A 55,199-nucleotide genomic window follows, 5' to 3' on the forward strand; every position below is an offset into this window, starting at 1 on the left:
GCGACAGAATGGACCTTCAAGCATGCTTGAAGGTCAAACTGACGGTGGAGGTGTCACGATGCGGATCGGAGAACTCGCGGAGAAGGCGAGGACGAGACCGTCGACGCTGCGGTACTACGAGGAGCGCGGGCTGCTGCAACCGCCGGAGCGCACCCCGGCCGGGTACCGCAGCTATGGTGACGAGACGGTGCAGCGGCTCGAGTTCATCGATCGGGCTCGCGCGGCGGGGCTCACCCTTGCGCAGACCGCGGAGATCCTCGATGTTCGCGACACGGGTGGTTCGCCGTGCGCTCACGTGCTGGATCTCCTTGACCGCCGGCTCGTGGAGATTGATGAGCAGCTCGAGCAGCTGCGCGCCCTACGAGGGAGCATCGTCGAGCTTCGGGCGCACGCGACGGCAACGGCGTCCGAAGCCTGCACGCCGGAGTCCATCTGCCGCTACCTCTGATGACTTTCGGATCGCTACTGCCGCTGACGGGTGTGGTTGAGGCGGTACGAGGTGGTGCCGGTTTCGATGATGGTGCCGTTAGACGTGAGCCGGTCGACGATTGCCGCACACAGGCGCGGGTCAGTGAAGGTCTTCGTCCACCCGCTGAACGACTCGTTGGATGCGATCGCGACGGAGTTCTTCTCTTCCCGCTCTGTGAGGACCTGGAACAGGAGTTCGGCGCCGCGTCGGTCGAGTTCGAAGCCACAGAAGTGCGGAATTTCCGGCCTCGGCGAGTCGAAGTGAATAGCCCGGATTGCGTCCCATATAGGGATGGCCTGCGCGACAACGGACAAGCTCGGCACCAGGTCGTCGGATGCCCGTGCTGCGCCCCCGCCGTGGCGGTGACAACGTCGTCCGCATGAACGGAATACTGATTGGCTACGCCAGAGTCTCCACCGCGGATCAGGACCTCACATCGCAGCGAGACGCGCTGCTGCGACTCGGAGTCCTCGATCGAAACATCTACGTCGATCATGGGCTGACCGGCACCAACCGGGCCCGGCCCGGGCTGCGCGAGGCACTCGCAGCGGTTCGAGAAGCCGACACACTCGTCGTGACGAAACTCGATCGGCTCGCCCGTTCGCTGAAGGACGCGCGCGACATCGCCGACGAACTCACAACGAAGGGTGTCGCGCTCAGTCTCGGAGGGAGCAGGTACGACCCCACCGACCCGGTGGGGCGACTGCTCTTCAATGTGCTCGCGATGGTCGCAGAGTTCGAGCGCGATCTCATCAGCATGCGCACAAAGGAGGGGATGGCGGTGGCGCGCGCGAAGGGTCACCTGAAAGGCCGACAGCCGAAGCTCTCGACAACGCAGCGGAAGCTGTTGTTCGACGTCCAGGACCGGGGCGAGTACACGCAGACGGAGATCGCCGAGTTGTTCAACGTGTCCCGTGCGACCGTCTATCGCGAATTGCAGCGCCGCCGAGCGGCGTTCCTAGCCACCTGTGAGGCGCACATCTACTGAGCCGCTCGCATCCCAGTTGGGACAGCGCCGCGACAACGGGCTGTCAGCCGCCGGGCCGGAGGACGGCCCAACCCGCGTTCAGCCCGTCCGCGAAAATCTTGAGTTGCACGAGGGTGTCCGCGTCGTAGGCGATGCCCTCGATCCGGCCGGGCGCGGCGCAGTCCTGTGCGACGGACGTCGGTCCCACGGGATTGGCCGGCTCCTCGCCCGCGGCGGGCGCTGGGGCCCATTCGAGCGTCACCCGAGCGGTCGACGGACTGCAGTCGAAGTCGATCACGTACCGCTCCCCCGTCACCACGACACCCGAGACGGCCGCCTCGCCTTCCGAGATGCCACCGGCCCCCTCAGCGACGAAGGTGATCCGCGAGAACTCGTCGTCAGCGACGCCGGGCACGGCGTAGTCGCCAAGGCCCGCCACGGCCATTCAGCACCACGATCGCCTGACCCCCGACCCCGCGGGACGGGGCCGGGGTGCACGCGCCGGCTTACTTCATGCGCCCGAACGTGGCGTCGATGTCGGCCATCTCCATCGCCGCGGTCGCCTCGATCAGCGCGCGGAGATCCTTGTCCGCGCCCGGCGAAAACTCCTCGGGCCGTTCGGGCGAGATGGTCATCGGCGATCCGACGGGTGCCTGCTCACTGGCATCCAACTCGGTGCCGTCGTTCGACGGCGAGGCGCCCTGGAAGATACGGCCGGCCTCGGACTGGTTGCCGAGATCGAACGAGTACTGCTCGCTCTGCAGGCCCATGTCGACGAGCTTCTTCACCTCGGGGAACTGCTCGGCGTTCGTCTTCGGGATCGGCAGCGCGGTGCGCCAGCTCACCCCGAGCGTCTCGAGCGCCTTCGCGTACGCGTTCTCGTGCGCCTGGTCACGGACGATGAGGTACGAGATCGTGCTGCGGGCCATCTTGTTGTCGGTCATCTCGAACAGGCGGCACTTCTGCAGCCGGCCCGTCGACTCGAGCATGAGGTTGCAGAGCAGGTCGAGCACGAGGTTGCCCGAGTTGTAGACGTAGCTGCCCATCGATGGGTTACCCGCCGCATCCACCGGCAGCGCACCCTGCGCGCCGACGAGGTAGTGGTGGATGTTGCTGTGGTCGACGGCGATGCTCAGAGGCGTCGCACCGCCGGCACCCGGCTCGTCGACGAAGTCGGTCGGCTTGCCCTTGTACCGCGGCGATCCGTCGAGCAGGCGCGAGATCGTCGTGCCGATGAGCTCGACGTGGCTAATCTCCTCGGTGCCGATGCCCTGGATGAGGTCCTTGTACGGCTTGCCCGAGGGCCCGCGGAAGTTGATGCTCTCGAAGAGGTACTGCATCATCGTGCGCATCTCGCCGAACTGGCCGCCGAGACCCTCCTGAAGTGCGTTCGCGGCGGCGGGATCCGGCTCGTCCTGCGCGATCTCGTTGATGAACTCTTGAACCCCTCGCCTAGCGGAGCCACAGCGCGTACCCTCCCGCGTCAGCCCTGCGCTTCCCTCTCGATGCGCTCGTGCGTCGCGCGGACGAACGCCGCGTAACCCGCGGCGGTCCGGCCCCAGAAGCGACCGGAGGTGACCACCTCGTGCTCATCCGTCGCGTGCACCCGCGCGCCGACAGCGCGAGCGGCGCGGACCAGCTCGACATCCTCGTGCTGGTCGAGGTCGGCGAACTCCCCCGCCGCGATGTAGACGTCCGCCCGCAGCCCCAGGTTCGCGCCGTGCACGTTGCCGGCGGGACGACCCCGCGGGTGGGTCGCGAGCCAGTGCGCAGCGTGCTCGACGGTGAGGTCGGCGAAGTCGGGACGGACCGTGCCCAGGACGACATCGACCCCCGCTGCCCGCACGTCGAGCTGATGGCTGAGCCACGCGACCGGCACCGTCGAGTCACCGTCGGTCGTGGCGATCCAGGTGGCGCCCAGCGGGACGTCCCGCAGTGCTGCGAGCGCGGCGGCGACGCCGAGCCGCCGCGCGGTGCCCACGTTCCGTGCGACGATGTGCAGCGTCTGCACGGGCCACGACGCCGCGATCTGCTCGGACGCGTCCGTGCAGGCATCCAGGACGACGACGGTCACGACCCGCACGTCCGGATGCGTCCGGCGGGTGTGCGCGATCGCTGAGTCGAGCGCCGCGAGACAGCCGCCCAGCAGGGCGGCCTCGTTGTGCACCGGGACCACGATCGCGACGGCGGCGACGGCATCCGACTCCGCCGCTGTCACGCGATGAGCCCGGTCTCGGCAGCGACCGACCGCGCGCCCGCCAGCCCGTAGACCTCGAGCACGTAGTCCTCCTCCTCGTGCACCACCAAGCGGACGAGGCCGTCCGCGGCCCGGAGCGCCGCGTGGACGTCGTCTCCCGACAGCGGGTACTCCTCGACGGGATGCCGCCAGTGGCACGCGAGCAGCTGCCCGTCGCGCGTGAGGGCGGCCCGCATCCGCTCGACCCCGTCGGCCAGGTCGGCGGCGCCCCAGTAGTAGCCGACCTCGGACAGGACGATGAGGTCGAACGAGCCCTCGGGCCACTCACCCGGTAGCGCGCGGCGCTCGAGGCGCACATCCGCCCCCTCACCGATGCGGCGACGCGCGGCCTCGAGCGGCGCCTCGGCGATGTCGACGGCGAGCACAGCGTCGCACCGCTCGGCCAGCAGCTGGGTCAGCGCGCCGGTCGAGCACCCCAGCTCGAGCGCGCGGCCGTACCGGGGTCGCGGCAAGCACGCCATCGTGACCGCACGCTTTCGCTGCTCGTACCACCGCGATTCGAACCCCCACGGGTCGTCGCCGTTGCGACGGTAGAACGCGTCGAAGTAGGTCTCGTCCAGGCTGCCGCGCTCACTTGCGGGCCGGATGAAGACCTCGAACGGGCGGTCGAAGTGCGCCTGCATCCGTTCGTGCAGCATCACTTCGTCGCCCGGCGCGTCGGACAGCGGCTCGATCTGGCTGCGGTGGCGATGCAAGGCGTGCCGCTTCGCGTCGACGGTCGCATCATCGAGTGAAAGGACCTCGATCTCGGCCCACGGCACATCGTCGGGCGTGCCCCAGTGCCACAGCCAGATCGGGTACCACCGGTACGGGATGCCCCGCTCGGCGCACACCTCGGCCGTCACCCCGCCGACCACGCGGTGATCGCGATGCCCATCGCCGGTCCATGGCGCGACGACGAGACATGAGCCCGCGTCGGCGACGGTCTCGCGGAGCGCCGTGGCGATAGGGGTGCGGTGACCGTCGGTCCCGCCGTCGGGGATGCCGAGGAACCGCAGCTCGATCGACGGCGCCAGCTGCGCGAGCGCGTCGGCCGCCTCGCGGCGGCGCAGCGCGCCGAGCTCGACGGGTGTCGCGAACGGCGAGTCGGGGTGCGACCCCTCCCCGTCCGTGACGACGAGCACGGTCACCCTCGCCCCGCGGCGAGCGGCGGCGGCCATCAGCCCTGCCGCTCCGAGGGTCTCGTCATCGGGGTGCGCTGCAACGACGACGAGGTGATCGAACTCGACGTCGAGGCTCGCGGGGTTCCGCCCGGCGAAGGCCTCGGCCCACACGTCCTCGCCCGTCCCGGGGTCGAGGTGGCTGAAGCTCACCATGCGCCGCGACCCTGACCGAGGTCGGCGCCGATTCGAGCGAGGTCCCGCTCGCCGTGGTGCTGGCGGAGGTAGATCCCCAAATCCGCGACCCGACGCGCGTGCGCGTCGTCGGCGACCAGCGGCAACGGTCCGAGCGCACGGGCTGACTCGGCGAGCGTGGTCTCGACGGCGCCCGCCACGATGGCCCGCACGCGGGCGGCCAGGATGCCGGGGTCGGGAGCGCGGTCGGATGCGGCGGGCGCGGCATCCATCTGGTCCGCAGCCGACCGCAGCGCGAGCCGCGCCGCCCACAACGCCGTGTCCACGCGAGCGAGATGCAGACGCGACAGCTGGTCGGCGCCGTCGCGCTGCGCCGCTGCGAGGAGCGCCGCGCGGAGCGGCAGCGCACCGCCCCACCAGCACGCGGCCACCCCGACCCCGCCGGCCGCGAAGCCCGGCCGCCTGAGGTACCAGCCGGGCTCGCCGACCGGCACGGCCGGCGCCGACGCGAAGTCCACCGGAGCGCTCACGACCTGGCGCAGCCCGCGCGCATGCCACGGCCCGTCGTGAGGGCTGACCGCGGGCCCTCGCAGGGCCACCGCGAAGAGGCGACGCTCGTCGCCGACCCATGCGGTGACGAGCGCGTGGGTCAGGTGCTGCGCGAGCGAGCACCACGGCTTGGTTCCCGTCAGCAACCAGCCGGGGCCGTCGTCCCGCGCATCGAGGCGCACGCCCGCACCTTCGGCGGCGAACACTCCCCACGACGAGCCCGGGCCGGCACCGATCGCTTCGAGGTCCGGCCCGACGGCCGCGTGTTGCGCCTGGTCGAGGATGTCGAGCGCGTCGAGGTGCGGTTCGAGGATGCGGGCGGCCGCGACATCCCGCTCCGCGACTGCCGCCAGGAACGACCAGTCGTCGGCGAGGGAGCGGTCGTCGTCGCGGGCGGCGCCGACGCCGATCGCCCACGCAAGGGTGGCGGACACATCGGTGCCGAACCCAGCGAGCTCGTCGGCTTCGGCGAGCGCGGACCGCTGTGCGCTGGGAAGCGGGTGGTCGCCGAGGGCGCACGACGTCGAGGGATCTGCAGCGGGAGAGCTCACACTCGTGAGTCTCGGGGCGTGGGTCGCGGGACGGCAGAGGCTTGCCATCGCATCCACCTGTTCGCTAGCGGTCGACGACCCGCGCCTCACGCACCGCCGTCGACGGAAGTCAAGCCTGTCGTGCAGAGGGACGAAGATCCACGAGCCTGAAGCCCTACCACCCGATGAGAGGAGTCGGTCGTGACGCAGGCCAAACCATCACCCGAACCGTCGACCGCGGAGCTGATCTCCCGTCTGTCCGAGCAGACGTCTCGCCTCGTGCGGGATGAGATGCGCCTCGCCCGAGCGGAGCTCTCATCGAAGGCTAAGCAGGGCGGACTCGGCGTGGGGCTGCTCGGCGCGGGCGGCGTGCTCGCGTGGTTCGGCGTCGGCGCGCTCATCGCGACAGCGATCATCGCGCTGTCGCTGCTCCTCCCCGCATGGGCCGCCGCGCTGATCGTGACCGCCGTGCTGTTCATCGTCGCCGGCATCCTCGCGCTCCTCGGCAAGAAGAAGGTGACGGCCCTGTCGCCGACGCCGGAGCGGACCGTGCAGAACGTGAAACAGGACATCACCGAAGTGAAGGAGCGCACCCACCATGACCACGCCTGACGTCCCCGCACACGAAGTGCCCCTCTCGTCCACCCCCGCGACGAAGCCGGAACCCGCGGACGGCGCGTCCGTCGAAGAAATCGAAGCCGACATCGAGCGGACGCGCGCAGAGCTCGGGGACACGGTGGAGCAGCTCGCAGGCAAGCTCGACGTGAAGGCGAGGGCGAAGCAGCACGTCGAGACCGTGAAGACGAACGTCGCCGCGCAGATCGGCGACGCCCGCGAGCACGCGGCCGATTACGTGCATCAGGCGACGAATGCCCTCACGGACGACGCCGGCAAGCCGAACCGCAACGGCTGGATCGCCCTGGCCCTCGCGGTCGTCGCGAGCGGCGCCATCATCACCGCTGTCGCGCGCCGCGGCCGCTGAGACACACCTCGAAAGGACCCCCGCATGTCGAAGAAGACCTCGAAGCCGGAGAAGAAGTCGAGCACGTCGGCGAAGATCCTGTACCGCCCGATCGGGCTCATCAGCGGCATGGTGAGCGGCGCCCTCGCCGGTGTGATCTTCAAGCAGCTCTGGAAGCGGGCGAGCCCGACCCACCGCGAAGACAGCCCGAAGGCCCTGGAGTCAGAATTCGGCCTCGGCGAGGTGCTGATCGCAGCCGCCTTGCAGGGCGCCTTGTTCGCTCTGGTGAAGGCGCTCGTCGACCGCGGCGGCGCCCGGGCGTTCGAGCGCGCGACCGGGGAGTGGCCCGGCGACTGAGCCCGCGGTCAGCCCCCGATCGCGTTCATCCCCCGCGCGGGCTGCAGGAACGACGGGTCGTTGATCGCGTGCCCGGGCAGCTTGCCCAGCACGCACGCGTGCAGCACCTCGGCGATCACGCGACGCCGATCGGCGGGCGCGGCATCCACCGGCATCCCGCGCACCGCGCTCGTCACGTCGTACTCCGTCAGCGAGAACAGGCAGTTACGGAACTGACCGTCGGCGGTCAGCCGCAGGCGGTCGCACGCACCGCAGAACGGCGCGGTCACCGACGCGATCACACCGACCTCGTGCGGGCCGCCGTCGATGCGCCACTTCTCGGCCGGAGCGCCGCCGCGGCCGAGCACCGGCTCGAGCGACCACCGCTCCGACAGCGCTGCCAGGATCTCCTCGCGCGTCACCATCGCGCTGCGATCCCACGTGTGCCCGGAATCCAGCGGCATCTGCTCGATGAACCGCAACTGCGCGCCCACCTCCATCGCGAACGCGACGAAGCCGGCCAGCTGGTCGTCGTTAACGCCCCGCATCGCGACGGCGTTGAGCTTCAACGGCTTCAGATCGGATGCCGCGGCTGCCGCGATCCCCTCGAGCACGTCATCGAGCCGGTCACGGCGCGTCAGCGCGGCGAAGCGCTCGCGGTCGATCGTGTCGATGCTGATGTTCAACCGCGTCAGACCCGCGTCGACCAGGTCGGGCAGCACCTCGGCCAGCCGGATCCCGTTCGTCGTCATCGCCACCTCGACCGGACCCTCGGGCCCCGAGATCGCGGCCACCCGACGCACCACATCGACGATGTCCGTCCGCAGCAACGGCTCGCCACCGGTCAGCCGGAACGTACGGATACCGAGACCCGCCGCCACCTCCGCGATCTCGACGATCTCGTCGGTCGTCAGAATGCTCGTGCGCGCCAGCCACTCGTTGCCCTGCTCGGGCATGCAATACGTGCAGCGCAGCGAGCACCGGTCGGTCAGTGAGATGCGCAGGTCGCGGTGCACACGGCCGTGCGTGTCGACGAGTCCGACCGCCGGGTCGGGAGCGTTGACGGCGAGTACCTGCGGCGCTCGGCCGAGCGAGATCGGCACGGCCGTCACCGGCTCATCCCCCCGCGGCATCCCATTTTCCGAGCCTAATCGCCCTGACCGGCGAGGCGGCCTGTCAGACCGCCCACGGGCTGGGAAGTCGGCACCGATCCCCCCGTCGGGCGACGATCCTGCGGTACGTTTCGGCGCATGACCCTGCGCCGCATCGCCCTGCCGGTCCTCGCCGCGACCGCCCTGCTCCTCACGGCGTGCGCGCCGACCGAGTTCGACCGCGAACAGACCGCCACTGACCGCCCCGACTCGGTCGTCGACGGGGCCGACGGCGCGATCGACGTCGCGACGCTGCGCCACGTCGGGAAAGCCGACGCGTACGACGTCTACCTGGCGCGCGCAGCGGACGACAGTGATTCGCTGTGCCTGTCGCTCACCCTCGACGACGCCTGGCAGACCACCGCCTGCGCGCGCGACTCCGTCTCGGTACGGATCAGCGACAGCGCGAGCGTGACCGCCGACCTCAGCTGCCGCAGCGGCGAGGACCGCGACATGATATCCGACAACGTCTGGGGCAACCGGAAGTAGCCGGCACCGCGACGAACCGCACGCGGGCCGGGTCGACCTGCAGCCACACCGTCTCGCCCACCGACACCGACGCAGTCGCGTCACGCAGGTCCACCGCACCCGCCGTCGTCCGCACTCGCGCTCCCGACAGCGTCGGCTCCACCCCCACCACCGTCGCGGACCACGCGTTCTCGCCCGCAGCGCCCACGATCCGCACGTCGCCCGGCCGGAACACGGCGGCGAGCCCGACACCATCCCCGGCGGCGAGCGCGGCCGACGCGGCATCCGTGCTCGTCAGCACCTGCCCCGCCGCACCCCGCCACACGCCGCGCGCGGCGACCCCCGGCATCCGATTCATGTCCGCGATCGACGCGACGAAAGCGGATGCCGGGGCCCGCAGCACCTCGCGCACCCCGCCGCTCTGCACCACGGCTCCCGCCTCGATCACGAACAGCCGCTCGGCGAGGGCGACCGCGTCACCGGCGTCGTGCGTGACCGCGACGGTCGTCGTGCCGGCGAGCTGCTCGCGCAGCATCCCGCGGATCGCCGACGCCGTCACGGGATCCAGCGCGACCAGCGGCTCGTCGAGCAGCACCACCCGCGGCGACGCCGACAGCGCCCGCGCGATGGCGACACGCTGCTGCTCGCCTCCCGACAACTCGCGCGGCATCCGCGCACCCGTCCCGCCGAGACCCACCCGCTCGAGCCACGCGTCGGCCTCGGCGCGCGCCTGGGCGGCGCGCATCCCGGTGGCGCGCGGACCGAACGCGACGTTCTCGCGCGCGCTGAGGTGCGGGAACAGCCGCGGGTCCTGCCCGAGCAGCACCACGCCGCGCTGCATCGGCGGCGTGCGCACCCGCGGAACGGCCGCCCGCTCGACCGTGCAACCGGCCACCGCGATCTCGCCGCCGTCGAGCGGCACGAGACCGGCGAGCGCCTCGAGCAGCGTCGACTTGCCGGCGCCGCTTGGACCCATGACCGCGACCGTCTCCCCGGCATCCGCGTCGATCTCGACGTCCACCCGGAACCGCGGACGCTCCACCACGACGTGCGCCCGCAGCCCGCTCATCGCACCGCTCCCGGTCGCCAGCCGCGCACCAGCATCAGCACCACGACCGCCGCCGCGAGCAGCAACAGCGCGAGCGCGACGGCCGTGCCCTGCGTCACTCCGGCGCCGTTGAACGCCGTGTAGATCGCGAGCGGCATCGTCTGCGTGACGCCGGGCCGGTTGCCGGCGAAGAGCGCGGTCGCGCCGAACTCGCCGATCGCGCGGGCGAAGCACAGCACGACGCCGGCCACGATCCCGGGGGCGGCGAGCGGCAGCGTGATGCGCCGCAGGATCGTCCAGCGTCCGGCGCCCAACGCGGCGGCGGTGCGCTCGAACTCCACCCCGGTCGAGCGCACGGCGCCCTCGACGGCGAGCACGAGGAACGGCAGCGCCACGAACGTCTGCGCGACCACGACGGCGGGCGTCGTGAACGACAGCCCCCACCCGCCCAGCCAGCCCTGCCGGCCGAAGAGGTACAGCAGCGCAATGCCCCCGACCATCGGCGGCAGCACGAGCGGCACCGTCACCGCGGCCCGCAGCACCGCAGCCAGACGCGGACCCGTCCGCGCGATCAGCAGCGCCAGCGGCACACCGATCACGACGCAGATCGCGGTGGCCGCCGCACCCGTACCGAGCGAAAGACCCAGCGCCGACAGCGCAGCAGGCGACGTCACGTCGGCGACGAACGTCGACCACTGCACCCGGGCGATGAGCGCGACCAGCGGCAGGATCAGGAACGACAACCCGACCAGCGCCGGCACCGACAGCGTGCGCGGGACGTAGCCGCGCCCCACGCTCACAGCGCTCCGAACCCGCGGTCCGCGAGGATCCGCTGCCCGGCATCCGACAGCACGAACGCGACGAACGCGTCGGCGGCCGCGGGGTTCGCGGCATCCGTCAGGGCAGCGATCTCGTACCGGTTCACGACGTCGCCGCTGCCCTGGGGGACGATCGCCTCGACATCGTCGCGCCCGACCACGTCGGTCGCGTAGACGAGTCCCGCATCGGCCTCGCCCGCTGCCACCTTCGTGAGCACCGCGGTCACGTTCTGCTCGAGGCTCGCAGGGTCGACCGTGACATCCGCGCCCTCGAGCAGTCGAGCGGATGCCGCGCCGCACGGCACCTCCGGAGCGCAGAGCACCGTCAGGACGCCGGACAGATCGGCCAGCGACGCGACGCGTTTCGGGTTGCCCGCCGGGACGACGATCACGAGCGTGTTCGTCGCGAAGACCGCGGAGTCGGGTGCGAACTCCGACACCTTCGCCATCGTCGACTCATCGGCCGATGCGAAGACATCCGCGGGCGCGCCCTCGGCGATCTGCGTGGCGAGCGTCGACGACCCGTCGTACACGGGACTGATCCGAACGTCCGGATGCTGCGCCGTGAACGCATCGGTGACCTCGTCGAACGACGCCTGCAGGGATGCTGCGGCGTACACGGTCAGGGTGCCGTTCACGTCGTCGTCCGACGCCGGCGGAGTCGAGGCGGCGCAGCCGGTCAGCGCGAGCACGAGCGCGGCGAGCGCGCCGGCCGGGCGGCGCACGTCAGTCCCCCGCCAGCTCGACGACGACGTTCGTCGCCTTCACCGATGCGCGCGCCGTCGTCCCGACCTCGAGCTGCAGCTCGCGCACCGCCTCGGCCGACAGCAGCGACACCACCCGGTGAGGACCGGCCTGGATGTCGACCTGTGCCATGACCCCGTCGACCTGCACCCGCGTGACGATCCCGACGAAGCTGTTGCGCGCGCTGGAGCGATGCTCGAAGCCGTCACCGGGGTCGTTCGCCATGGTCACCGCGAACGCCGCGAGGGCTTCGCCGGGGATCTCGGCGGGCACGGCATCGGTCACGGGGAGCAGGCCCTGGTCGATCCAGCGCCGCACCGAGTCGTCGCTCACACCCAGCAGACGAGCGGCCCGGGCCACACGGTAGGTCGTCATGGTTCGATCATGCCGCACACGCGGCTGATTGGGGGCCGGCGATGCCGCATCTGCGGATCCGTTGGCCCGTCGGCATCCGATTCCGCGGCGGCCCTGCCATCACCGACACACGTACACTCGGGACATGCGCCCGTTGGTCGATCCCGTGCCCGAGTTGGATCCCGATGAGCGCCGGCGCACCGCGCGCCACACGGTGCTGAAGGGCATCGGCGACGAAGGTCAGCGGCGGCTCGCGAACACCCGCGTCGCCGTCGTCGGCGCGGGCGGCATCGGCTCGCCGGCGATCCTCGCCCTCGCCGCCGCGGGTATCGGCGCGATAACCGTCATCGACGACGACACGGTCGAGCTGCACAACCTGCAGCGCCAGATCGCGCACCGCATCGAGGATATCGGGGTGCACAAGACCGACAGCACGGTGCGCGCAGTCGCCGCCCTCTCCCCCGTCACGGTCGTCACCCCCGTGACCGCCCGACTCGACGAGACGAACGCGCAGGAGTTCTTCGCGGGCGCCGACATCGTCATCGACACGAGCGACTCGTTCGCCACCCGTCGCGCCGTCGCCGCGGCGACCGAGGCGCTCGGCGTGCCGCTCGTCTGGGGCGCCGTCCGCGAATGGCACGCGCAGATCACGGTGTTCTGGTCGCGGCCGATCGAGGGCGACCCCGTCGTTTTGAACGACCTCTTCGCCGTCGGCACCGAGGGCGATCCGCCGACGTGCGCCCAGGTCGGCGTACTCGGCGCGCTGTGCGTGCAGGTGGGCGGCATCCTCGCCACCGAGGTCGTCAAGCTCGCGATCGGCGTCGGGCAGCCGCTGCTCGGCCGCATGCTCGTGCTCGACGCCCTTTCGAGCCGGCAGCACGAACTGCCACTGCGGTCGGCGGCGAGCGCGGCGACCCCGTCGGCGGCGCGCTCGTGAGCGGGCTCCGCACGGTCGAGGAACAGCTCGCCCGCGTCCTGGCCGCGGTGCGTCCGATCGCCGGCGAGACGCTCCGCGTCGGCGACGCCGCGGGGCGCACACTCACGGCACCCGCCGTCGCCGCGCACGACATCCCCCTCTTCGACAACTCGGCGATGGACGGGTTCGCCGTGCGCGCCGCCGACGTCGTCGCGGCGGGGCCGGGGCATCCCGTCTCTCTCCGTGTCGTCGCGGACCTGCCGGCGGGAGTCGCCACCGATCCCCCGCTCGCTGCGGGCGAGGCGGCGCGCATCATGACCGGGTCGCCGACACCCACCGCCGCCGATGCCGTCGTGCCGTTCGAGAGCACGGCGGGCGGCCTGGCCGACTCGCTCGGAACCGTCGAGGTGCTCGAGGCGCCGACGCCGGGCGCGTTCATCCGCCGCCGCGGCGCCGACCTGCGCGCGGGCGACGTGGTCGTCGACGCGGGCGAGCGTTTGGGTCCGTTCCAGGTGGCCGCGGCCGTCGCGGCGGGCATCGACGAGGTCACGGTCACCCGGGCACCTCGCGTCGCCGTCGTCTCCACCGGCAGCGAACTGCTCGCCCCCGGTGAGCCCGTACGGCGCGGCCTCATCCCCGACTCGAACGGACCGCTCCTCGCGCAGCTCGTCGTCGACGCGGATGCCGAGCTCGTCCTCACCTCCCGCGTGTCGGACGACGGTGCGGCGGTCGCGCAGGTGACCGCCGACGCCCGCGCGGCCGGGGCCGACGTCATCGTCTTCACCGGCGGCGTGAGCGCCGGGGCCTACGAGCCGGTCCGCGCCGCCTTCGACGGCCACGGCGAGGTCGAGTTCACCCGCGTGTCGATGCAGCCGGGCAAGCCGCAGGCGTTCGGGACGGTAGGTGACGGATGCCTCGTGTTCGGTCTTCCCGGCAACCCGGTCAGCGTCGCCGTGTCGTTCGAGGTGTTCGTGCGCCCCGCCCTCCTCGCCCTGCAGGGGCGCTCGGTCATCCAGCGCCCGCGGATCACCCTCACCGCCACGGAGTCGTGGACGACACCGCCCGGACGGCGCCAGTACCTGCCCGCGGTCGTCGACCTCGTCGCCCGCACGGTGGGCCCCGCGACGGCGGGCGGCTCGGGCTCGCACCTGGCCGGCGGGCTCGCCCGGGCATCCGCTTTCGCGATCGTCCCCGCCGAGGTCGCGAGCGTCGCCGCGGGTGACGAGGTAGATGTCATGCTGGTCGGATGACGTTCCCCCACCTCGACTCCGCCGGCCGCGCGCACATGGTCGACGTCACCGCGAAGAGCCCGACGGTCCGCACCGCGACCGCGCGCGGGTTCGTGCGCTGCAGCGCCGACGTCGTCGCCGCCCTCCGCGACGGCACCGCGCCGAAGGGCGACGTGCTCGCCGTGGCCCGGATCGCCGGCATCCAGGCGGCGAAGTCCACCGCCACGCTGCTGCCCCTGGCGCACCTCATCGGGGTGCACCGGGCGTCGGTCGAGCTCGAGATCACCGACGAGGGCGTCGAGATCGAGGCCACCGTGGGGACCGCCGACCGCACCGGCGTCGAGATGGAGGCCATCACCTCGGTGTCGGTCGCCGCGCTCGCCGTCGTCGACATGATCAAGGGACTCGACCGCGCGGTCGTCATCGAGAACGTCCGCATCGTCGCGAAGTCCGGCGGTCGCTCGGGCGACTGGGTGCGCCCCGGCGAGGAGGTGCGGGCATGACCCTCGTGCGCTACTTCGCGGCAGCCGCCGAGGCCGCCGGGACCGAGAGCGAGGAGCGGACCGAGGCGACCCTCGACGAGCTCCGCACCGCCGTGCTCGACGAGCACCCGAAGCTGTGGTTCGTGCTGCCCGACTGCGCCGTGCTGGTCGACGGCGTGCGGACCGACGGCGACGCCTCGCTCGCCGGCGCGCGCCTCATCGACGTGCTGCCGCCGTTCGCCGGCGGATAAGGGCGGGCGGGTGAGCGCGGGTCAGCCGCCGATGCCCTTCCAGGCGGTCGTACCGTCTTCCTCGACCTGACGCTTCCACACCGGCAGGTCGGTCTTGATCGTCTCGATGATGGCGCGGCAGACCTCGAACGCCTCGGCGCGATGCTCCGACGCGACCGCGATGACCACTGCCGCGTCGCCGACGGCGAGGCTGCCGACGCGGTGACTGACGGCGACGACGGTGTCCGCGGCATCCCCCGCCTCGGCGGCGATGCGGTGCAGCGTCGTCTCGGCGTCGGGGTGGGCGCTGTACTCGAGCCCGACGACCGTGGTCGCGGCATCCGGATCGTTGTCGCGCACCCGCCCGATGAACGTCGTCACCGCGCCGTACCGGGGGTCCTCGACGGCGCGCAGGTGCGCCTCGACGTCGAGCGCGGCCTCTTCGAGCCGCGCGATCCGCACCGTGTTCACGAGTGGTCCCCGCCCTTCGCCTGATCGACCACGTGCCGGGCGACCGACACGATCACCGGGATGCCGGAGGTCACCGCGCGGGTCGAGCCCGGCAGGTTGACGATCAGCGCCCCCTCGGGCTCGACGACGCCCGCGACGCCGCGGGAGAGCAGCGACATGGGGGTGTCGGCGAGGCCGACGCGGCGGAGCTCCTCCGCGACGCCCGGGATGACCCGCGTCACCACGCGCTCCGTGCCCTCGGGAGTGCGGTCGCGCGGACCCACTCCGGTGCCGCCGGTCGTGACGATGAGCCGGGCCGGGGTCGCGAGCGCACGGCGGAGCGCCTGCTCCACGGCATCCGCTCCGTCGGGGACGATCTCGCTGCCGACGCAGGGAATGCCGGCCTCGCCGAGGAGCGCGACCGCGAGCGGCCCGCCGCGGTCCTCTCGTTCGCCGGATGCCGAGCGGTCGGACACCGTGATGACGTAGGCGCGCAGGGTCACGTGCTCACCCTAGGCGGTCGCCGGCAGGCGGTCACGAGACGGTGATGAGCGAGCGCTGCCACCCGGTCGAGCCGTCGGGGGCGATCGGCGCGCGCTCCTCGATCTGGGTCTCGCCGTTCTTGTTGATCGCACGCACCGCGACGTAGTGGGGGCCGGGCGTGGCGTCCCACTCGAGGACCCACTGCACCCAGGTGTCCTCGTTGATGGGGGTCGAGAGCTTCGCCGACTGCCAGTCGCCGTCGTCGATGCTGACTTCGACCCGCTCGATGCCCACGGTCTGCGCCCACGCGACGCCCGCGAGGGGCACCTTGCCGGACGCGACCGGGGTACCGCTCTTCGGGGTGTCGAGACGTGAGGAGAACTTGATGGGCGCCTCGGCGGAGTATCCGCGCGGGGTCCAGTACGCCTCGTCTGCGGCGAAGGTGGTGATCTTGAGCTCGGTCACCCACTTGGTCGCCGAGACGTAGCCGTAGAGCCCGGGGATCACCATGCGGACGGGGAAGCCGTGCTCGGGCGGCAGCGGTTCGCCGTTCATGGCGACGGCGAGGATCGCGTCGAGGTTCTCGTCGGTCCCGGCCGACAGCGGCGTGCTCGCCGTGTAGCCGTCGACGCTGCGGGACAGGATCATGTCGGCATCCGCCTTCGGACCCGCCATCTTGAGCACCTCGCGCAGTGGCACGCCCTGCCAGATCGCGTTGCCGACGAGCCCGCCGCCGACCTCGTTCGAGACGCACGTGAGCGTGATCGCGTACTCGTCGAGGCCCATGTCGAGCAGGTCCTGGAAGCTGAGCTCGACGCGCTGGTCGACCATGCCGTCGATCACGAGCCGCCACGTCGAGGGGTCGACCGTGGGCACGGTGAGCGCCGTGTCGACGCGGTAGAAGTCGGCGTTGGGGGTGATCAGGGGGCTGATGCCCTTCACGTCGAGCTCGGCACCCGCGGGGATCGTCACGGTGCTTCTCGGGGCGGGCAGCTTGAGCGCCCGACGGATGGCGTCGGCCGAGGTGGTGGCGGCGCTCACGGCTCGCGCAGTGACGCCCACGACGACAGCGGATGCCCCGGCGATGACGGTCGTCAGAAGGAAACGCCGGCGGTCGAGGCCCTCTGCCTCGCCGGTGTGGGTGTCGTCGCGCCAGCCGCGCAGCCACCGTCCGAGCAGGAACAGGACCGCGGCGGAGCCGAGCGTGCCGAGCGTGGGCGGGAGGAACGCCAGCGGCGTGGCGTCGGCGCGGGTGACGATCGCCGCACCCGACAGGATCCCCGCGACGAAGAGCGCGATCACGCCGACGGGCGGGCGCACGTACTCGAGGATGCCGGCGATCGCCGACGCGATCGCGACCGCGAGGCCGAGCCCCGCGAGCAGAGCAACCTTGTCGTACTCCCCGAACGTCGTGATCGCGAACTCCTTGAGCGGTCGCGGCACGATGTCGATGACGAACGATCCCACGGCGAGGATCGGACTCGCCGTGCTCGAGAACAGGAGGGCTGCGAGTTCCGCGATGGCGAGGAACACCGCGCCCGCGACGATCCCCGAGAGGGCGGCCCACAGAGTGAACCGCTTACCGCTGGTGTGAGTGCTCATGTCATCCCTTCAACAGGTGTTCGGAGCGAACACGCGATCGGATGGACCGAGGAGCGGCACGCGAGGCGAGCTGATGCGTCTCACTCTGGCTGGTCGTGTGAGCGAAAGCTCGCTCTTGCGGAAGCGGGGCGGATGCCGCAGGGGCTCACGCACGCCGGCGGGACGCGTAGGGCCGTCGACGGCGTCGAGTAGTGTCGGCCCGGTGACCCCCGCGCACCTCGCCGATCGTCTCGAGAAGACACCCGGGCCCCAGCTCCCCTCGCACCCGGCGATCACCGTGTGGCGCGCAGCGGCATCCGCCGACATCGACGCGATCCACGCGGTCGTCAGCGCGGCCGACGCGGTCGACCACCCCACGTGGACGACTCCGCGGCAGGACGTGGCCGAGGCGTTCGAGTCGACCCACATCGACCCCGCGCGGGACACCCTGGTCGCCGTCACCGCCGACGGCGAGATCGTCGCGACCGGCGTCAGCGCACTGCACCCGTCGCGGGCCGGAGGGATGCTGTCGGTCGACCTGAGCGGCGCGGTCCACCCGCAGTGGCGCCGCCGCGGCATCGGAACCGCACTGCTGCGCTGGCTCGACGCGCGGGCGCAGCAGCAGGTCGCGCGGGCGGCGCAATCGCTCGAGGGCGGCGGGTCGGAGGGTCGGCTCAAGGCGTACGTCGAAGAGCCCAACACCGACCACGCCACGATCCTCGCGGCGCGGGGGTACACGGCCGAGCGCTGGTTCTCGACGATGGAGCGCGACCTCTCCCAGCCCGTCGCCGGCCTCCCGGTGCCGGAGGGCATCTCGCTCGTGCCATACGACCGGGCACGGGATGCCGACGCGCTCGCCGCGCGCAACGACGCCTTCCGAGACCATTGGGGAAGCCTGCCGTCGAACGAGGAGCGCTGGCAGCAGTTCGTCGGCGGCGACTACTTCCGCCCCGACCTGTCCCGCATGGCCGTCACCGATGACGGGCAGATCGTCGCGTTCTGCCTCGCCTCGGTCAACGAGGACGACTTCGCCGCCCTCGGTGCGTCCCACGCCTACATCGACCTGATCGGCGTCGTCCGGTCGCACCGAAAGCAGGGGCTCGCACCGCTCGTCATCGCGGCCGCGCTCGAGGCGATCACCGCCGAGGGGCTCGAGCGTGCCGTGCTCGACGTCGACACCGACTCCCCCACCGGAGCCAACCGGCTCTACGAGGGGGTCGGGTTCGGCGCGACGCACCGGGTCGTCGCGATGGTGCGGCGGCTCTGAGGGCCATCGAGCTCTTGGCGGCGGTCAGCGGCCTCCGTCCGCGAACGGCCAGGCGACGGTCAGCCGCAGGTCTTCGTCGTCGCGGGGCGAGTTGTGCCAGATCTCCCGTGGCGGGCCGACCGGCGTGCCCCCGGCATCCGTGATCCAGGCGTGCACCTCGTCGTAGAGCGCGAGGATCTCGGGGAAGTCGGTCTCGCGACCTTTGGCGTGGCGGAGCGCGAGCCGGCCGCCCGTCATCCGATAGCTGCGGACGCCGTCGGTTTCGTCGACGAGCCCGTCGACGGGCAGCACGATCTCGAGCGGACCGTCGGAGTCGCCGGTGACGGGGGCGTGGAAGACCCCGAACGGGTCGCCCGTCGGAGTGAGCCCGGCGCGTGCGGCGACCTGCCGGAGCCGGGTCGTCTCGGTGTGGATGATCTCGTCCATCTCGTGCGGCGCCATCCGGCGCATGACGCTGAGCACGGGCCGGTCGGCCTCGATCGTGGTCTCGACAGCGGACATGGGGGTCTCCTTCGTGAGATGCAGCCGCGCTCGGGCGAGCACGACGTCGTTTGCCTGCACGCGGCGGTGCATCGAGCCGACCGCGGCGTCGAGCAGGGAGACCGCGCCCGCGGGGTCGACCTCGGCGCGGTCGAGGATCGCGGCGATCTGCTCGAGCGACAGGTCGGCCGAGCGCAGCAGCGCGATCAGCCATCCGGTCGGCACCTGATCGGCCGAGTAGTAGCGGTAGCCGCTCGCCTCGTCGACCCGACGCGGCGCCAGCAGTCCCCGGTCGGCGTAGATGCGCAGCGCCTTCGCCGACAGCAGGGTCTCCGCAGCGAACCGGCCGGCGGTCATCCACTCCTCGTGTTCTGTCACGTGCTCAGCCTCGGCCATGCCCCTGGGGCGAGGTCAAGCACCGATAGCGTGAGGCCTGGGACCCCCTACTCCTCGTCGGCGGGCGCGGAGCAGTCGGAGGCGACGACGAAACGGGCCGTGCTGGTTGCTTCGATCAGCCGTCCGTCGAGCCAGTACCGTGCGGTGTACCCCGCTGACCGGTGCACCTCGCCGCCACCGACGGGCGCCACGGCGAAGAGCGCCGTGATGTCGGTTCCCGGATCGACCACCGTGCCGCGGACGTCGATGCGTCGGTTCCAGACCTCCGGGTCCGGCGGGTAGGCATCGCTGCCGAGGCTCGTCGTGCCCTCGATCGGAACCAGGTAACTCTCGCGGAGTTCGAGACCTTCGGGGTCGATCAGGTCGATCGAGTCCATGAGGACGGCAGCCCCGTTCGACGTCCGCACCACATCGCCGAAGGTGACCATCGCCGCGTCCGACTGGACACAGACTTCGTACCCGCCGCCGAGCGTCACAGGCGCCTCGCCCGCGCAGGCGGAGAGGCCGCCCGCGACAAGAACGCACGTGAGTGCGGCGATGGGGGTTCGACGGGCCATGCGCTCACCCCGGCACAGCGGCGGTCGACGCGCACCCAGGCGCTGATGTCAGCCGATGCGGGTGCGGAGGGCCTCGGCATCCGTCTCACCGTCGACCAGCACTGCGCGCGCGAGGTCACGGGCGTCCTCGACGTTCCAGAGCAGCACGCCGACGGGAGCGCCGGACTCGTCGCGGTAGTAGACGACCGTGCGGTCCGCGTCGAGGTCGACGACGAGGGGATCCTTCTCGGGATCGAGCGTGCCGACCGCCTCCCATCGGACGCCGAACACGGCCGAGTAGAAGTACGGCGTGTGCGTGTACGGCAGGCGCTCCCCCGCCATGGAGCGGCCGACCGCGGCACCCATCTCGTTCGCGTTGTCGACGTGCTCGACGCGCGTGCGGCCCAGGATCGGGTCGGGGTACGACGCGATGTCGCCCGCAGCCCAGATCGCGTCGTCGCTCGTGACGAGGTGCTCGTCGACGACGACGCCCTCATCGACGATGAGGCCCGCCTGCTCGGCGAGGTCGGTCACGGGGTCGACGCCGAGGCCGAGCACGACGATGTCCGCCGGCCGCTCGTCGCCGCCCTCGAGCACGACGTGCAGGCGGTTCCCCTCCGTCCGGACCTCTTCGACGCGCGCGTTCGGGCGGAGCTCGACCCCTCCGTCACGGAACAGCTGCTCGTAACGCCGGACGAGCTCGGGCGGGAACGTGCCGTCGCCGAGGGCCTCGGACGGGAACACCAGCTCGGTCTCGACGCCGTTCTGCACGAGCGCGGCCGCGATCTCGGCGCCGATGTAGCCGCCGCCGACCACGACGGCGCGACCGCCCTGCGCCGCGAGTTCGCGCAACCGTCGATAGTCGTCCGCCGAGCGGAAGAACAGCACGCGGTCGTCCTCCGGCGCCGGGATCTCGCGGGGCTTCGAGCCGGTCGCGAGCAGCAGGCGGCGGTAGCCGAGCTCGTGCCCCTCACCGATCGAGACCGTCTTCGCCTCGCGATCGATGGACGTGACGAGCGTCTCGAGCCGCAGCTCGGCGCCGGTCGCCTCCACGGTGCCGAGCGGAACCTGGTCCCACGTGAAATCCGGGTCGGTCCAGAGCTTCTTCGATAGGGCCGGTCGCGTGTACGGCGGGTCGATGTCCGCGCTGAGGATCCCGATCGTCCCGTCCGGATCCAGTTCCCGGATGCCGCGCGCCGCCGCATCCGCCACCATTCCGCCGCCGACGATCAGATAGTCGTAGGTCCTCATCGCATCGCTCCGCTCGGTTCGTTTGGGGCAACGGTAGGTGGGAGCGGTGGGATCGGCGGCGGGGTTGCGTGTGTGCGCGGGGGCGGTTAGGTGCGGCGCGGTTGCGTGCGTGGGCGGGGGTTCGCGCGGAGCGGTTAGGTGGCGCGGATTCGGAGATGTGCGTCGGATTCGGATCGCATGGGGTTGTCTATCCGAATCCGGCGACACCCTCCGATTCCGGTGCCTTCACCTTGAGTGGCGCGTGCCGTTGGGGCGGACCGAGTCGCTTTTCCCGCTCCCGCGAAGAATGAGAGGACTCTCATTCTTGGGATGTGGACATCATGTGATCTGGGCCGGTTTTGCCGGGGTGGATGTCGGAGGTCAGTGGCAGAGTGCAGGTATGACGGATGCGGCGGAAACCCCCGGTGGCGAGGACTATCTCGCTACCCTGGCGGGAATCGTCGCGGACGCGGGTGACGTCGCCGTCGAACTTGCGCGGGCGCAGGTCCGGGAGCTGCGGATGCTGGCCGCCGCCGGCCGTCTCGCCGAAGCGCAGACCGCGCAACGCAACGCCCGCGTGCAGGTCCACGACATGGCGTTGCGGTCGATCGCGGCGGAGGTCGGCGGAGTCATGCGGGTCACCGATCGGACCGTGCAACGGCGGATCGGTGAGGCGCGAACGATGATTGAAGGCTTCCCCGCGACGGTCGAGGCGTGGGAGCAAGGCCGGATCGTTCGGGGCCACGCGATCGCGATCGTCGAGACCGGGACGAGTCTGCCGGCAGAGATGTGGGCGGAGTTCGAACAGGTCGCGATCACCCGGTGCGAACGGGACACCCCCAACCGTGTGCGGGGAGAGTTGGAGATCCTCGCCCACCGGATGCACCCGCGCTCGTTCGCGGAACGGCACGAGAAAGCCGCCGCTGGGCGCTGCGTGCGGATCGTGCCGGGACGAGACGGGATGTCCGACGTCGTCGCAACCGTCCCGACGGTCATGGCCGAAGGGATCCACGACCGGCTCACGCAGCAGGCGCGAGCGATCATCGACACCCGCGACGAACGCGTCGCTGCGCGCGGCTGTGCGGGTGTCGCGTTCGGGGAAGCCGCCAGCGACGGCGACACTGACGGCGATCGCGACGACGACGCCGCCGCGATCATCGCCACCGACCAGCGCTCCATCGACCAGGTCCGGGCCGACGTGTTCGCCGACCTCCTCCTCGCGGGAACACCCGCCCTCGACGACACCCGCGACACCACCGCCGGACCCCTCGGTGCCATCCGCGCGCGTGTGCAGGTCCTCGTCCCCGCCTCAACACTCACCGGAGAAGACAACGGGCCGTGCGACCTCACCGGGCGCTCCCCCATCGACCCCGCGACCGCCCGAATCCTCGCGGGCGACACCGGGATGTGGGAACGGCTCTTTCACGACCCCACCACCGGGGTCACCGTGTCGACCGATTCGTACCGGGTCCCCTCCGGGATGCGACGGTTCCTGCAAGCCCGCGATCAGCACTGCCGGTTCCCCGGATGCCGCGTCGCAGCCATCCGCTGCGAGGTCGATCACACCCACGACTATGCGCTCGGCGGACGAACGGAACTCTCGAACCTGGCTCACCTGTGCCAACGGCACCATTCGATGAAGCAGTTCACCGCGTGGAGGGTGCGACAACTGAAGGGTGGCGTCCTGGAATGGACCTCACCCCTCGGCAGGATCTACAGAGAAGACGCACCCACCCCGGCCGTCGCCTTCACCCCTGCCGCACCACCATCACCACCATCCGCACCAGCGGAACCCGCACCTTTCTGATGTGACTATCGGGCGCGCCAAGACGCCGTGCGCGTGCGAGCGCCAGTCGAGTGCCGCACCCTCAACGCCGGCGAGCCCGCACGCTCCCGGCACAACACATCTCGCCCCCGAACGTCGGCGAGCCCGCACGCTCGAAGCCACCCCGCCGACCGGGCCGACCTACTCCGCGCCGAGCCCCGCCGCCTTCTCCCGCAGCACCGCCTGCTGCACCGTGTTCGCGGTCAGCTCCGCTGCTGCCAGCAACTCGGCCCGGCCCGCATGATCAGCATGTGCTTCATGGTTGTGTCCTGAGTGTCCGGGGGACGCGATCTCGTCGAGAAATCCTTTCGCTCTAACGTGGAGGTGTGCGTGCCACCGCGAGTCCCCGACGAACCGTCGTCCTGATCGTCGCGCTCAGCCTCATCGCGGCGGCGACCCTCGCCTACGGTCTCCGCGTCGCCCGGCTCGTGGTCCTCGCCGACGAAGGCGATGTGCCCCCGGCATCCGCCCTCACCCTCCCGGCCGACGTCACCGTGTCATCGGACACGATCGGATGCGGCAGCGGCGGCTGCTCGCGCACGCTCACCCTCACCCCCGCCGACGGAACAACCCCCGAGGCACTCGCCGACGAGCTCGGGACCACTCCGCAGCAGCTCATCCCCGGCACCTTCGTCGACCCGCGCACCGTCTCGGCGTTCGGGACGGTCGGCGACGGCGAGCTCGTCGTCGTCCTCGACTACTCGTCGACGCCGTACGTGCCCTGACGTGTCACCCCGTCCGCGAGCACCGACCTACGCGGCTCGACCACGGCCGCCACGATCGCCTCGATCGCGAACTCCGACGCGCGGCCGAGGTCCACCGCCGTCGGGTCGAGCAGCCACTGGATCTGCAGCCCGTCCATCACCGCGAGGATCGCGGCCGAGCCGTGCGCGATCGACCCCGGCTCGGTGATGCCGCGCTCCTGGCAGATGCGCTCGAACGCCTCGCGCAGATCCTTGCGCAGCACCGAGTACCGGTGCTCGAAGTACGACCGCCCGGGGTGGTCGTCGGTGACCGACTCCGCCGACAGCACCGCGTAGGCCTGCACGATCCCCGCCCGGCGCATGTTCATCATCGCCGTGTGCACGAGGTGGCGGAACAGCTCCATCCCGCCCGGGATCCGCCCGCCGTCCAGGTCGACGACATCCGTCTGATCACGGTGCTCGAGCACTTCGAGGAGCAGCTGATCCTTCGACCCGAAGTGATGCAGGATGCCGGCGTGCGTCATGCCGACCTGGTCGGCGATGTCCTGCAGGGTGCCGTTCGCGAAGCCCTTGGACCCGAAGATCTCCTGGGCCGCGTCGAGGATCTCCCGACGACGGACGAGCGTCGCCGGGCGCGACTTCGTCTGGTGCCGACTTTCGGCCATGATCCGCCTTCTTCTCCTCGCTGCGGATCAGATCTTACGCAGATCCCGGCGCCCGCATCATCCGAGGTTGTGAACTTACTTACTTGATTGTAAGTTTTCCCATGCAATCACACTCAGCGCCGAGTGGCACTCCTTCGGAGGTCTGTATGCGGCGCCGGGACCCACAGATGAAGGAGAAGCAATGAGGCTGAAGACCTCCCTCGCCGCCGCCGGTCTCACCGCGGCACTCATCCTCACCGGCTGCGCCGCCGGTGGCGGAGACACCAACGGCAACTCGGGCAACGGCACCGGAGCCGCGCTGACGATCGCGAAGCCCGACGGCGCCATCACGACCGAATCGCACAACCCCTACCTCGGCGACTCGTCCGCGTCGAAGTACGGCTACGGCAAGGTCATCTTCGAGCCCCTCGCCCTCGTCAACCCGACCGGCGACCTGGGCACCACCCCGTGGCTCGCCGAGACGGTCGAGTGGAACGACGACTACACGCAGCTCACCGTCACGCCCCGCAGCGGCGTGACGTGGAGCGACGGTGAGGACTTCACCGCAGACGACATCGTCTTCACCTTCACCCAGTACCTCAGCGGCAAGCTCACCGACACCGGTGCCCTCGGCGTCACGGACGTGCAGGCAGACGGCGACACCGTCGTGATCAGCTTCGGCACGTCGAAGTTCACCGCCCAGGGCCGCGTCCTGCACACCCCGATCGTGCCGGAGCACATCTGGAAGGACATCGCCGACCCCAACACCGACCCCCTCACCGACGAGGGCAAGGCTGTCGGCACCGGTCCGTACGTGCTCTCCAACTGGTCGACCGAGTCCGTCTCGCTGACCGCCAACCCCGACTACTGGGGCGGCGACCTCGCCGTGCCGCAGCTCAACTACGTCTCCTACGGCGACAATGCAGCCCTCACGACCGCGCTCGCGACCGGTGACGCCGACTGGGCGCAGGCATTCATCCCGCAGATCCAGCAGAGCTACCTCGACGCCGACCCCGACAACGTGTTCCTCGTGTCCCCGACCCCGGGCGCCGGCACGCTGTTCATGAACCTGCAGCGCAAGCCGTTCAACGACCCCGCCCTCCGCGAGGCCCTCGCGTGGACGATCGACCGTCAGGCCTACGTCGACATCGCCCGCGAAGGCGCGAGTGAGGCGATCTGGAACAAGACCGGCCTCAGCTCCGTGCTCGAGAGCGAGATCATCGACGAGTACAAGGACGACAACTACTCGGTCGACGTCGACAAGGCCAAGGAGGTCCTCGAGGACGCCGGCTACACCTGGAACAGCGGTGCGCTGACCGACCCCGACGGTGAGCCCGTCGAGTTCTCGATCTCCGTCCCCGCCGGCTGGAGCGACTGGAACACCGAACAGGCCCTCATCTCCGAGGAGCTCGACAAGGCGCTCGGCATCAAGGTCAACGTCGACCAGCCCGACTGGGGCGGCTGGGACGCCGCCCGCCAGGAAGGCGACTTCGACGCGATCATCCACTGGCTCGAGGACACCGGCAACGCGTACGGCCTGTACACGTCGACGATGGACCCGAAGTGGATCGTCGACGACAAGGCGTCGTTCAACTTCGGCCGCTTCGACGACCCGAAGGTGACCGAGGCGCTGAACACGTACGCCAACGCGAGCTCCGACGAGGACCGCGCCGGTGCCAGCGCCGTGCTGCAGAAGGCGTTCGTCGAGAACGTCCCGGCGATCCCGCTCGGTGCGCACCCGCTCCTCGGCGAGTTCAACACGCGCAACTACGTCGGCTGGCCGTCGGAGGACGACCAGTACGCCGCGGGTGACCCGACGCAGGCCGGTGTCGTTCAGATCCTGACGAAGCTGAAGCCCAAAGAGTAATCCGACCGAGTGACGGGGTGGATGCCGCTGGCCCGGCGGCATCCACCCCACCACCCCTGCCACCCCACGAAAGCGAGCACGCACCGATGCGCGATTCGTTACTGTCCGTCGACGACTTCTCCGTCGTCTACGACGTCGACCCCCCGGTCGAAGCCGTCAAGAACGTCAGCCTCGACCTGCGCCGCGGCGAGATCCTCGGCCTCGCAGGCGAGAGCGGATGCGGCAAGACGACCCTCGCCTACGGTGTGCAGCGCCTGCTCAAGGCGCCCGCCGTCATCTCGAGCGGGTTCGTCACCTTCCGCGACGTGTCCGGCGAGGACATCGACGTCAACTCGCTCGACGCCGAGCAGATGCGCCGCTTCCGCTGGGACAAGATCTCCATGGTCTTCCAGGGCGCGATGAACGCCCTCAACCCCGTCGCGACGATCGGCTCCCAGCTCGCCGACGTCTTCGAGGTGCACCGCCCCGACATGAACCGCGCCGCGCGGCGCGAAGCCGTGGACGAGCTCCTCGAGATCGTCAAGGTCGGCGCCGCCCGCCGCCGCTCCTTCCCCCACGAACTCTCCGGCGGCATGCGCCAGCGCGTCATGATCGCGATGGCGCTCGCGCTCCGGCCGCAGCTGATGGTCATGGACGAGCCGACGACCGCGCTCGACGTCCTCGTCCAGCGCGAGATCCTCAAGCAGATCTCGCAGCTGCGCCACGAGTTCGGCTTCTCCGTCATCTTCATCACGCACGACCTGCCGCTGCTCCTGGAGATCAGCGACCGCATCGCCATCATGCGCGAGGGCGAGATCGTCGAGATCGACACCGCCGAGCGCATCTGGCGCAACCCGCAGCACGAGTACACCCGCACCCTGCTGTCCTCGTTCCCGCGCCTCACTGGTGAAAGGGGGGTCGTCGTCCGATGACCACACTCGAATTCGACGGCGTCACGAAGGTGTACCAGGTCCGTGGAGCCGGCCAGATGAAGGCCCTCGACGACGTGTCGTTCACCCTGACGTCCGGTCAGACGATCGGCCTCGTCGGCCAGTCCGGCAGCGGTAAGTCGACGATCGCCAAGATCCTCACGCAGCTCGAGACGCCCACGAGCGGCGAGGTCCGCCTCGACGGCGCCCCCATCCCCCGCCGAGGCAAGGGTCTGCGCGCGTACCGGCAGCAGCTGCGCATGGTGTTCCAGGACCCGTTCGCCTCGCTGAACCCGTACCACTCCATCCGTCACCACGTCGAGCGCCCGCTGCGCCTGGACAACGTGGTCCCGAAGCGCGAGGTCGAGGACGAGGTGCGCCGCCTGCTCGAGCGCGTGCGACTCGACCCCGACTCGGTCATCGACCGCCGCCCGCACGAGCTGTCGGGCGGACAGCGGCAACGCGTCGCGATCGCCCGGGCCCTGGCATCCCGCCCCCGCCTGCTCGTCGCCGACGAGCCCGTCTCGATGCTCGACGTCTCGATCCGCATGGGCGTGCTGAACCTCCTCGCCGACCTGCAGCGCGAAGAGGGCCTCGGCGTGCTCTACATCACGCACGACCTCGCGACCGCGCGGCACTTCAGCGACGAGATCCTCGTCCTCAACCAGGGCCGCGTCGTCGAGAGCGGCACCGCGGACGACGTCATCCTGCGCCCGCAGAACCCCTACACGCAGGAGCTCCGCGCTGCCTCGCCCGACCCCGAGAGCCACTTCGCGTCGACTCCCGGCTTCTCCGGAGGTGCCCGATGACCGCCGTCGAACCCCAGCTGCCCGTCGAGACGTCCGACGCGCTCGAGGTCGGCACGACCGCCACGACCGCCGTCAAGGGACGCTCCCGCATCCCGTGGCGCTTCCTCGGCAGTCGCGCGCTGTTCTACCTGTTCACGCTGTGGGCCGCGATCACGATCAACTTCTTCCTGCCCCGGTTCATGAAGGGCGACGCGGTCGACCAGTACCTCGCCCGCAACCGCAACGTCACCCCCGAAGCGGCCGACGCCCTGCGCGCCCTGCTCGGCATCGACACCGACAAGTCCCTGTGGCAGCAGTACCTCGACTACTGGGGCCTCATGCTGCGCGGCGACCTCGGCGTCTCGCTGCTGCACGGCCTGCGCCCCGTCACCGAGGTCATCAGCCAGTCCCTGCCGTGGACCGTCGGTCTCGTCGGCTTCGCCACGATCGTCTCGTTCCTCATCGGCACGATCGGCGGCGCCATCATCGGCTGGCGTCGCGGCAGCCGCGCCGAGGTAATGATCCCGATCACGACGTTCCTCAGCACCATCCCGTACTTCTGGCTGGGCCTGCTCGCCATCGCGCTCTTCTCGGTGAACCTCAAGTGGTTCCCGATCGGCAAGGCCTACGGCGTCGGCTACTCGCCCGAGTTCACCCCCGAGTTCATCGGACAGGTGATCCACCACGGCACCCTGCCCGCCGTGACCATCATCATCGCCTCTCTCGGCGGCTGGATGCTCGGCATGCGCAACATGATGCTCACGGTCCTCGACGAGGACTACATCACGGTCGCGCAGGCCAAGGGGATGCCGAACTCGCGCGTCCTCTGGCGGTACGCCGCGCGCAACGCAGTGCTGCCCCAGATCCAGAGCTTCGCGCTGTCGATCGGCTTCATCGTCGGCGGCACGATCGTCATGGAGATGGTCTTCAGCTACCCCGGCGTCGGCAAGCTGCTGCTGGACGCCACCAACGCGAAGGACTACGCGCTCATGCAGGGCGTCTTCCTCGTGATCACGCTCTCGGTGCTCGTCGCGAACATCCTCGCCGACGTCGCCTACGCGTTCCTCGACCCGCGCACCCGCCAGACGGAGGCCTGACATGACCACGACCGCCACCATCCGGATGGCCCGTACCGAGGACCCGACGCCCAACACGTTCTGGGCCCGCCTGGGGTCGGCGTTCGCGATGTTCCGCAACGCGAAGTCGATCACGGGTCTCGCGATCCTCGGCTTCTTCGTCCTCATCGCGATCTTCGCCGACGTCCTCGCGCCGTACCCGCCCACCCAGGTCGACAACACGGCCCGGTTCCAGCCGCCGTCCGCCGCGCACTGGCTCGGCACAACCCACATCGGCGAGGACGTCCTCAGCCAGGTCATCCACGGCACCCGCGGCGTCATCGTCGTCGGCTTCCTCGCCGCCATCATCGCGACGATCATCGCGATCGTGGTCGGCGTGGTGTCGGGCTACGTCCGCGGCTGGAAGAGCGAGGGGCTGTCTGCCCTGACGAACGTATTCCTCGTCATCCCGGGTCTGCCGCTCATCATCATCGTGGCGTCGATGTTCGAGGAGCCGCCGCTCGTCCTCATCGCCGCGGTCCTCGGGATCACCGGCTGGGCGTGGGGCGCCCGCGTCCTGCGCGCGCAGACGATGTCGCTCCGCAACCGCGACTTCATCCAGGCCGCCCGAGCGAACGGCGAGCCGCTGCGCCGCATCATCGCCGTCGAGATGCTCCCGAACCTCATGGCTCTCATCGCCGCGAGCTTCGTCGGCACCGTGACCGCCGCGATCCTCGGCCTCACGACGCTCTCGTACATCGGCGTCATCCCGGTCAACACCTACAACTGGGGCACGATCCTCAACTGGGCCAGCGCGCAGGGTGCGTTCCGGCAGAACCAGTGGTGGTGGTACCTGCCTCCGGGCCTGTGCATCGCCGCGATCGGCGTCGCGCTGTCGCTCATCAACTTCGGCATCGACGAGTACGTGAACCCCCGTCTGCGCTCGGCGGGCGAGCGCGCCCGCGCCATGAAGAAGAAGGGGCTCGACGTCAACGACGCCGTCACGGTCGTCCGCGCACCCGCCTCGACGCACCGCACCACCTCGAAGGACAGCACCGCATGACCGTCGTCGACCTGCCCACCGCCCCCTACCTCGACCCCGCACGGACGGTCGAGGAGCGGGTCGCCGACCTGCTCGGGCGCATGACGCTCCCCGAGAAGGTCGGCCAGATGATGCAGTTCGACGCCCGCGAGGACCTCGAGCACATCGTGCACGAACGCCACGCCGGCTCGATCCTGCACACGTCGCCCGAGAAGGTGCTCCGCGCCGCCGAGCTCACGGCGCAGACACGCCTGCGCATCCCGCTGCTGGTGGCCGAGGATTGCATCCACGGGCACTCCTTCTGGGAAGGGGCGACCATCTTCCCGACCCAGCTCGGGATGGCCTCGACGTGGGACGCCGAGCTCGTCGAGCAGGTCGCGAAGGCGACCGCCGCGGAGGTGGCGGCCACCGGCATCCACTGGACCTTCTCGCCCGTCCTCTGCATCGCGCGCGACCTGCGCTGGGGCCGTGTGAACGAGACGTTCGGCGAGGACCCGTTCCTCATCGGCGAACTCGCCTCGGCGATGGTGCGCGGGTACCAGGGCGACGGCCTCGACGACCCCGACGCGATCCTCGCGACGGCGAAGCACTTCGCCGGGTACTCCGAGACCCAGGGCGGGCGCGACGCGAGCGAGGCCGACATCTCGCGCCGCAAGCTGCGCTCGTGGTTCCTGCCGCCGTTCGAACGCGTCGCGAAGGAGGGATGCCGCACCTTCATGCTCGGCTACCAGACCACCGACGGCGTGCCGATCACCGTCAACGACTGGCTGCTGAGCGACGTCCTCCGCGGCGAGTGGGGCTACACCGGCACCCTCATCACCGACTGGGACAACGTCGGCCGCATGGTGTGGGAGCAGAAGGTGCAGCCCGACTTCGTCCACGCTGCGGCCGCCGCCGTGAAGGCCGGCAACGACATGGTCATGACCACGCCGGGGTTCTTCTCCGGCGCGCTCGAGGCCGTCGAACGCGGGATGCTGACCGAGGCCCACATCGATCAGGCCGTCGCGCGCATCCTGTCGCTCAAGTTCCGCTTCGGTCTGTTCGAGAACCCCCGCCTGCCCGACCGCGAGCGCATCGCCGCGATCGTCGCCCGCAGCGCCCACACCGACCTCAACCTCGAAGTGACCCGCCGCTCGCTCGTGCTGCTGCGCAACGACGGCACCCTGCCGCTGGCCGCCGGCACCCGCCGGATCGCCGTCGTCGGCCCCCTCGCCGACGACGCGCAGACCCAGCTGGGCGACTGGGCCGGGTCCTCCGGACAGGTCGATTGGATGCCGGACGGCCACCCGCGTGCCCAGATCACGACGGTCCTCGACGGGCTGCGCGAGCGCTCGGGCGGGGCGGTCGAGTACGCGCGGGGCGCCGACATCCTGCGCCTGACCGACGACCCCGCCGGCACGTTCCCCGACGGGCAGCCGCGCCCGCCCATCGTCGTCCCGAGCGACCCCGACGAGGAGCGGATCGCCGAGGCGGTCGCCCTCGCCGAGCGCTCCGACGTCGTCGTCGCCGTCGTCGGCGACCGGATCGAGCTCGTCGGCGAGGGCCGGTCGACCGCGACCCTCGAGCTCATCGGCGGGCAGCGCGCACTCCTCGACGCCCTCGCGGCGACGGGCACGCCGCTCGTCGTCGTGCTCATGGCGTCGAAGCCGCTCATCCTGCCGGCGTCGGTGCGCGAGGCATCCGTCGTCTGGGTCGCGAACCCCGGCATGCAGGGCGGTCGCGCGATCGCCGAGTTGCTGCTCGGCGAGATCGAACCCGCCGGACGCCTGCCGATCTCGTTCGCCCGTCACGCCGGCCAGCAGCCGACGTACTACAACCAGATCCGCGGCCAGCACGGCGACCGCTACGCCGACCTCACCCAGGAACCGGCGTTCGCGTTCGGCGACGGCCTCTCGTACACGGCCGTCGAGTACGACGAGCCCGAGATCTTGACGCCCGTGGTCTCCGCCGGGGACACCGTCCGCGCCCGCGTGACCGTCCGCAACACGGGCACGCGCCCCGGGCACGAGGTCGTCCAGGTCTACGTGCGCGACACCGTGACCTCGGTCAGCTGGGCCGACAAGGAGCTGAAGACGTACCGCCACGTCGACCTCGCCCCGGGGGCTGCGGCGACGGTGGAGATCGAGCTGCCGGCGTCCGACTGCACGATCGTGGATGCGGCCGGCCGCCGCATCGTGGAACCCGGGGAGTTCGAACTCCTCATCGGGCCGTCGTCCCGCGACGAGGTGCTGCGGGCGGTCTCGTTCGAGATCCGCTGACACGACGGAACAGCGAGGGGCGGGTGCGTGGTGTCACCCGCCCCTCGCTCGCGTCCCGTGCCCCGCGCTTCAGCGGGAATCTGCGCTCCAGCGGACATTCGGCGTCGGTTCAACCGCTGGAACGCGGATCGCCGCCGTTACGACGAGCCGATCGCACCCCGGCGCCGCCGGGCGACCTACGTCAACCCCGTCATCGCGATGCCCTGCACGAAGTAGCGCTGCAGGAACAGGAACAGGAACAGCAGCAGGATCGGCGTGACGACGAGGACCGACCCCGCCATCAGCAGCCCGTAGTACGTGCCGTTCGACCCCGACCGAGTAGAGCGACAGCGAGATCCCGACCTTCCTCGCCTACGGCCTCGAGAAGCGCCTGGACAAGCGGCGGAAGAACCCGATGTTCGGCAAGGGCGCGATCCGCGGCCTCGCCGCCCCCGAGGCCGCCGGCAACTCGACCACCGGGACGGCGATGGGCGCCCTGTTGGCGCTCGGCCTGCCGATCTCGGCGACCGCCGCGATCATGCTCGCCACCTGTACGCCGGCATCACGGTCTTCTGCGGACTCGGGATCTACGCCACGTCGGGCTCGACCTTCGACCTCGTGATGCTGCTCGGCATCGGCATCCTCGGCTTCCTCCTGCGGGCGCTCGACTTCCCGCTCGGCGCTAGATGCGGCGGGGCCTTCGTCATGTGATCGTCAGGGCGTCGGCATCCCGCCGTTGACGTTGAGGGTCTCGCCGAGCACGTAGCTCGACTCCGGCGACGCCAGGAACACGTACGCCGGGGCGAGCTCCGCGGGCTGTCCCATGCGTCCGAGCGGGGTGTCCTCGCCGAACTGCTCGAGCTTCTCGGGCGGCTGCCCGTCCGTCACCTGCAGCGGCGTCCAGATCGGTCCCGGAGCGACCGCGTTGACGCGGATGCCCTTGGGCGCGAGCTGCTGGGCGAGCGCCTTCGTGAACGCGTTGATCGTCGCCTTCGTCGAGGCGTAGTCGACGAGCGTCTCGGACGGCGAGTACGCCTGGATCGAGGTCGTGTTGATGATCGTCGATCCCGCGGGGAGGTGGGGCACCGCCGCCTTCGTGATCCAGAACATCGCATCGACGTTGGTCGTGAACGTGTGGTCGAACTGCTCGTCGGGAAGCTCGGTGATGTCCTCGCTGTAGATCTGCTTGCCGCCGTTGTTGACGAGGATGTCGAGACCGCCGAGGCCCTCGACCGTCTGCGCGACGAGGCCGACGCAGTACTCCTTGTCCTTCAGGTCGCCCGGCAGGGTGAGGACGGTCGCGCCGGCCTCGCGGAGAATGCCGGCGATCCGCTGCGCGTCCTCCTCCTCTTCGGGCAGGTACGACAGGGCGACGTCGGCACCCTCGCGCGCGAACGCGATCGCCGTCGCCGCACCGATGCCCGAGTCGCCGCCGGTGATGAGGGCCTTGCGCCCCGTCAGCCGGCCGGTGCCGCGGTAGGTGTCCTCGCCGAGGTCGGCCTGCGGAGCGAGGTCGGCGTCGAGGCCGGGCTCCTCCTGGTGGCCCTTGCGGGGTTCGATCTCGGAGTAGAGCTCCACCGGGTTCGTGAACGTGTACTGGTCGCGTGCCATCGTGCTCTCCTTCTTCGTGGTGGTCGTGGTGCGGTCGGTGAGGGTCAGCGGCCGTCGGCGTCGTCGCCGACCAGCTCGCGGATCGTCAGGGCTGCGCGGATGAGCGCCAGGTGGCTGAGCGCCTGCGGCAGGTTGCCGAGGAACGCGCCGTCGTCGGGGTCGATCATCTCGGCGAACATGCCGACGTCGTTGCCCGAGGCGACGAGCTCGTTCATCGCGGCGATGCCTTCGTCGTGGCGGCCGACGCACACGAGCGCGGCGGCGCGCCAGAAGCCGCACGCGACGAAGGTCGCCTCCTCCTCGCGCATGCCCGTGTAGCGGAAGAGGTGCGGCCCCTCGCCGAGCTCTCCCGAGAGCGCGTCGATCGTGCGCGACATCCGCTCACCGCGGTCGAAGCCGCTCAGCGAATGCAGCAGGACGGAGGCGTCGAGGTCGCGGCTGCCCTGGGCCATGACATACGCGCCGCGGGACTCCGACCAGCCGTGCTCGTCGACCCAGTCACGCACGAGCTCCGCCTCGGCCGCCCACCGCTCGCTGCTGCCCGGGATCTGCTCGAGCTCGGCGAGCCGCACTGCGTCGTTGAGCGCCTGCCAGCATCCCATCTTCGACGAGACGTAGTGCCGCTCCTCGGGCAGCTCCCACATGCCCGAGTCGGGGTTCCGCCACGAATCGCACACCTTGTCGGCGTACATCGACAGCATGCGTCCGGTCTGGACGTCGAGGGCGTTCCCCGCCTCGACGTAGGCCCGGCAGATCGCGAACAGGTCGCCGTAGACGCCCAGCTGCACCTGCTCGCGGGCGGGGTTTCCGGTCACAACCGGGCCGATCCCGCGCCACCCGGGCACGTCGTACTCGGTGACGTGGCCGTCGAGCTCGCCGTCGAGGGTGTACATGACGTGCAGCTCCGGCCCGTGCCGGCGGATCGTCCGCAGCAGCCACGAGATGGCGGCGTGCGTCTCTTCGCGCAGCCCGAACCCGACGAGGGCGTCGAGCGTGTACGCGAGGTCGCGCACCCAGGCGAGTCGGTAATCCCAGTTCTTGCCCCCGGCGAGGTTCTCGGGGAGCGACGTCGTCGCGGCCGCCGCGATCGCACCGGTCGGGCTGTGGATGAGGAGCTTCAGCATGAGCGCGCTCCGCTGCACGTCGGTCGCCCACGGACCGTCGTACGAGAACTCGCGCGACCAGGCGCGCCAGGCCTCGATGGTGCGGTCGATGCCGCGGTCGACGTTGTCGGGGTCCGGGAAGTGGATCGGCTCGTCATGCGTGCCGACGACGATGAGCAGGTGCCGGCCGCCCTTCGTGGCCGTGAAGCCGCCCGCGAGTCCCGTCGCGATGCCGTCGGCGGATGCCGCGGGTTCCGGCCCGTGGTCGCGGCCGGTCACGCCGATCGTCGTGAGTCCCGAACGCAGGATGCTGCGGCCGTTCGCCCGGTCGTGCCACGGCGCTGCCGTCTTCAGCGACGTGCCGGGCTGGACGCGCCAGCGGAACGCCACCACACCCTCCACCCCGTCGACGCGGCGGGCGAGCTCCGCCCACGGCAGCCGCCCCGCCACACCCGTCACGAGCGCGTCGGTCACGGTCGCCGTCCCCGACGCGGTACGGAAGGTCGTCACGAGGACGTTGGTCCGCGGCAGGTAGCGGCGGCGGACGTCGTACTCCTCCACCGGTTCGAGCTCGATGCACCCACCGGCGTCGTCGTCGAGCAGTCGCCCGAAGATCGGCAGGTCGTCGATGCCGGGCAGCGGCATCCAATCGATCTGACCGCGCAGCCCGATGAGCGCGACCGTGCGGCCGTCACCGATCGGCGCGTAGCTGCGCAGATCCTGACCGGGAGCGGCGTCGTCGTGAGGGGGCATGACCCGAGTCTTCCCGGGGCGCCGACCGAGCGGATGCCGGTTGACACCCCGCCGACGATGTGTGACGGCGTCGGGTCAGGCAGCCGCCTCGCGACGTTCGGCCAGTCCGTCGATGACCCCGCGGTAGGCGTCCAGCATGCGATCCGCGCCCACTCGAGGGCGGGCGGCGAGGGCCGCGGCGCGGTAGTCCGGCCGGCGGGCGATGACCTTCGCCCAGGCAGCGGCGATCGCGTCGGGGTCGTGCGGCGTGACGAGTCCGATGCCCGCGACGACCTGCGCGGCGTCGCCGACCGCCGTCGTCACCGGGGTCGCCCCGCTCGCCGCTCCCTCGATGAGGCAGAGCGGCGACGCCTCGCCGAACGCGCTCGTGAGGGCCACGATGTCGGCCCCGCGGTACAGGCGCGGCATGTCGTCGCGGATGCCGAGACGATGGATCCGCTCGACGGGAGCACCCGCCTCGGCGATCGCAGCGGTGAGCGCGGGGTCGTCGACCGTCATGCCGGCGCCGCACAGGACGTACTGCGTGCGGGTGTCGCGCGCCGCGTGCGCGGCGACCGCCCGCAGGAACAGCCCGGGGTCCTTCATCGCGTCGAAACGCGCCGCGAACAGGACGACCGGCGCGGTCGGGGCGATCCCGAGGTGGGCGCGCAGCGGCATCCGCTCGTACGGCTTGGGACGGTACCGCGTCAGGTCGATCCCGTTCGGGATCACGACGCGCTCGACGGACGGCGGCGTGTAGCGCGCGTAGGCGTCGCTCGTGGATTCCGCGCACGAGATGGTCGTGGTGAGCCGACCGGATGCCGCCAGCTCCCCCATCCAGCGCGCCGCGGCGCCCGAGTGCGTCGGGTCAGAGCGGTGCAGGCACGCGGCGATCGGCACGTCGGGGAGGAGGCCGCGGGACTCGAGGGCGAGGAGGAGGCCGAGCGGCTGCTCCTTGAGGGTGAGGATCACGTCGGCGCGCCGGACGGCCGCGGCGGCGACCTCGAGCTCCGCGTCGGTGAAGCTCTCGGGTTCGGGCGGCAGGGCGCCGGCCTCGCGCCCCAGATCGGTGACGTCGACACCGGCGTCGCGCAGCCACCGGTACCGCGGGTCGTCGGCGACGTGCTGCACGGCGCCCTCGCGCCGGGCGCGCGACGCGATCGACAGCACGGCATGCTCGTGCGAACCGTCCTGGTGGAGCGACGTCACGACGTTCGTGTGGAGCACGCGGGCGCCACCCGAGAAGAGGCCTTCGTACAGCGAGAGCACGCGGTGACCGGTCATCCCCCCATGCTGAGGCGGGGCCGCGCCGGCGCGATGAACCGCAGATGACCATCGCGTGAAGATCGCCGCAGGGGTCACCGTGCGGTGGTGACCGCCTCCCACGCCGCGTCCGAGAACAGGGTGATCCAGACGGCGAAGACGACCAGGCCGACGGCGGTCGCGACGAGCCAGCCCCAGAACGGAGCGAGCCCGCGCCCCGTCTCGCGGTGCACGACGAACGTACGACCGGCGACGTAGACGCCGAGGGTGGCGACGAAGGCGAGCGCCGCCCAGCCCCAGCCGAAGGGTGACGGGATGCCGCGACGCCGCAGCGCGCGATGGTCGAGGCGCGCGAACAGCACCGCGAGGGCGACGAGGACGAGATCGACGACGACCAGCAGGCTGAGGCCGGCGACGATCCACCCCGCCGGCGTCAGCGCCGCGGACGCCTCACCGAACAGGCGCGCGACCGCCTCCCCGTCGAGGAACGCCCCCGTGTAGAGCGGCAGGACGGATGCCGCGATCGCCGCCCAGATCCAGATGGTGCCGGCGCGCGCGGCGCCGGGTGCCGGGGCGGGAGTGGGCGCCGGGGCGGGGTTGGGAGGAGACGTGGGGGCGGGCGCCGGCGCGGGAGCCGGGGCAGCGGCGGGTTCCGGGTCGTCGACCGCGACGGGCGTGCGCGGGGCGACCGTGTCGGTCGCCCACTCGGTGCCGTCCCACCATCGCAGCTGATCCGGCTCGCCCGGGTCGGGGTACCAGCCCGCGGGCGCCTGGCGGCTCACCGGCCGCTCTCGTCCCGGCCGCCCGTCGACGAGGCGAGCTCGGCACCGGCGTGCGCGAGCTCGGCGAGCGCGGCTTCGCTGGGGGCGGGCGCGACGCCGGCGATGAGGTCGGTGAGGATGCGGACCCGTCGATCGTGCGCGATCGCGTCGAGGGCGGATGCCCGGACGCAGTGATCCGTCGCGATCCCGGTGACGTCGACGTCGACCACGCCGTGCGCCGTCAGCAGGTCGGCGACCGTCTCACCGGCATCCGTCACCCCTTCGAACAGCGAGTAGGCGGGCTGGCCCTGCCCCTTCTTGACGTGGTGCGTGACCGCGCTCGTGTCGAGGCCGGGGTCGTAGTCCGCGCCCGGGGTGCCCGCGACGCAGTGCACGGGCCACGAGTCGACGAAGTCGGGCTCGGCGGCGAAGTGCCCGCCGTTGTCGCCGTCGCCGTCGTGCCAGTCGCGCGAGGCGACGATGAGGTCGTAGTCGGCGGCGTGTGCTCTCAGGTGCGACGTGATGGCTGCGGCGACCGCATCCCCTCCGTCGACGCCCAGGGCCCCGCCCTCGGTGAAATCGTTCTGCACATCGACGATGAACAGCGCTCGGGTCATGTGACGAGGGTACGACGGCGCGGGGCCGGCGGTCATCTCCGTGTCGCGGGCGGCGCGGCTACGCTGGCGGTATGACCGTCCCCGTCCGCGACCGCCGCTCGACCGCAGGCATCCTGGCCGCCCTCGGCCTCGACGTCGTACTGGTCACGGTCTTCGCCGCGATCGGACGGGCCAGCCACTCCGAGGTGCCGTTCACCGGTCTCGCGACGACGGCGGGGCCCTTCGTCGCCGCACTCGTGGCCGGCTGGCTGGTGGCCCTCGCCTGGCGCGCCCCGCTCGCGGTGGTGCGCACCGGCATCCCGGTGTGGGCGGTCACCGTCGTCGGCGGCATGATCCTGCGCGCCCTCTCCGGTCAGGGCGTGCAGGTCGCCTTCGTCATCGTCGCCGCATCCGTTCTGCTCCTGTTGCTGGTGGGATGGCGGCTCGTCGCCGCGCTCGTCGCCCGCCGCCGCTCGGCCGACTGACGGCGCCCCTCACGCGTCGAGCGTGCGGCGGTACTCGGCGCGCGTCATCTCCTCGGGTGCGGCATCCGCCGAAGCGTCGCCCGCATCGACACGGGACAGCTTCGAGGGCCACCAGATCTTCCGGCCGATGTCGTACGCGAGGGCCGGCACGAGCAGCGAGCGCACGATGAACGTGTCGAGCAGCACGCCGAAGGCGACGATGAAGGCGAGCTGGACGAGGAACAGGATCTGGATCACGCCGAGCGCCGCGAACGTCGCCGCCAGGACCAGACCCGCTGAGGTGATCACCCCGCCCGTCGCGACGAGTCCGCGGAGGATGCCGCGGCGCGTCCCGTGGACCAGCGACTCCTCGCGCACGCGCGACATGAGGAAGATGTTGTAGTCGATGCCGAGGGCGACGAGGAAGACGAAGCCGTAGAGCGGCACCGCGGGATCGCCGCCCGGGAACCCGAACACGTCGTTGAAGACGAGCGCGCTCACGCCCAGCGCCGCCGCGAACGACACGATGACGCTGAGGATCAGCAGCACCGGCGCGAGCACCGAGCGCAGCAGCAGCATGAGGATCAGCAGCACGACGACGAGGATGACGGGGATGATCACCGTCCGGTCGCGGATCGAGGTGTCGTTGGTGTCGAGGTCGACGGCGGTGGTTCCGCCGACGATGCCCTCGAACGGCGCGTCGGCGAGGGAGGCTCGCAGCTCGCGCACCGTCTGTTCCGCCTCGAGCGAGTCCGCCGCGTCCGAGAGGGTGGCCACGAGCATGACGTCGCCGCCGTCCACAGTCGGCTCGGGGGCCGGCGTCCCGGGAGGACCCTGCGGCGCCAGGACGAGTTCGCCGCCCTCGACGCTGACGGCGGCCTGCCCCGAGGGCGTGTCAGCGGCCACCACACCGACGGAGTCGACCCCGTCCTGACCGGCGACGAGCTCGGCCGCCTCGGGGGCGTCGCCCTCGGACACGATGACGTAGAGCGGGCTGCCCGACCCCGCCGCGAAGTGCTCGGCGAGCACGACCCCGCCGTCCCGCGCTGGGGACTCCCCCAGCACGAGTTCGCTGGCGGGGACGCCGTCCGCCTTCAGCTGGGTGACACCGACGGATGCCGCCAGCAGCACGACCGTCGAGAGGATCCAGACGACCCGCGCGCGGCGCGCGACGAACCGTGCGAGCTTCGCCCACAGCCCGCGGGTGGGCTGCGTCAGGTCGGCGGGGAGCTCCGCCATGCCGGTCTTCGGGATGAACGGCCAGAACGCCGCGCGCCCGACGAGCGCGAGGAGCGCGGGCAGGAAGGTCAGCGCCGACAGCATCGCGAACGCGATGCCGATCGAGGCGATGGGGCCGAGGGCACGGTTGCTCGCGAGGTCGCTCAGGAGCAGGCAGAGGAGGCCCGCGATGACCGTGCCGCCCGAGGCGAGGATGGGTTCGATCGAGCCCTTCCAGGCGGCGGTCGCGGCATCCCACCTCCGGCGGCCCTCCCCGATCGCCTCCCGGAAGCGCGCGACGTAGAGCAGGGCGTAGTCGGTCGCGGCGCCGATGACGAGGATGAAGAGGATGCCCTGGACCTGACCGTTGAGGACGACGATCCCCGCCTTCGCGAGCCACCACACGCTCAGGAGGGCGACGCAGAGCGCGAACACCGAGGTCAGCAGCACGAGGATCGGCAGCAGCGGCGACCGGTAGACGACCACGAGGATGACGAACACGGCGCCGAGTGCGACGAGCAGCAGCAGGCCGTCGATGCCGGTGAAGCCGGTCGCGAGGTCGGCGGTGAAGCCGGCCGGACCCGTGACCCACGCCCGCAGGGAGTCGGGAGCGTCCGCCGCGACGAGTTCGCGCACCTCGCCGACGATGTCGGTGACCTCCGCCGAGGCGTCGATGGAGACCACCACCTGCGCCGCCTCGCCGTCCTCGGACGGGATGGCGGGCGAGACCTCGAGGACGCCCTCGAGTGCACCGATCTCGTCGGCGACGGTCTGCACGCCCTCGAGGTCGGCGGCGTCGAGACTGCCGGTGCCCTCGAAGACGACGAGCGCCGGGATCGCGTCGCCGCCGAGGAAGTCGTCGAGGCGCTCCTGCACCTGCGTCGACTCGGCGCTCTGCGGCAGGAAGCTCGACTGATCGTTCGTCGAGACCTCCTCGACCTTGCCGAAGTAGGGCCCGCCGATGGATCCCCCGGCGAGCCAGATGACCACGAGGACGAGTGGAAGCGCGATGCGCAGCCAGCGTGAGGATGTCGATGCGGAGGACATATACCTAGCTTATCTAGATATACGCTTTTGCAACAATCTCAGGATCGCAGGAAGAAGACGATCACCGAGGCGAGCACCGTCACGACGCCCAGCGCACCGCCGCCGACCGCCAGCCCCACCAGCAGTCGCAGGACGGGCGGACGCCTCGTGAACCGCATGCGATCGCGCCAGCCGTGGCGATACCAGATGCGCGCCGTGCCGCCTGCCCCGAGGTGATCGCGGTCGTGAGCAGACAGCTCTGCGGCGTTCACCTCGCCGGCGTCGTCGAGCCACCGCAGGGTGCGACCGTCCTCGTCGAGGTACGCGTCCGCGGGGAGCCAACTGCCGTCGGACGCCCACACGACGAGGGCGGCGATCCCGAAGACGACCGCAGCCCCGAAGCCCACCCACGAGAAGATCTCGAGAATCGCATCGAGGGCCTGTGTCACCCGTGTGTCCTCTGTTCTGGAGCCACCTAAGGGAATCGAACCCTTGACCTATTCATTACGAGTGAATCGCTCTGCCGTCTGAGCTAAGGTGGCGCGCTTCGCTCGCGCGTTGCACGATCATCGATCCTACAGGGTCCGAGGGGATGGTGCGAACGCGCCCCTATCCGGCGTCGCAGCGGACGTCGCCGGTGGGCACCTCGCCGTCCTCGACGTACGCCACGACGGTCTCGTCGACGCAGGCGTTCCCCTTGTTGAACCCGGTGTGCCCCTCCCCCACCCGCGTGATCAGGATGCCGGAGCTCAGCTGCTCGGCCAGGGCCGCCGACCACTCGTAGGGGGTCGCGGGGTCGTTCGTGGTGCCGATGACGAGGATCGGCGCCGCCCCGTCGGCGGTGATCTCGCTGCGTGAGCCCGTGGGCGGGTAGGGCCATTCGTCGCAGAGGTCGACGTCGGAGCTCCAGTACGGCGCGAAGGTGGGCGCGTCCTCGGCGACCTGAGCCTCCGCCTCCGCGACGACGTCGGCCGGGTCGGCCGGGTAGTCCATGCAGTTGTACGCCGAGAACGCTTCCGTCGAGTTGTCGAGGTACGACCCGTCGTAGCGGTTGTAGTAGCGGTCGACGAGGGCGAACATCTCGTCGGGATCGCCTTCGAGGACCGCGGTGAGCGCCGACGAGAGCGTCGCCCAGCTGCCCTCGCTGTAGAGCGCCGAGATGATGCCCATCACGAGCGCATCGGCCCCCAGCATCCGCCCGTCCGAGGCCGGCAGCGGGGACGCGTCGACGGCGGCGAGCGCGTCCTCGAGCTGCTGCTGCGCCGCGTCCTGCGCCCCGTCGAACGGGCAGTCCGAGCCGGCGAGGCACCAGGTCAGATAGGCGTCGAGCGCGGATTGGAAACCGGCGGCCTGTCGCGCGCCGACGATCGCGCCCGGGATCGACGGGTCGAGTCCGCCGTCGAGGACGACCCGGCCGACGTTCTGCGGGAAGAGCTTCGCGTACGTTGCGCCGAGGAACGATCCGTACGAGTACCCGAGGTAGGCGAGCTTCTCGTCGCCGAGCACAGCGCGCATGAGGTCGAGGTCGCGGGCCGCGTTCTCGGTGGTGATGAAGGGCAGGATGCCGCCGCTGTTCGCGTCGCAGGCGCGGGCGAACGCGGCGGCCGACTGCCGCTGCTCGCCGGCGCGCTCGGGCGTGCCGCGCGGGGCGGCGGGGATGTCGAAGAGGTACCGGTCCATCGCGGCGGCGTCGAGGCAGCGCACCGCCGTGGAGCGTCCGACCCCGCGCGGATCGAAGCCGACGACGTCGTACGACTGCAGCAGCTTCGGCCCGACGGCGAAACCCGCCGACTGCCGGACCATGTCGACGCCGCTCGCACCCGGTCCGCCGGGGTTGACGAACAGCGACCCCTTCGACTCGCCGTTCGAGGCGACGCGGACGATGACGGCGAGGTCGAGGTCGCCGGCGTCCGGGTCGGTCCAGTCGCGCGGCGCGGTGATCGTGCCGCAGAAGTAGTCCCCGTCGTCGAAGCCGGTGCACTGCTCCCATGCGACGTCCTGGCCGTAGTAGTCCTCGAAGCCGGCGGGGGCGCCGGAGACCACCGGCGCGCGGTCGGGGGCGACGGGCGTCCTCGGGGTGCAGCCGGCGAGCATCGCCGCGAGACCGGCCGCCAGGACGGCGGCCGCCGCGCGGCGGAGCACGCCGCGGATCACGCCGCGCGCCCCGTCGCGACGGTGATCAGCATGCTCTCGAGGGCCAGGGCGGGGGCGGCATTGCCCTGCAGGTTGGTGCGCGTGAGCGCGATGACGTCGAGGACGGTCAGGGTGTGCTGCGGCGTCCACGCCGCCGCGAGCGCCTCGATGTCGGGCGTGAGCTCGCGGTTGATGAGCTCGGTCTCGCGGCCGAACTGCCGCATGAGCGTGTCGCGGTAGAGCGACTCGAGGTCGGTCAGCACCCGGTCGATCCCGTCGCGCAGGCTGCGGGTCGCGCGCCGTTTCTGCTCGTCCTCGAGGGCGCTGACCTGGCTGCGCACGGCGGGAGGCACGGCGCTGCCCGGAGCGACCCCGAGCGTGCGCAACAGCGCCTCGCGCTCGCTCTCGTCGCGTTCCGCGGTGAGCGCCTTCGCGTCGTCGGTCGCGGACTGCACGATCGTGGCCGCGACCTCGACCGCGTCGCCGACACCGCGCACGCGGAGCACCGCGCGGAGGGTGCGCTCGCGACGCTCACGGGATGCCGCATCCGTCGCCAACCGCTGCGCCATGCCGATGTGGCGCTGTGCGAGCCGGGCCGACTGCTCGGCCACGGTGTCATCGACGCCCGTCCGCTGGACGATGAGCCGGGCCACGTCGGCGACGTCGGGCTCGCGCAGCCGCAGAATGCGAACGCGCGAGCGGATCGTGGGGAGCAGATCCGCGTCGCTCGGCGCGCAGAGGATCCAGACGGTCTGCTCGGGCGGCTCCTCGAGGGCCTTCAGCAGGACGTTGCTCGTCCGCTCGACCATGCGGTCGGCGTCCTCCATGACCATGACCCGGTAGCGCCCGAGCGACGGCGAGAAGTAGGACCGTTCGACGAGCGAGCGCGCCTCTTTGATCGAGATGATGACGCCCTCGGTGCGGAGGGCCGCGAGGTCGGGGTGGGTCCGCGCCATGACCTGCCGCATCGCGTTCTCGTCGCCCGGCTCGGCGATGAGCGCCGCCGCGAACGCGTACGCGAGGGTCGACCGGCCCGATCCCGGCGGTCCGGTGATGAGCCACGCGTGCGCCAGCTGGGAGGGGTCGGATGCCGCGGACCGCAACTGCGCGACGGCCTCGTCCTGACCCCAGACCTCGCCCCACGGGAGCACGTCGGTGGAGGCGGTCATGCCGTTCAGCCTACGAGGTGCCGGGGACGCTCAGGACAGGTGCGGGGCGACGCGGGAGCGGATCTCCGCCGCGATCTCGTCGATCGCCCGCGTCGCGTCGACGACGAGGAAGCGGTCCGGATCGGCTTCCGCGAGCGCGAGGAACGCCGCGCGCACGCGCTCGTGGAACGCGCTCTTCTCGGCTTCGAGCCGGTCGAACGGCTTGTCGGCGGCATCCAATCGTCCGCGCGCCGTCGCCGGATCGACATCCAGCAGGACCGTGATGTCGGGGAGCGCACCCTCCGTGGCCCACAGCGACAGGTCGCGGATCTCCCCTCCGTCGAGCACGCGGCCGGCGCCCTGATAGGCGACCGAGCTGTCGAGGTAGCGGTCCTGGAGGACGACGTCGCCGCGCTCGATCGCCGGCCGCACGACGGTCGCGACGTGGTGGGCGCGGTCGGCGGCGTAGAGGAGCGCTTCGGCGCGCGGCGCGATGTCGCCGCGGTGGTGCAGGACGATGTCGCGGATGAGGACGCCGACGTCGGTGCCGCCGGGTTCGCGCGTGCGCACGACCCGGCGACCCTGCTCGCGGAGCCACTGCTCCAGCAGGGCCGCCTGCGTCGTCTTGCCCGAGCCGTCACCCCCCTCGAGGGTGATCCACAGCCCGGAGGTCACTTCTTCTTCGCCGCCGGCTTGCGCGCCGCGGGCTTGCGGGTCGTGCGCTTGGGCGCCGGCCCCTTGGCCCGCTTGTCGGCGAGCATCTGCACGGCGACCTCGAAGGTGATGTCGTCGGGCGTCTGACCGCGCGGGATCGTCACGTTGGTCGTGCCGTCGGTGACGTAGGCCCCGAAACGGCCGTCCTTGATGCGGATCGGCTTGCCGCTTACCGGGTCGGCCTCGAACTCCTTCAGCGAGGTCGCGGCGCGGTTGGCGTACTTCGGCTGCGAGTAGATCTCGAGGGCCTGCTCGAGCGTGATGTCGAAGATCATGTCCTCGCTCGCGATGCTGCGCGAGTCGGTGCCCTTCTTGATGTACGGACCGTACGGACCGTTCTGGGCCGTGATGACGGTGCCGGACTCGGGGTCGACACCCACTTCGCGCGGCAGCGACAGGAGCTTCAGCGCGGTCGCGAGGTCGATCGTCTCGGGCGACATGCTCTTGAACAGCGAGGCGCGCTTGGGCTTGGGCGCGACGGCCTTCTTCGCGCCGCGCTTGGGCTTCGCGTCCTCGGCCGGCGCCTCCTCCTCGGGCAGCACCTCTTCGAGGTAGGGCCCGAAACGACCGTCCTTGATGACGACGTCGCGGCCGTTCTCGGGGTTCTGCCCGAGGACACGGTCGCCGCCGACGGGCGCCTCGATGAGCTCCTGCGCCTTCTCGGGCGTGAGCTCGTCGGGGGCGAGGTCGTCGGGGACGTTGATGCGCCGCGGCGTCTCGGGGTCGTCGCCCGGGACCTCGAGGTACGGACCGTAGCGGCCGAAGCGGAGCACCGCGACGTCGCCGATCCTGGTGGAGTTGATCTCGCGCGCGTCGATGTCGCCCAGGTTGTCGACGATGTTGCGGAGGCCGACGTGGTCCTCGGAGCCGAAGTAGAACTCGCGCAGCCAGGCGGCGCGGTTCTGCTCGCCCCGGGCGATCGCGTCGAGGTCGTCCTCGAGCGCGGCGGTGAAGTCGTAGTCGACGAGATCGGCGAAGTGCTCCTCGAGCAGCCGCACGATGCTGAACGCGAGCCAGCTGGGGACGAGGGCCTGGCCGCGCTTGGACACGTAGCCGCGGTCGAGGATGACGTCGATGATGCTCGCGAAGGTCGAGGGACGGCCGATGCCGCGCTCCTCGAGCGCCTTGACGAGCGACGCCTCGGTGTAGCGGGGCTTGGGGCTCGTCGCGTGCCCCTTGGGCTCGACGTCGGTCAGCCGCAGCGCGTCGCCGACGGCGAGCGCCGGCAGTGACTGGTCGTCGGTGCGGTCGTTGTCGTGGCGCTTCTCGTCGCGACCCTCCTCGTACGCGTCGAGGAAGCCCTTGAACGTGTAGACGGTGCCGGATGCCGTGAACGTCGCGGTGCGACCGGCGGCATCCGCGTCGATCGCGACGGTCGTCGTCTCGTACTTGGCGTCGGCCATCTGGCTGGCGACGGTGCGCTTCCAGATCAGGTCGTACAGGCGCAGCTCGTCGCGGTCGAGGCCGGAGGTGACCTCCTGGGGCGTGCGGAAGTGCTCGCCCGAAGGACGGATCGCCTCGTGCGCCTCCTGCGCGTTCTTCGCGTTGTTGCGGTAGCTGCGGGGATTGGCGGGCACGGCCTTGTCGCCGTACAGCGCGACGGCCTGCGTGCGCGCCGCGGTGACCGCTTGGGCCGACAGGGCGGTCGAGTCGGTACGCATATAGGTGATGTACCCCTTCTCGTAGAGCCGCTGCGCGACGCCCATGGCGTGCTTGGCGCTCATCGAGAGCTTGCGACCGGCCTCCTGCTGGAGGGTCGAGGTCGTGAACGGGGGCTTGGGGCTGCGCGTGCCGGGCTTGGCCTCGACGCTGACGACGGATGCCGCGCCCGACGCCTCGAGCGCTGCGGCCAGCTCGCGCGCCTGGTCCTCGCTGAGGACGACGACGGCCTTCTTCAGCGCACCGGTGTCGTCGAAGTCGGTGCCGCGCGCCAGAGGGGCGCCGTCGAGGCGGGCGAGGCGGATCGCGAACGAGTCCGACCCCTTCACGGCGGTCGAGTCGACGTCCCAGTACGAGGCGGACACGAACGCCATGCGCTCGCGCTCGCGCTCGACGACCATGCGGGTCGCGGCGGACTGCACGCGCCCGGCGCTCGTGCCCTGACCCACCTTGCGGCGTGTGACGTCCGAGACGTCCCAGCCGTAGAGGCGGTCGAGGATGCGCCGCGTCTCCTGCGCGTCGACGAGGGCGTGATCGAGCTCGCGGGTGTTCTTCACCGCGGCCTGGATCGCGTCCTTCGTGATCTCGTGGAAGACCATGCGCTTGACGGGGACCTTGGGCTTCAGGGTCTCGAGCAGGTGCCACGCGATGGCTTCGCCCTCGCGGTCCTCATCGGTGGCGAGCAGGAGTTCGTCGGCGTTCTTCAGGGCGCGCTTGAGCTCGGCGACCGTCTTCTTGCCGCGGTCGCTCTCCACATAAAGAGGAGTGAAGTCGTTCTCGATGTCGATGGAGTACTTGCCGACGGAGGTCTTCTTCAGATCCGCCGGGATGTCCTTCTTGTCGGCGAGGTCGCGGATGTGCCCGACCGAACTCATGACCTCGTATCCGTCACCCAGGTATCCCTGGATCGAGCGCATCTTCGTCGGCGACTCGACGATGACGAGCTTCTTGCCCTGTGCCACGTGGGGTCCTTTCTTCGTTGCACACCATACACACCGCGTTGTCAAGAGCACGCTGGGAGCGGTTGCGGTCCGGCGCGTCACCCGGCGCCGGGCGGCGGGCCCGCGCGGGCGCGCGCCCGCGCATCCAGGGGGCCGACGCCGATCGAGACCTCGATCGTGACGATGAGGCCGTCGATGCGACACGCGGAGACCGACGCGCCCACGCGCGAGGCGACGTCCGCGGCGCGTGCGCACGGTTCGCCGGGAACGAGGCCCGACGCGGTGTCGGCGGCCGCCAGGGCTGCGGCGTCGGCAGCTCCCGCGGCGCGCGCGGCGGTCGCCGCCGCCCCTCCGGCTGCGAGGAAGCCGACCGCGAGGGTCGCCGTGACCGCCAGGACGCCGACGATCGTCGCCGATCCTGCCATCAGTCCCCCTCCGGTGCGGGCAAAGCGCACGACGACGCGCGCAGGTCGGGCAGCGGCAGCGGGACCCCCGACGCCGCGGTCAGATCGACGCAGACGAGGTCGCCGTCCCGGCGGGTCCCGACCTCGGCGCCCGAGGCGAGGGCGCGCGCGGCGGCAACCACCCGATCGGCGGGCTCCTCCCGAGCGGCCAGACGCGCCGCCTGCGCGGCGGCGTGCTCGAGCCGCACCTGCCGACCGCCCACGGAGAGCGCCGAGACCGCGAGCACGAGCACGAGGACGACGGCGGGGACCGTCACGGCGAACTCCGCCGCGACCGATCCCCGCTCGTCGCGCCTCATGAGACGGTCAGGGCGCGCCGGACCAGGTCGGTGAGGATGCCGCGCACCTCGTCCGAGCGCATGATGATGACGAGCAGGCCCGCGAAGGCGACGGCCGCCATCGTCGCGATGGCGTATTCGGCGGTCGCCGCGCCGGTCTCGTCGGCGAACAGTTCCGCCGCGCGACGGCGGGTCAGGGTGGGCAGGTCGTGGGATGTCATGATCTCCTCCGATGTGGGTTGTGGATGTGGGCACGTCTGGGGCTCACAGCGTGAGCGGGGTCGTGGTGAGGACCGAGAGCAGCATCGGCCCGACGCCGAGCAACAGGAACGCGGGGAGGGTGCAGACCCCGAGCGGCAGCAGGAGCCGCCCGGACAGGGCGGCGGCGCGCAGCCGACCCTCCGTCCGTGCCGACTGACGGCGGGCCGCGGCATCCGCTCGGAGCAGTTCGACGGCGGGGGCGCCGGCGGAGCGGGAGAGCGCGAGCACCGCGCCGGTCTCTCTCGACGGCGCGAGGCCCGACGCCGCCGCCGCGACCTCGATCGCGCGCGGGATGGAGACGCCGCCCGAGAGCGCGATCGCGATCACCTCGGCATCGAGCCCCGGGATGTCGTCCCCGGGCTGCGCCCGGGCGACGAGGGCGCGGGTCCACCGGTGGGTCAGGAGCATCAGCGACCCTCCGGCCACGAGACAGACGGCGCCTGCCGGCGTGGCGAGGGCCGTGAACGGGTCGAACCCGAGCGCCGCGCCCAGCCCCAACGCGACGAGGGGCAACCACGCGATGAGGCGGGCCGTCGTCTGCGGCTCGGCGAGCGCCGTGCGCACGTCGTCGCGCGCCTGATGGGCGTCGCGGAGCGCCTCGGCGAGGCCGCGCAGGTTCGCCGCCAGGGGCGCCCCGACGACGGTCGCGACCTGCCACGCCACCCCGATCTGGCGCCATGCCTCACCGCGTTCGGCGAGAGCGGATGCCGGCGGATCCCCTGCGTCGAGGCGGGCGCAGACCGCGCCGGCGGTGTCGTCCCCCGCCGCGGCCAGGTGGCGCCAGGCCGCGCCCGGCGCGATGCCGGCCTGCAGCAGGACCGCGAGACGCTGGACGACGGCGGCGACCGCTGCCGCGTCGGGTGCCGCCGCGGCATCCGCTCTCCTCCGGCGCCTCACGGGAGGTCCTCCACGCCGAGCCGGTCGCCGCGCACGACGGGACGCGCGATCCCGGTCACGCGCCGCACTCCGTCACGACCCCGCTCGATGTGCACGACCGCGCCGATCGCGCTGGCGGTCTGCCGCGCGAGCGCCCGGTCGTCCATGCCGGCGAGGGCGCCGAGCGCTTCGAGGCGCGCGGGCACGTCGGCGATCCCGCTCGCGTGGACGGTGCCCGCGCCGCCGTCGTGTCCCGTGTTGAGCGCGGTCAGCAGTTCGCGGACCTCCTCACCGCGACACTCCCCCACCACGAGACGATCCGGCCGCATCCGCAGCGCCTCGCGCAGCAGGCGCCCGAGCGCGATCGCCCCGACGCCCTCGAGGTTCGCCTGCCGCGCCTCGAGGCGGACGTGGTGCGGGTGGGCGATGCGCAGCTCCGCGACGTCCTCGATCGTGACGATCCGTTCCGACACCGGGACCCGCCCGAGGAGCGCCGCGAGCAGCGTCGTCTTGCCGGCGCCGGTGGCCCCCGTCACGAGGATGTTCGCCCGCTCGTCGACGAGCCGCTCGAGGCGTGCGCCCGTCGCGGCGTCGAAGGTGCCGCGACGGCCCAGCTCGTCGAGGTCGGCCATACCCGTCCCGGCCAGACGGATCGAGATCGTCGCGCCCGTGCAGGCGATGGGCGGCAGGACCGCGTGCACCCGCACCCCGTGCTCCCACCGCACGTCGGCACACGGCGTCGCGTCGTCGAGGTGCCGCCCTCCCAGCGCGATCAGCCCGACGGCGAGCTCGCGGACGGCCTCCTCGTCGAGGCGCCAGTCCGGGATCCGTTCCGCTCCCCCACCCCGGTCCACGTACAACCCCTGCGTGCCGTTGACGAAGACGTCGGTCACCTCGGGGTCGGCGAGGTAGCGCCGCAGCGGTGCGACGACGGGATGCGGCGGCACCGGGCGCGGCTCGGCGGACGCCGTGCGGCCCCGCGGAGCGACGATGAACGGATGCGGCATGCCCGAGACGCTAGGCGCGGCGACGGGGGCGCCGCGGCGGCCGTCGGGCAGCGGTGGAGGACCGCGTCCGCACTCGAGGTGTGAAGGAATCGGCGCACCCCGCCCGGGAAAAGGAGAAGGGCGGCACCCATTTGGGGGGAAGGGTGCCGCCCACGCGACCGCGCTTCAGGGGGGATCAGCGGGGCCGCGAAGCCGAATCGATGTTCGGGCGTTAACGATCTTACGCTCATCGGCGGAGTGCACGTTCACAGACACTCGATGGTTGCCACGCACCCACTATCGGCGGTAGTAGACGACGACGAGCGATCCTAGAGTGACCGCATCGCAGGACGAGGCCACGACGGCCCGACGCAAAGGAGCGCCGCATGAGCAGCCAGATCGACCACCTCCTCACCGAGACCCGCCGCTTCGCGCCGTCCGCGGAGTTCGCGGCCCAGGCCAACGCCCACGCCGACCTGTACGAGGCCGCCGCGCAGGATCGCGAGGCCTTCTGGGCCGAGCAGGCGCGCGCCCTCCACTGGCACACCCCGTTCACGAAGACCCTGGACTGGTCGAACCCGCCGTTCGCCACCTGGTTCGAGGACGGCGAACTGAACGTCGCCTACAACTGCCTCGACCGGCATGTCGAGGCGGGCCTCGGCGACCGCGTCGCCCTGCTCTGGGAGGGCGAGCCCGGCGACGAGCGCCGGGTGACCTACGCGGAGCTGACCGACGAGGTCAAGCGCCTCGCGAACGTCCTGACCGACCTCGGGGTCGAGGCCGGCGACCGCGTCGCCATCTACCTGCCGATGATCCCCGAGGCCGTCGTCTCGATGCTGGCCGTCGCGCGCATCGGCGCGATCCACTCCGTCGTCTTCGGCGGCTTCTCGGCCGACAGCCTGCGCTCGCGCATCGACGACGCCGGCGCCAAGCTCGTCATCACGAGCGACGGCGGCTACCGCAAGGGCAAGGCCTCGCCCCTCAAGCCCGCCGTCGACCAGGCCCTCGCCGACCGCGGGCACGGCCCGCAGGAGACCGTCGAGCACGTCCTCGTCGTCAAGCGCACCGACACCGAGGTCAGCTGGCAGGACGGGCGCGACCTCTGGTGGCACGACCTCGTGCCCGCGGCATCCGCTGATCACGTCGCGCAGCCGTTCCCGGCCGAGAACCCGCTCTTCATCCTCTACACGTCGGGGACGACCGGAAAGCCGAAGGGCATCCTGCACACGAGCGGCGGCTACCTGACGCAGGCCGCCTTCACGAACAAGGTCGTGCACGACCTGCACGCCGAGACCGACGTCTATTGGTGCACGGCCGACATCGGCTGGATCACGGGACACACCTACGTCACCTACGGTCCGCTCGCCAACGGCGCGACGCAGGTGATCTACGAGGGGACGCCCGACACCCCGCATCCGGGCCGCTGGTGGGAGATCGTCGCGAAGTACGGCGTGACGATCCTCTACACGGCCCCGACGGCGATCCGATCGTTCATGAAGCTCGGCCGCAGCATCCCCGAGCAGCACGACCTCTCCTCGCTCCGACTCCTCGGCAGCGTGGGCGAGCCCATCAACCCCGAGGCGTGGATGTGGTACCGCCACGTCATCGGCGGCGACACGGCGCCGATCGTCGACACGTGGTGGCAGACCGAGACCGGCGCGATCATGGTGTCGGCCCTTCCGGGGGTGACCGAGACGAAGCCGGGCAGCGCCCAGGTGCCCCTCCCCGGCATCAGCGTCGACGTCGTCGATGAGAAGGGCGAGGTCGTCGGCAACGGCAACGGCGGTCTGCTCGTCCTCACCGAGCCGTGGCCGAGCATGCTGCGCGGCATCTGGGGCGACCCCGAGCGGTTCAAGGAGACGTACTGGGACAAGTTCGCCGACCTCGGCTACTACTTCGCCGGCGACGGGGCTCGCCTCGACGAGGACGGGGACGTCTGGTTCCTCGGCCGCGTCGACGACGTCATGAACGTCTCGGGGCACCGGTTGTCGACGACCGAGATCGAATCGGCCCTCGTCGGCAACGAGGCAGTCGCCGAGGCCGCGGTTGTCGGCGCGTCCGATGAGACGACCGGTCAGGCGGTGGTGGCGTTCTGCGTCATCAAGGAGTCGTACATGAAGGCGCACTCGCTCGACGGCCTCGTCGACACGCTGCGCGTGTGGGTCGGCGAGCAGATCGGCCCCATCGCGAGGCCGCGCGACATCTACATCGTCACGGAACTCCCCAAGACCCGCAGCGGCAAGATCATGCGCCGCCTGCTGCGCGACGTGGCGGAAGGGCGCGAGGTGGGTGACACCACGACCCTCGCCGACACGATGGTCATGTCGACGATCAAGGGGCAGGTCACGAAGAAGTAGCGCGGCCGGCAGCCCGGTCGATCAGGCGTGCGAGAACACGACCTCGACTTCGACCGGGCTGTCCAGCGGCAGCACGGGCACACCGACGGCGGAGCGCGCGTGACGGCCGGCGTCGCCGAAGATCTCGCCCAGCACGCTGCTCGCGCCGTTGATCACGACGGGCTGGCCGGTGAACTCGGGGACGGATGCCACGAATCCCGTCACCTTCAGGACGCCGGTCAGCCGGTCGACACCGCCCACGGCGGCCGCGGCGGCGGCGATGGCGTTGAGCGCGCACTGGCGCGCGAGCGCGGCGGCGTCGTCCGCGGAGACGAGGCCCTCACCCTCGCCCACCTTCCCGGTGGCCGGGAGCGCGCCGTCGACCATGGGGAGCTGCCCCGCCGTGTAGACGAGGTCGCCGTGCACCTTGGCCGGGATGTACGCCGCCAGCGGCGGGACGACGGAGCCGAGCTCGATGCCCAGCTCGGCGAGTCGCGCGGAGACCGACATCAGCCCTGCCCGAACTGCCGGGCGGCCTGAGCCGCGGCATCCAGTCCGGCGTTGGCGGAGCCGTCGCCGCCCGAGGGGCGCTTGAAGTAGCCGACGAGGCCGCCCTCGGGGCCGGTCACCACCTGCACGAGCTCCCACCCCTGCTTGCCCCAGTTGTTGAGGATCGCGGCGGTGTTGTGGATGAGCAGGGGCGTGGTCATGTACTCCCACGTGGTCATGCGGTGCTCCCGGAGGTCGAGGCGGGGCGGCCCTGACGGGCGCGACGACGGGAGCGTCACCGAGGCGTCACCCAGCTATCTCCCTTACGATCAGCCTATGCCCCACTCGAAACGCACGGCCACCGGTGTGCTCGGAGGCCTGTTGGGCCTCATCGGTCTGAGCACTGTGGCCGCTCTCCTCGTCACGGCGACCATCACTCCCGCGATCGCCGTTTCCGGCTACGCCGCGACGAGCGCGATCAAGATGTTCGAGAACATGCCGAGCTATCTCAAGATCGAGAAGCTCATGCTGCCGACGACGATCTACGCGAAGGACGACGAGGGCAAGGACGTCAAGCTCACCGAGTTCTACGATCAGAACCGCATCCCGGTCACCTTCGACCAGGTGAACCCGGTGATGTACGACGCGATCCTCTCGAGTGAGGACAAGAACTTCTACACGCACGGCGGCGTCGACCTGCTCGGCACGCTGAGCGCGCTCGCCCGCAACGCGAGCTCCGGCTCGAACCGCGGTGGATCCTCGATCACCCAGCAGTACGTCAAGAACGTCCTGCAGCAGACCTGCGAGGCGAAGGCCGTCGGTACCGAGCAAGTTCAGGCCTGCTACAAGGAGTCCACCGCAAACACAGGCACGGCGGGCTACCAGCGCAAAATCCAGGAGATGCGCTACGCCATCCAGCTCGAGAAGGAGTACTCGAAGGACGAGATCCTCCTCGGTTACCTCAACATCGCGCACTTCGGCGGGACTGTCTATGGCATCGGCGCGGCCGCGCGGCACTACTTCGACACCACGCCCGACAAGCTGACCATCGGTCAGGCGGCAGTGATCGCCGGCATGGTGCAGGAGCCCAACACGCTCCGCATCGACCGGCCCGACGGCTCGACGACGACCAGCGACGGCACGCCTGTCAACGGCGCCGGTGACGGTTACAAGCTGAGCAAGGCGCGTCAGGTCTACGTCTTGAACCGCCTGCTCGAGGACAAGAAGATCACGCAGGCGGAGCACGACGAAGCCGTGGCCGCACCCATCGAGCCGCAGATCACGTCGCGCCCGCAGGGGTGTTCCGAGGCTGAGGGGGCCGAATTCTTCTGCGCGTACGTCACGTCGATCATTCGCGGCGACAAGGCGTTCGGTGAGAGCGAGGCGGACCGCATCGCGGCGCTGCGTCGTGGCGGGCTGAGCGTCTACACGACGCTCGACCTATCCCTGCAGGAGGCCGCGAACGAGGCAATCTCGGTGGTGCCCGCCAGCGTCGATTACATGGACCTCGGTGCCTCGGGCGTCCAGGTCGAAGTGGGCACGGGTCGTGTGCTCTCGATGGTGCAGAACCGCCCGTGGGCGGATCAGGCCGATGACAAGACGACCACCCAGGTCAACTACAACGTCCCCGCGCGCAACGGCGGCGGCGGTCACTCGGCCGGATCGACGTACAAGGTGTTCAGCCTCATCAACTGGATGCAGCAGGGTCACTCGGTCAACGAGATGCTCAACGGACGCGTCGGCACCAAGACGGTGCAGACGTGCGACGGTGCGACACAGACCGTCTACACCGGTGAGGGCACCGGACCCGACGGCCAGCCCCGGATCGGCAACTTCGAGCGCA

57 protein-coding genes, 1 tRNA gene and 3 pseudogenes (1 of these 61 running past the window's edge) are annotated in these 55,199 nt (G+C 71.0%); 23 read left to right on the forward strand and 38 right to left on the reverse strand.

What is annotated here, in order from left to right; genetic code table 11:
* The first annotated feature begins 58 nt into the window (after positions 1 to 58).
* Entirely contained in the window at positions 59 to 448 is a 390-nt protein-coding gene (locus ACPEH2_RS11790; RefSeq protein ID WP_054682943.1) for a heavy metal-responsive transcriptional regulator, read from the forward strand.
* Positions 449 to 462: 14 nt separating this feature from the next.
* Here ACPEH2_RS11790 and ACPEH2_RS11795 read toward each other — a convergent pair.
* Positions 463 to 687, reverse strand: a pseudogene (locus ACPEH2_RS11795) (ATP-binding protein); the annotation flags it as partial.
* Positions 688 to 848: 161 nt separating this feature from the next.
* Between ACPEH2_RS11795 and ACPEH2_RS11800 the strand changes: the two are divergent.
* Positions 849 to 1,457 carry a recombinase family protein gene (locus ACPEH2_RS11800; RefSeq protein WP_359919364.1) on the forward strand — a complete coding sequence of 203 codons (609 nt, stop codon included), beginning with the start codon at positions 849 to 851 and terminating at the stop codon, positions 1,455 to 1,457.
* Positions 1,458 to 1,500: 43 nt separating this feature from the next.
* On the opposite strand, the gene ACPEH2_RS11805 is transcribed toward ACPEH2_RS11800, so the two are convergent.
* The 5 genes from ACPEH2_RS11805 to ACPEH2_RS11825 form a co-directional block, all read right to left on the reverse strand.
* A complete protein-coding gene (locus ACPEH2_RS11805) occupies positions 1,501 to 1,881 on the reverse strand; it encodes a hypothetical protein (RefSeq protein ID WP_253036155.1) in 381 nt (126 codons plus the stop codon).
* A 61-nt stretch (positions 1,882 to 1,942) separates the two neighbouring features.
* Positions 1,943 to 2,869: a manganese catalase family protein gene (locus ACPEH2_RS11810; protein WP_359919605.1), complete on the reverse strand. Its 927-nt coding sequence runs from the start codon at positions 2,867 to 2,869 to the stop codon at positions 1,943 to 1,945.
* Positions 2,870 to 2,919: 50 nt separating this feature from the next.
* On the reverse strand, positions 2,920 to 3,654 hold the full coding sequence (locus ACPEH2_RS11815; RefSeq protein WP_359919367.1) for a glycosyltransferase: 735 nt from the start codon (positions 3,652 to 3,654) through the stop codon (positions 2,920 to 2,922).
* Positions 3,651 to 5,009, reverse strand: coding sequence for a PIG-L family deacetylase (locus ACPEH2_RS11820; protein ID WP_359919368.1), 1,359 nt, complete (start codon positions 5,007 to 5,009; stop codon positions 3,651 to 3,653). The genes ACPEH2_RS11815 and ACPEH2_RS11820 overlap by 4 nt, the downstream gene beginning before the upstream one ends.
* A complete protein-coding gene (locus ACPEH2_RS11825; protein WP_359919370.1) occupies positions 5,003 to 6,088 on the reverse strand; it encodes an acyl-CoA dehydrogenase in 1,086 nt (361 codons plus the stop codon). The genes ACPEH2_RS11820 and ACPEH2_RS11825 overlap by 7 nt, the downstream gene beginning before the upstream one ends.
* 180 nt (positions 6,089 to 6,268) lie before the next feature.
* Here ACPEH2_RS11825 and ACPEH2_RS11830 point away from each other — a divergent pair, with 180 nt between their 5' ends.
* From ACPEH2_RS11830 to ACPEH2_RS11840, 3 genes are read left to right on the forward strand one after another with little or no spacing between them, the layout of a single operon-like run.
* Positions 6,269 to 6,679: a phage holin family protein gene (locus ACPEH2_RS11830; RefSeq protein WP_359919372.1), complete on the forward strand. Its 411-nt coding sequence runs from the start codon at positions 6,269 to 6,271 to the stop codon at positions 6,677 to 6,679.
* Positions 6,666 to 7,049, forward strand: a complete 384-nt coding sequence (locus ACPEH2_RS11835; RefSeq protein WP_359919374.1) for a DUF3618 domain-containing protein — start codon at positions 6,666 to 6,668, stop codon at positions 7,047 to 7,049. Before ACPEH2_RS11830 ends, ACPEH2_RS11835 begins: the two co-directional genes overlap by 14 nt.
* 24 nt (positions 7,050 to 7,073) lie before the next feature.
* Entirely contained in the window at positions 7,074 to 7,385 is a 312-nt protein-coding gene (locus ACPEH2_RS11840; protein ID WP_253036215.1) for a DUF4235 domain-containing protein, read from the forward strand.
* 8 nt (positions 7,386 to 7,393) lie between these two features.
* Here ACPEH2_RS11840 and moaA read toward each other — a convergent pair whose 3' ends face one another.
* A complete protein-coding gene (moaA, locus tag ACPEH2_RS11845; RefSeq protein ID WP_423718798.1) occupies positions 7,394 to 8,476 on the reverse strand; it encodes a GTP 3',8-cyclase MoaA in 1,083 nt (360 codons plus the stop codon).
* A 138-nt stretch (positions 8,477 to 8,614) separates the two neighbouring features.
* Here moaA and ACPEH2_RS11850 point away from each other — a divergent pair, with 138 nt between their 5' ends.
* A complete protein-coding gene (locus tag ACPEH2_RS11850; protein ID WP_359919376.1) occupies positions 8,615 to 9,004 on the forward strand; it encodes a hypothetical protein in 390 nt (129 codons plus the stop codon).
* On the opposite strand, the gene ACPEH2_RS11855 is transcribed toward ACPEH2_RS11850, so the two are convergent.
* Genes ACPEH2_RS11855 through ACPEH2_RS11870 form a run of 4 tightly spaced genes read right to left on the reverse strand, consistent with a single transcriptional unit; the run spans position 8,940 to position 11,968 of the window.
* Positions 8,940 to 10,052, reverse strand: a complete 1,113-nt coding sequence (locus ACPEH2_RS11855) for an ABC transporter ATP-binding protein (RefSeq protein ID WP_359919378.1) — start codon at positions 10,050 to 10,052, stop codon at positions 8,940 to 8,942. The two genes, ACPEH2_RS11850 and ACPEH2_RS11855, sit on opposite strands and share 65 nt — an antisense overlap.
* Complete coding sequence (gene modB / locus ACPEH2_RS11860; protein WP_359919380.1) at positions 10,049 to 10,831, reverse strand: molybdate ABC transporter permease subunit; 783 nt, start codon at positions 10,829 to 10,831, stop codon at positions 10,049 to 10,051. The genes ACPEH2_RS11855 and modB overlap by 4 nt, the downstream gene beginning before the upstream one ends.
* Positions 10,828 to 11,574, reverse strand: a complete 747-nt coding sequence (gene modA / locus ACPEH2_RS11865) for a molybdate ABC transporter substrate-binding protein (protein WP_359919382.1) — start codon at positions 11,572 to 11,574, stop codon at positions 10,828 to 10,830. The genes modB and modA overlap by 4 nt, the downstream gene beginning before the upstream one ends.
* A 1-nt stretch (position 11,575) precedes the next feature.
* Complete coding sequence (locus tag ACPEH2_RS11870) at positions 11,576 to 11,968, reverse strand: TOBE domain-containing protein (RefSeq protein WP_217530963.1); 393 nt, start codon at positions 11,966 to 11,968, stop codon at positions 11,576 to 11,578.
* Between the two features lie 124 nt (positions 11,969 to 12,092).
* Here ACPEH2_RS11870 and ACPEH2_RS11875 point away from each other — a divergent pair, with 124 nt between their 5' ends.
* The 4 genes from ACPEH2_RS11875 to ACPEH2_RS11890 are packed head-to-tail and all read left to right on the forward strand — an operon-like array spanning position 12,093 to position 14,825.
* Positions 12,093 to 12,884 carry a HesA/MoeB/ThiF family protein gene (locus tag ACPEH2_RS11875; RefSeq protein ID WP_359919384.1) on the forward strand — a complete coding sequence of 264 codons (792 nt, stop codon included), beginning with the start codon at positions 12,093 to 12,095 and terminating at the stop codon, positions 12,882 to 12,884.
* Positions 12,881 to 14,113, forward strand: a complete 1,233-nt coding sequence (glp, locus tag ACPEH2_RS11880) for a gephyrin-like molybdotransferase Glp (protein WP_359919386.1) — start codon at positions 12,881 to 12,883, stop codon at positions 14,111 to 14,113. Before ACPEH2_RS11875 ends, glp begins: the two co-directional genes overlap by 4 nt.
* Positions 14,110 to 14,595 (forward strand): cyclic pyranopterin monophosphate synthase MoaC, encoded by a 486-nt coding sequence (gene moaC / locus ACPEH2_RS11885; RefSeq protein ID WP_217530956.1) that lies wholly within the window; start codon positions 14,110 to 14,112, stop codon positions 14,593 to 14,595. Before glp ends, moaC begins: the two co-directional genes overlap by 4 nt.
* Entirely contained in the window at positions 14,592 to 14,825 is a 234-nt protein-coding gene (locus ACPEH2_RS11890) for a MoaD/ThiS family protein (RefSeq protein ID WP_064003096.1), read from the forward strand. Before moaC ends, ACPEH2_RS11890 begins: the two co-directional genes overlap by 4 nt.
* Positions 14,826 to 14,846: 21 nt before the next feature.
* Here the strand turns inward: ACPEH2_RS11890 and ACPEH2_RS11895 are convergent, their stop codons facing one another.
* From ACPEH2_RS11895 to ACPEH2_RS11905, 3 genes are read right to left on the reverse strand one after another with little or no spacing between them, the layout of a single operon-like run.
* On the reverse strand, positions 14,847 to 15,275 hold the full coding sequence (locus ACPEH2_RS11895) for a molybdenum cofactor biosynthesis protein MoaE (protein ID WP_217530954.1): 429 nt from the start codon (positions 15,273 to 15,275) through the stop codon (positions 14,847 to 14,849).
* Positions 15,272 to 15,757: a MogA/MoaB family molybdenum cofactor biosynthesis protein gene (locus ACPEH2_RS11900; protein WP_217530952.1), complete on the reverse strand. Its 486-nt coding sequence runs from the start codon at positions 15,755 to 15,757 to the stop codon at positions 15,272 to 15,274. The genes ACPEH2_RS11895 and ACPEH2_RS11900 overlap by 4 nt, the downstream gene beginning before the upstream one ends.
* Positions 15,758 to 15,788: 31 nt before the next feature.
* Positions 15,789 to 17,339 (reverse strand): molybdopterin-dependent oxidoreductase, encoded by a 1,551-nt coding sequence (locus ACPEH2_RS11905; protein WP_359919389.1) that lies wholly within the window; start codon positions 17,337 to 17,339, stop codon positions 15,789 to 15,791.
* Positions 17,340 to 17,541: 202 nt separating this feature from the next.
* On the opposite strand from ACPEH2_RS11905, the gene ACPEH2_RS11910 reads away from it, so the two are divergent.
* Positions 17,542 to 18,585 (forward strand): GNAT family N-acetyltransferase, encoded by a 1,044-nt coding sequence (locus ACPEH2_RS11910; protein WP_423718799.1) that lies wholly within the window; start codon positions 17,542 to 17,544, stop codon positions 18,583 to 18,585.
* A gap of 24 nt (positions 18,586 to 18,609) precedes the next feature.
* On the opposite strand, the gene ACPEH2_RS11915 is transcribed toward ACPEH2_RS11910, so the two are convergent.
* The 3 genes from ACPEH2_RS11915 to ACPEH2_RS11925 form a co-directional block, all read right to left on the reverse strand.
* Entirely contained in the window at positions 18,610 to 19,443 is an 834-nt protein-coding gene (locus ACPEH2_RS11915; protein WP_423718800.1) for a MerR family transcriptional regulator, read from the reverse strand.
* A gap of 65 nt (positions 19,444 to 19,508) precedes the next feature.
* Positions 19,509 to 20,018, reverse strand: a complete 510-nt coding sequence (locus ACPEH2_RS11920) for a hypothetical protein (protein ID WP_423718801.1) — start codon at positions 20,016 to 20,018, stop codon at positions 19,509 to 19,511.
* Positions 20,019 to 20,066: 48 nt separating this feature from the next.
* Positions 20,067 to 21,248: an NAD(P)/FAD-dependent oxidoreductase gene (locus tag ACPEH2_RS11925; protein WP_423718802.1), complete on the reverse strand. Its 1,182-nt coding sequence runs from the start codon at positions 21,246 to 21,248 to the stop codon at positions 20,067 to 20,069.
* A gap of 379 nt (positions 21,249 to 21,627) precedes the next feature.
* Here ACPEH2_RS11925 and ACPEH2_RS11930 point away from each other — a divergent pair, with 379 nt between their 5' ends.
* Together ACPEH2_RS11930 and ACPEH2_RS11935 are read left to right on the forward strand one after the other, a co-directional pair.
* The gene (locus tag ACPEH2_RS11930) at positions 21,628 to 23,034 is read left to right on the forward strand and encodes an HNH endonuclease signature motif containing protein (RefSeq protein WP_359919401.1); all 1,407 of its coding nucleotides are present in this window, start codon (positions 21,628 to 21,630) and stop codon (positions 23,032 to 23,034) included.
* Between the two features lie 344 nt (positions 23,035 to 23,378).
* A complete protein-coding gene (locus ACPEH2_RS11935; RefSeq protein WP_359919402.1) occupies positions 23,379 to 23,777 on the forward strand; it encodes a hypothetical protein in 399 nt (132 codons plus the stop codon).
* Here ACPEH2_RS11935 and ACPEH2_RS11940 read toward each other — a convergent pair.
* A complete protein-coding gene (locus tag ACPEH2_RS11940) occupies positions 23,750 to 24,421 on the reverse strand; it encodes a TetR/AcrR family transcriptional regulator (RefSeq protein ID WP_359919404.1) in 672 nt (223 codons plus the stop codon). The genes ACPEH2_RS11935 and ACPEH2_RS11940 overlap by 28 nt on opposite strands.
* A 181-nt stretch (positions 24,422 to 24,602) precedes the next feature.
* Between ACPEH2_RS11940 and ACPEH2_RS11945 the strand changes: the two genes are divergently transcribed.
* The 6 genes from ACPEH2_RS11945 to ACPEH2_RS11970 all read left to right on the forward strand — a co-directional run bounded on the left by ACPEH2_RS11945 (position 24,603) and on the right by ACPEH2_RS11970 (position 32,318).
* Positions 24,603 to 26,267: an ABC transporter substrate-binding protein gene (locus ACPEH2_RS11945; protein WP_423718803.1), complete on the forward strand. Its 1,665-nt coding sequence runs from the start codon at positions 24,603 to 24,605 to the stop codon at positions 26,265 to 26,267.
* Positions 26,268 to 26,353: 86 nt separating this feature from the next.
* Positions 26,354 to 27,178 (forward strand): ABC transporter ATP-binding protein, encoded by an 825-nt coding sequence (locus tag ACPEH2_RS11950; RefSeq protein ID WP_359919407.1) that lies wholly within the window; start codon positions 26,354 to 26,356, stop codon positions 27,176 to 27,178.
* On the forward strand, positions 27,175 to 27,984 hold the full coding sequence (locus ACPEH2_RS11955) for an ABC transporter ATP-binding protein (RefSeq protein ID WP_359919409.1): 810 nt from the start codon (positions 27,175 to 27,177) through the stop codon (positions 27,982 to 27,984). The genes ACPEH2_RS11950 and ACPEH2_RS11955 overlap by 4 nt, the downstream gene beginning before the upstream one ends.
* Positions 27,981 to 29,060, forward strand: coding sequence for an ABC transporter permease (locus ACPEH2_RS11960; protein WP_359919410.1), 1,080 nt, complete (start codon positions 27,981 to 27,983; stop codon positions 29,058 to 29,060). The genes ACPEH2_RS11955 and ACPEH2_RS11960 overlap by 4 nt, the downstream gene beginning before the upstream one ends.
* Position 29,061: 1 nt before the next feature.
* Positions 29,062 to 30,081 carry an ABC transporter permease gene (locus tag ACPEH2_RS11965; protein ID WP_423718804.1) on the forward strand — a complete coding sequence of 340 codons (1,020 nt, stop codon included), beginning with the start codon at positions 29,062 to 29,064 and terminating at the stop codon, positions 30,079 to 30,081.
* Positions 30,078 to 32,318, forward strand: a complete 2,241-nt coding sequence (locus ACPEH2_RS11970; RefSeq protein WP_423718805.1) for a glycoside hydrolase family 3 N-terminal domain-containing protein — start codon at positions 30,078 to 30,080, stop codon at positions 32,316 to 32,318. The genes ACPEH2_RS11965 and ACPEH2_RS11970 overlap by 4 nt, the downstream gene beginning before the upstream one ends.
* Positions 32,319 to 32,494: 176 nt before the next feature.
* Here the strand turns inward: ACPEH2_RS11970 and ACPEH2_RS11975 are convergent.
* Positions 32,495 to 32,654, reverse strand: a pseudogene (locus ACPEH2_RS11975) (carbohydrate ABC transporter permease); the annotation flags it as partial.
* Here ACPEH2_RS11975 and ACPEH2_RS11980 point away from each other — a divergent pair.
* Positions 32,647 to 32,975: pseudogene (locus ACPEH2_RS11980) on the forward strand (tripartite tricarboxylate transporter permease); the annotation flags it as partial. The pseudogenes ACPEH2_RS11975 and ACPEH2_RS11980 sit on opposite strands and share 8 nt — an antisense overlap.
* A 36-nt stretch (positions 32,976 to 33,011) precedes the next feature.
* Here the strand turns inward: ACPEH2_RS11980 and ACPEH2_RS11985 are convergent.
* The 5 genes from ACPEH2_RS11985 to ACPEH2_RS12005 form a co-directional block, all read right to left on the reverse strand.
* Positions 33,012 to 33,908 (reverse strand): SDR family oxidoreductase, encoded by an 897-nt coding sequence (locus ACPEH2_RS11985; protein WP_217530926.1) that lies wholly within the window; start codon positions 33,906 to 33,908, stop codon positions 33,012 to 33,014.
* Between the two features lie 44 nt (positions 33,909 to 33,952).
* A complete protein-coding gene (locus tag ACPEH2_RS11990; protein ID WP_423718806.1) occupies positions 33,953 to 35,764 on the reverse strand; it encodes a glycoside hydrolase family 15 protein in 1,812 nt (603 codons plus the stop codon).
* A 75-nt stretch (positions 35,765 to 35,839) separates the two neighbouring features.
* Positions 35,840 to 37,027, reverse strand: coding sequence for a glycosyltransferase (locus ACPEH2_RS11995; protein WP_423718807.1), 1,188 nt, complete (start codon positions 37,025 to 37,027; stop codon positions 35,840 to 35,842).
* Between the two features lie 74 nt (positions 37,028 to 37,101).
* Positions 37,102 to 37,788 (reverse strand): DUF2510 domain-containing protein, encoded by a 687-nt coding sequence (locus ACPEH2_RS12000; RefSeq protein ID WP_423718808.1) that lies wholly within the window; start codon positions 37,786 to 37,788, stop codon positions 37,102 to 37,104.
* Entirely contained in the window at positions 37,785 to 38,384 is a 600-nt protein-coding gene (locus tag ACPEH2_RS12005; protein ID WP_423718809.1) for an isochorismatase family protein, read from the reverse strand. The genes ACPEH2_RS12000 and ACPEH2_RS12005 overlap by 4 nt, the downstream gene beginning before the upstream one ends.
* Positions 38,385 to 38,455: 71 nt before the next feature.
* On the opposite strand from ACPEH2_RS12005, the gene ACPEH2_RS12010 reads away from it, so the two are divergent.
* Positions 38,456 to 38,848 (forward strand): DUF3054 domain-containing protein, encoded by a 393-nt coding sequence (locus ACPEH2_RS12010; RefSeq protein ID WP_423718810.1) that lies wholly within the window; start codon positions 38,456 to 38,458, stop codon positions 38,846 to 38,848.
* Positions 38,849 to 38,857: 9 nt separating this feature from the next.
* Here ACPEH2_RS12010 and ACPEH2_RS12015 read toward each other — a convergent pair whose 3' ends face one another.
* From ACPEH2_RS12015 to ACPEH2_RS12070, 12 genes are all read right to left on the reverse strand, one after another.
* Positions 38,858 to 41,092 carry an MMPL family transporter gene (locus ACPEH2_RS12015; RefSeq protein WP_423718811.1) on the reverse strand — a complete coding sequence of 745 codons (2,235 nt, stop codon included), beginning with the start codon at positions 41,090 to 41,092 and terminating at the stop codon, positions 38,858 to 38,860.
* A 38-nt stretch (positions 41,093 to 41,130) separates the two neighbouring features.
* Positions 41,131 to 41,520: a hypothetical protein gene (locus ACPEH2_RS12020; protein WP_311860057.1), complete on the reverse strand. Its 390-nt coding sequence runs from the start codon at positions 41,518 to 41,520 to the stop codon at positions 41,131 to 41,133.
* A gap of 17 nt (positions 41,521 to 41,537) precedes the next feature.
* Positions 41,538 to 41,613: transfer RNA gene (locus ACPEH2_RS12025), tRNA-Thr, on the reverse strand.
* 67 nt (positions 41,614 to 41,680) lie between these two features.
* Entirely contained in the window at positions 41,681 to 43,225 is a 1,545-nt protein-coding gene (locus ACPEH2_RS12030; RefSeq protein ID WP_359919422.1) for an alpha/beta hydrolase, read from the reverse strand.
* Positions 43,222 to 44,373, reverse strand: coding sequence for a DNA polymerase III subunit delta' (locus ACPEH2_RS12035; protein WP_423718812.1), 1,152 nt, complete (start codon positions 44,371 to 44,373; stop codon positions 43,222 to 43,224). Before ACPEH2_RS12035 ends, ACPEH2_RS12030 begins: the two co-directional genes overlap by 4 nt.
* 30 nt (positions 44,374 to 44,403) lie before the next feature.
* Positions 44,404 to 45,027, reverse strand: coding sequence for a dTMP kinase (gene tmk / locus ACPEH2_RS12040; RefSeq protein WP_359919424.1), 624 nt, complete (start codon positions 45,025 to 45,027; stop codon positions 44,404 to 44,406).
* Entirely contained in the window at positions 45,024 to 47,687 is a 2,664-nt protein-coding gene (topA, locus tag ACPEH2_RS12045; protein WP_359919426.1) for a type I DNA topoisomerase, read from the reverse strand. Before topA ends, tmk begins: the two co-directional genes overlap by 4 nt.
* Before the next feature lie 77 nt (positions 47,688 to 47,764).
* Positions 47,765 to 48,091 (reverse strand): Rv3654c family TadE-like protein, encoded by a 327-nt coding sequence (locus tag ACPEH2_RS12050; protein ID WP_359919428.1) that lies wholly within the window; start codon positions 48,089 to 48,091, stop codon positions 47,765 to 47,767.
* Positions 48,091 to 48,429 (reverse strand): TadE family type IV pilus minor pilin, encoded by a 339-nt coding sequence (locus ACPEH2_RS12055; RefSeq protein ID WP_359919430.1) that lies wholly within the window; start codon positions 48,427 to 48,429, stop codon positions 48,091 to 48,093. The genes ACPEH2_RS12050 and ACPEH2_RS12055 overlap by 1 nt, the downstream gene beginning before the upstream one ends.
* Complete coding sequence (locus ACPEH2_RS12060) at positions 48,426 to 48,629, reverse strand: DUF4244 domain-containing protein (RefSeq protein WP_064003058.1); 204 nt, start codon at positions 48,627 to 48,629, stop codon at positions 48,426 to 48,428. Before ACPEH2_RS12060 ends, ACPEH2_RS12055 begins: the two co-directional genes overlap by 4 nt.
* A gap of 43 nt (positions 48,630 to 48,672) precedes the next feature.
* Entirely contained in the window at positions 48,673 to 49,566 is an 894-nt protein-coding gene (locus tag ACPEH2_RS12065) for a type II secretion system F family protein (protein WP_359919432.1), read from the reverse strand.
* A complete protein-coding gene (locus ACPEH2_RS12070) occupies positions 49,563 to 50,552 on the reverse strand; it encodes a TadA family conjugal transfer-associated ATPase (protein ID WP_359919434.1) in 990 nt (329 codons plus the stop codon). The genes ACPEH2_RS12065 and ACPEH2_RS12070 overlap by 4 nt, the downstream gene beginning before the upstream one ends.
* Positions 50,553 to 50,917: 365 nt before the next feature.
* On the opposite strand from ACPEH2_RS12070, the gene acs reads away from it, so the two are divergent.
* The gene (gene acs, locus ACPEH2_RS12075) at positions 50,918 to 52,888 is read left to right on the forward strand and encodes an acetate--CoA ligase (protein WP_359919436.1); all 1,971 of its coding nucleotides are present in this window, start codon (positions 50,918 to 50,920) and stop codon (positions 52,886 to 52,888) included.
* Between the two features lie 21 nt (positions 52,889 to 52,909).
* Here acs and ACPEH2_RS12080 read toward each other — a convergent pair whose 3' ends face one another.
* Together ACPEH2_RS12080 and ACPEH2_RS12085 are read right to left on the reverse strand one after the other, a co-directional pair.
* Positions 52,910 to 53,377: a RidA family protein gene (locus ACPEH2_RS12080; protein ID WP_217530896.1), complete on the reverse strand. Its 468-nt coding sequence runs from the start codon at positions 53,375 to 53,377 to the stop codon at positions 52,910 to 52,912.
* Positions 53,377 to 53,595, reverse strand: a complete 219-nt coding sequence (locus ACPEH2_RS12085; RefSeq protein WP_064003053.1) for a DUF4177 domain-containing protein — start codon at positions 53,593 to 53,595, stop codon at positions 53,377 to 53,379. The genes ACPEH2_RS12080 and ACPEH2_RS12085 overlap by 1 nt, the downstream gene beginning before the upstream one ends.
* Positions 53,596 to 53,692: 97 nt before the next feature.
* Between ACPEH2_RS12085 and ACPEH2_RS12090 the strand changes: the two genes are divergently transcribed.
* Positions 53,693 to 55,199, forward strand: partial view of a transglycosylase domain-containing protein gene (locus tag ACPEH2_RS12090; protein ID WP_359919438.1) — the 5' portion only. 1,145 nt of this gene lie beyond the right edge of the window; only the first 1,507 of its 2,652 coding nucleotides appear in the window; it begins with the start codon at positions 53,693 to 53,695; the stop codon falls past the right edge of the window.

This window comes from Microbacterium sp. NPDC064942 (assembly GCF_049545525.1).
Lineage (GTDB): Bacteria > Actinomycetota > Actinomycetes > Actinomycetales > Microbacteriaceae > Microbacterium > Microbacterium gawkjiense.

Coding starts and splice junctions, on each gene's coding strand:
- ACPEH2_RS11970 (WP_423718805.1), top strand. CDS start 30,078: ATGACCGTCGTCGACCTGCCCACCGCCCCCTACCTCGACCCCGCACGG.
- ACPEH2_RS11930 (WP_359919401.1), top strand. CDS start 21,628: ATGACGGATGCGGCGGAAACCCCCGGTGGCGAGGACTATCTCGCTACC.
- ACPEH2_RS12085 (WP_064003053.1), bottom strand. CDS start 53,595: ATGACCACGTGGGAGTACATGACCACGCCCCTGCTCATCCACAACACC.
- ACPEH2_RS12070 (WP_359919434.1), bottom strand. CDS start 50,552: ATGCCGCATCCGTTCATCGTCGCTCCGCGGGGCCGCACGGCGTCCGCC.
- ACPEH2_RS11990 (WP_423718806.1), bottom strand. CDS start 35,764: ATGCCCCCTCACGACGACGCCGCTCCCGGTCAGGATCTGCGCAGCTAC.
- ACPEH2_RS11950 (WP_359919407.1), top strand. CDS start 26,354: ATGCGCGATTCGTTACTGTCCGTCGACGACTTCTCCGTCGTCTACGAC.
- ACPEH2_RS11870 (WP_217530963.1), bottom strand. CDS start 11,968: ATGACGACCTACCGTGTGGCCCGGGCCGCTCGTCTGCTGGGTGTGAGC.
- ACPEH2_RS12060 (WP_064003058.1), bottom strand. CDS start 48,629: ATGACATCCCACGACCTGCCCACCCTGACCCGCCGTCGCGCGGCGGAA.
- ACPEH2_RS11875 (WP_359919384.1), top strand. CDS start 12,093: ATGCGCCCGTTGGTCGATCCCGTGCCCGAGTTGGATCCCGATGAGCGC.
- moaC (WP_217530956.1), top strand. CDS start 14,110: ATGACGTTCCCCCACCTCGACTCCGCCGGCCGCGCGCACATGGTCGAC.
- ACPEH2_RS12015 (WP_423718811.1), bottom strand. CDS start 41,092: ATGTCCTCCGCATCGACATCCTCACGCTGGCTGCGCATCGCGCTTCCA.
- ACPEH2_RS11960 (WP_359919410.1), top strand. CDS start 27,981: ATGACCGCCGTCGAACCCCAGCTGCCCGTCGAGACGTCCGACGCGCTC.
- ACPEH2_RS12080 (WP_217530896.1), bottom strand. CDS start 53,377: ATGTCGGTCTCCGCGCGACTCGCCGAGCTGGGCATCGAGCTCGGCTCC.
- ACPEH2_RS11945 (WP_423718803.1), top strand. CDS start 24,603: ATGAGGCTGAAGACCTCCCTCGCCGCCGCCGGTCTCACCGCGGCACTC.
- ACPEH2_RS11925 (WP_423718802.1), bottom strand. CDS start 21,248: ATGAGGACCTACGACTATCTGATCGTCGGCGGCGGAATGGTGGCGGAT.
- ACPEH2_RS11985 (WP_217530926.1), bottom strand. CDS start 33,908: ATGGCACGCGACCAGTACACGTTCACGAACCCGGTGGAGCTCTACTCC.
- ACPEH2_RS11855 (WP_359919378.1), bottom strand. CDS start 10,052: ATGAGCGGGCTGCGGGCGCACGTCGTGGTGGAGCGTCCGCGGTTCCGG.
- ACPEH2_RS12005 (WP_423718809.1), bottom strand. CDS start 38,384: ATGACCCGAGCGCTGTTCATCGTCGATGTGCAGAACGATTTCACCGAG.
- ACPEH2_RS11890 (WP_064003096.1), top strand. CDS start 14,592: ATGACCCTCGTGCGCTACTTCGCGGCAGCCGCCGAGGCCGCCGGGACC.
- ACPEH2_RS12010 (WP_423718810.1), top strand. CDS start 38,456: ATGACCGTCCCCGTCCGCGACCGCCGCTCGACCGCAGGCATCCTGGCC.
- ACPEH2_RS11790 (WP_054682943.1), top strand. CDS start 59: ATGCGGATCGGAGAACTCGCGGAGAAGGCGAGGACGAGACCGTCGACG.
- ACPEH2_RS12055 (WP_359919430.1), bottom strand. CDS start 48,429: ATGAGGCGCGACGAGCGGGGATCGGTCGCGGCGGAGTTCGCCGTGACG.
- ACPEH2_RS11820 (WP_359919368.1), bottom strand. CDS start 5,009: ATGGTGAGCTTCAGCCACCTCGACCCCGGGACGGGCGAGGACGTGTGG.
- ACPEH2_RS11835 (WP_359919374.1), top strand. CDS start 6,666: ATGACCACGCCTGACGTCCCCGCACACGAAGTGCCCCTCTCGTCCACC.
- ACPEH2_RS11905 (WP_359919389.1), bottom strand. CDS start 17,339: ATGAGCACTCACACCAGCGGTAAGCGGTTCACTCTGTGGGCCGCCCTC.
- ACPEH2_RS11850 (WP_359919376.1), top strand. CDS start 8,615: ATGACCCTGCGCCGCATCGCCCTGCCGGTCCTCGCCGCGACCGCCCTG.
- ACPEH2_RS11800 (WP_359919364.1), top strand. CDS start 849: ATGAACGGAATACTGATTGGCTACGCCAGAGTCTCCACCGCGGATCAG.
- ACPEH2_RS12035 (WP_423718812.1), bottom strand. CDS start 44,373: ATGACCGCCTCCACCGACGTGCTCCCGTGGGGCGAGGTCTGGGGTCAG.
- ACPEH2_RS11955 (WP_359919409.1), top strand. CDS start 27,175: ATGACCACACTCGAATTCGACGGCGTCACGAAGGTGTACCAGGTCCGT.
- acs (WP_359919436.1), top strand. CDS start 50,918: ATGAGCAGCCAGATCGACCACCTCCTCACCGAGACCCGCCGCTTCGCG.
- ACPEH2_RS11840 (WP_253036215.1), top strand. CDS start 7,074: ATGTCGAAGAAGACCTCGAAGCCGGAGAAGAAGTCGAGCACGTCGGCG.
- ACPEH2_RS12050 (WP_359919428.1), bottom strand. CDS start 48,091: ATGGCAGGATCGGCGACGATCGTCGGCGTCCTGGCGGTCACGGCGACC.
- ACPEH2_RS11995 (WP_423718807.1), bottom strand. CDS start 37,027: ATGACCGGTCACCGCGTGCTCTCGCTGTACGAAGGCCTCTTCTCGGGT.
- ACPEH2_RS11805 (WP_253036155.1), bottom strand. CDS start 1,881: ATGGCCGTGGCGGGCCTTGGCGACTACGCCGTGCCCGGCGTCGCTGAC.
- ACPEH2_RS11965 (WP_423718804.1), top strand. CDS start 29,062: ATGACCACGACCGCCACCATCCGGATGGCCCGTACCGAGGACCCGACG.
- ACPEH2_RS11940 (WP_359919404.1), bottom strand. CDS start 24,421: ATGGCCGAAAGTCGGCACCAGACGAAGTCGCGCCCGGCGACGCTCGTC.
- ACPEH2_RS11920 (WP_423718801.1), bottom strand. CDS start 20,018: ATGGCCCGTCGAACCCCCATCGCCGCACTCACGTGCGTTCTTGTCGCG.